This is a genomic window from Aeromonas sp., from assembly GCF_051657805.1.
Classification (GTDB): domain Bacteria; phylum Pseudomonadota; class Gammaproteobacteria; order Enterobacterales; family Aeromonadaceae; genus Aeromonas.
Map to the genome: position 1 here is coordinate 56,468 of NZ_JBOFLJ010000003.1, position 56,937 is coordinate 113,404.

Annotated in this window: 49 protein-coding genes (2 of these 49 only partly in view); 27 read left to right on the top strand and 22 right to left on the bottom strand. The window is 61.7% G+C overall.

Features of this window, described 5'->3' with window-relative positions; genetic code table 11:
* Together ACRCYW_RS00670 and ACRCYW_RS00675 are read right to left on the bottom strand one after the other, a co-directional pair.
* Positions 1-110: the start of a TSUP family transporter gene (locus ACRCYW_RS00670; RefSeq protein WP_438548270.1), read on the bottom strand. The gene continues 670 nt to the left of window position 1, outside the view; only the first 110 of its 780 coding nucleotides appear in the window; it begins with the start codon at positions 108-110; its stop codon lies off the left edge, out of view.
* 151 nt (positions 111-261) lie between these two features.
* A complete protein-coding gene (locus tag ACRCYW_RS00675; RefSeq protein ID WP_438548271.1) occupies positions 262-1,041 on the bottom strand; it encodes a tRNA-uridine aminocarboxypropyltransferase in 780 nt (259 codons plus the stop codon).
* A gap of 173 nt (positions 1,042-1,214) precedes the next feature.
* Here ACRCYW_RS00675 and ACRCYW_RS00680 point away from each other — a divergent pair, with 173 nt between their 5' ends.
* Positions 1,215-1,628: a VOC family protein gene (locus ACRCYW_RS00680; protein WP_438548272.1), complete on the top strand. Its 414-nt coding sequence runs from the start codon at positions 1,215-1,217 to the stop codon at positions 1,626-1,628.
* Between the two features lie 63 nt (positions 1,629-1,691).
* Here the strand turns inward: ACRCYW_RS00680 and ACRCYW_RS00685 are convergent, their stop codons facing one another.
* Together ACRCYW_RS00685 and ACRCYW_RS00690 are read right to left on the bottom strand one after the other, a co-directional pair.
* Positions 1,692-2,681 (bottom strand): D-alanine--D-alanine ligase, encoded by a 990-nt coding sequence (locus ACRCYW_RS00685; RefSeq protein WP_438548273.1) that lies wholly within the window; start codon positions 2,679-2,681, stop codon positions 1,692-1,694.
* Between the two features lie 224 nt (positions 2,682-2,905).
* Complete coding sequence (locus tag ACRCYW_RS00690; protein ID WP_438548274.1) at positions 2,906-3,514, bottom strand: 2OG-Fe(II) oxygenase; 609 nt, start codon at positions 3,512-3,514, stop codon at positions 2,906-2,908.
* A 201-nt stretch (positions 3,515-3,715) separates the two neighbouring features.
* Here ACRCYW_RS00690 and ACRCYW_RS00695 point away from each other — a divergent pair, with 201 nt between their 5' ends.
* On the top strand, positions 3,716-4,192 hold the full coding sequence (locus ACRCYW_RS00695) for a glutathione peroxidase (RefSeq protein WP_438548275.1): 477 nt from the start codon (positions 3,716-3,718) through the stop codon (positions 4,190-4,192).
* Between the two features lie 206 nt (positions 4,193-4,398).
* Positions 4,399-5,799, top strand: coding sequence for a DEAD/DEAH box helicase (locus ACRCYW_RS00700; RefSeq protein ID WP_438548276.1), 1,401 nt, complete (start codon positions 4,399-4,401; stop codon positions 5,797-5,799).
* 82 nt (positions 5,800-5,881) lie between these two features.
* On the opposite strand, the gene ACRCYW_RS00705 is transcribed toward ACRCYW_RS00700, so the two are convergent.
* The 4 genes from ACRCYW_RS00705 to ACRCYW_RS00720 form a co-directional block, all read right to left on the bottom strand.
* On the bottom strand, positions 5,882-6,334 hold the full coding sequence (locus tag ACRCYW_RS00705) for a GNAT family N-acetyltransferase (RefSeq protein WP_438548277.1): 453 nt from the start codon (positions 6,332-6,334) through the stop codon (positions 5,882-5,884).
* A gap of 62 nt (positions 6,335-6,396) precedes the next feature.
* The gene (locus tag ACRCYW_RS00710) at positions 6,397-6,849 is read right to left on the bottom strand and encodes a GNAT family N-acetyltransferase (protein ID WP_039038596.1); all 453 of its coding nucleotides are present in this window, start codon (positions 6,847-6,849) and stop codon (positions 6,397-6,399) included.
* 26 nt (positions 6,850-6,875) lie between these two features.
* Positions 6,876-7,208 (bottom strand): YnfA family protein, encoded by a 333-nt coding sequence (locus tag ACRCYW_RS00715; RefSeq protein ID WP_041211490.1) that lies wholly within the window; start codon positions 7,206-7,208, stop codon positions 6,876-6,878.
* Positions 7,209-7,476: 268 nt separating this feature from the next.
* Positions 7,477-8,319: a DUF5718 family protein gene (locus ACRCYW_RS00720; protein WP_438548278.1), complete on the bottom strand. Its 843-nt coding sequence runs from the start codon at positions 8,317-8,319 to the stop codon at positions 7,477-7,479.
* A gap of 265 nt (positions 8,320-8,584) precedes the next feature.
* Here ACRCYW_RS00720 and ACRCYW_RS00725 point away from each other — a divergent pair, with 265 nt between their 5' ends.
* From ACRCYW_RS00725 to ACRCYW_RS00740, 4 genes are all read left to right on the top strand, one after another.
* Entirely contained in the window at positions 8,585-9,139 is a 555-nt protein-coding gene (locus ACRCYW_RS00725) for a class IV adenylate cyclase (RefSeq protein ID WP_438548279.1), read from the top strand.
* Between the two features lie 14 nt (positions 9,140-9,153).
* Complete coding sequence (locus ACRCYW_RS00730; protein ID WP_438548582.1) at positions 9,154-9,546, top strand: NUDIX hydrolase; 393 nt, start codon at positions 9,154-9,156, stop codon at positions 9,544-9,546.
* A gap of 124 nt (positions 9,547-9,670) precedes the next feature.
* Positions 9,671-10,177, top strand: a complete 507-nt coding sequence (locus ACRCYW_RS00735) for a GNAT family N-acetyltransferase (protein WP_438548280.1) — start codon at positions 9,671-9,673, stop codon at positions 10,175-10,177.
* Positions 10,178-10,303: 126 nt separating this feature from the next.
* Positions 10,304-10,618 (top strand): antibiotic biosynthesis monooxygenase family protein, encoded by a 315-nt coding sequence (locus ACRCYW_RS00740; protein ID WP_438548281.1) that lies wholly within the window; start codon positions 10,304-10,306, stop codon positions 10,616-10,618.
* Between the two features lie 39 nt (positions 10,619-10,657).
* On the opposite strand, the gene pdxY is transcribed toward ACRCYW_RS00740, so the two are convergent.
* The 3 genes from pdxY to ACRCYW_RS00755 form a co-directional block, all read right to left on the bottom strand.
* Entirely contained in the window at positions 10,658-11,521 is an 864-nt protein-coding gene (gene pdxY / locus ACRCYW_RS00745) for a pyridoxal kinase PdxY (protein WP_438548282.1), read from the bottom strand.
* 409 nt (positions 11,522-11,930) lie between these two features.
* Complete coding sequence (locus ACRCYW_RS00750; RefSeq protein WP_438548283.1) at positions 11,931-12,686, bottom strand: DUF429 domain-containing protein; 756 nt, start codon at positions 12,684-12,686, stop codon at positions 11,931-11,933.
* A gap of 76 nt (positions 12,687-12,762) precedes the next feature.
* Positions 12,763-13,326, bottom strand: a complete 564-nt coding sequence (locus tag ACRCYW_RS00755; RefSeq protein WP_438548284.1) for a VC2662 family protein — start codon at positions 13,324-13,326, stop codon at positions 12,763-12,765.
* A gap of 294 nt (positions 13,327-13,620) precedes the next feature.
* On the opposite strand from ACRCYW_RS00755, the gene ACRCYW_RS00760 reads away from it, so the two are divergent.
* The 4 genes from ACRCYW_RS00760 to ybcJ all read left to right on the top strand — a co-directional run bounded on the left by ACRCYW_RS00760 (position 13,621) and on the right by ybcJ (position 16,660).
* The gene (locus ACRCYW_RS00760) at positions 13,621-13,971 is read left to right on the top strand and encodes a phasin family protein (RefSeq protein WP_438548285.1); all 351 of its coding nucleotides are present in this window, start codon (positions 13,621-13,623) and stop codon (positions 13,969-13,971) included.
* 91 nt (positions 13,972-14,062) lie between these two features.
* The gene (locus ACRCYW_RS00765; protein WP_438548286.1) at positions 14,063-15,859 is read left to right on the top strand and encodes a class I poly(R)-hydroxyalkanoic acid synthase; all 1,797 of its coding nucleotides are present in this window, start codon (positions 14,063-14,065) and stop codon (positions 15,857-15,859) included.
* Entirely contained in the window at positions 15,856-16,254 is a 399-nt protein-coding gene (locus tag ACRCYW_RS00770) for a MaoC family dehydratase (protein WP_438548287.1), read from the top strand. Before ACRCYW_RS00765 ends, ACRCYW_RS00770 begins: the two co-directional genes overlap by 4 nt.
* 172 nt (positions 16,255-16,426) lie before the next feature.
* A complete protein-coding gene (ybcJ, locus tag ACRCYW_RS00775) occupies positions 16,427-16,660 on the top strand; it encodes a ribosome-associated protein YbcJ (RefSeq protein ID WP_100860961.1) in 234 nt (77 codons plus the stop codon).
* A 73-nt stretch (positions 16,661-16,733) separates the two neighbouring features.
* On the opposite strand, the gene ACRCYW_RS00780 is transcribed toward ybcJ, so the two are convergent.
* Complete coding sequence (locus ACRCYW_RS00780; protein WP_438548288.1) at positions 16,734-17,207, bottom strand: DUF4442 domain-containing protein; 474 nt, start codon at positions 17,205-17,207, stop codon at positions 16,734-16,736.
* Between the two features lie 90 nt (positions 17,208-17,297).
* Positions 17,298-18,197: a LysR family transcriptional regulator gene (locus ACRCYW_RS00785; RefSeq protein ID WP_438548289.1), complete on the bottom strand. Its 900-nt coding sequence runs from the start codon at positions 18,195-18,197 to the stop codon at positions 17,298-17,300.
* A gap of 164 nt (positions 18,198-18,361) precedes the next feature.
* Between ACRCYW_RS00785 and ACRCYW_RS00790 the strand changes: the two genes are divergently transcribed.
* From ACRCYW_RS00790 to ACRCYW_RS00800, 3 genes are read left to right on the top strand one after another with little or no spacing between them, the layout of a single operon-like run.
* Complete coding sequence (locus ACRCYW_RS00790; RefSeq protein WP_438548290.1) at positions 18,362-19,456, top strand: efflux RND transporter periplasmic adaptor subunit; 1,095 nt, start codon at positions 18,362-18,364, stop codon at positions 19,454-19,456.
* Positions 19,453-22,536: an efflux RND transporter permease subunit gene (locus tag ACRCYW_RS00795; RefSeq protein ID WP_438548291.1), complete on the top strand. Its 3,084-nt coding sequence runs from the start codon at positions 19,453-19,455 to the stop codon at positions 22,534-22,536. Before ACRCYW_RS00790 ends, ACRCYW_RS00795 begins: the two co-directional genes overlap by 4 nt.
* On the top strand, positions 22,529-24,001 hold the full coding sequence (locus ACRCYW_RS00800) for an efflux transporter outer membrane subunit (RefSeq protein ID WP_438548292.1): 1,473 nt from the start codon (positions 22,529-22,531) through the stop codon (positions 23,999-24,001). Before ACRCYW_RS00795 ends, ACRCYW_RS00800 begins: the two co-directional genes overlap by 8 nt.
* 439 nt (positions 24,002-24,440) lie before the next feature.
* Here the strand turns inward: ACRCYW_RS00800 and ACRCYW_RS00805 are convergent, their stop codons facing one another.
* The 3 genes from ACRCYW_RS00805 to ACRCYW_RS00815 all read right to left on the bottom strand — a co-directional run bounded on the left by ACRCYW_RS00805 (position 24,441) and on the right by ACRCYW_RS00815 (position 30,864).
* Positions 24,441-26,192: an ABC transporter transmembrane domain-containing protein gene (locus ACRCYW_RS00805; protein ID WP_438548293.1), complete on the bottom strand. Its 1,752-nt coding sequence runs from the start codon at positions 26,190-26,192 to the stop codon at positions 24,441-24,443.
* Positions 26,189-27,925, bottom strand: a complete 1,737-nt coding sequence (locus ACRCYW_RS00810) for an ABC transporter transmembrane domain-containing protein (protein WP_438548294.1) — start codon at positions 27,923-27,925, stop codon at positions 26,189-26,191. The genes ACRCYW_RS00805 and ACRCYW_RS00810 overlap by 4 nt, the downstream gene beginning before the upstream one ends.
* A 140-nt stretch (positions 27,926-28,065) precedes the next feature.
* Positions 28,066-30,864 (bottom strand): response regulator, encoded by a 2,799-nt coding sequence (locus ACRCYW_RS00815; protein ID WP_438548295.1) that lies wholly within the window; start codon positions 30,862-30,864, stop codon positions 28,066-28,068.
* A 154-nt stretch (positions 30,865-31,018) separates the two neighbouring features.
* Between ACRCYW_RS00815 and trxC the strand changes: the two genes are divergently transcribed.
* Both trxC and ACRCYW_RS00825 read left to right on the top strand, forming a co-directional pair.
* The gene (gene trxC, locus ACRCYW_RS00820) at positions 31,019-31,459 is read left to right on the top strand and encodes a thioredoxin TrxC (protein WP_438548296.1); all 441 of its coding nucleotides are present in this window, start codon (positions 31,019-31,021) and stop codon (positions 31,457-31,459) included.
* Between the two features lie 154 nt (positions 31,460-31,613).
* A complete protein-coding gene (locus ACRCYW_RS00825) occupies positions 31,614-32,999 on the top strand; it encodes an SLC13 family permease (RefSeq protein ID WP_438548297.1) in 1,386 nt (461 codons plus the stop codon).
* Between the two features lie 191 nt (positions 33,000-33,190).
* Here the strand turns inward: ACRCYW_RS00825 and ACRCYW_RS00830 are convergent, their stop codons facing one another.
* Both ACRCYW_RS00830 and ACRCYW_RS00835 read right to left on the bottom strand, forming a co-directional pair.
* Complete coding sequence (locus ACRCYW_RS00830) at positions 33,191-35,665, bottom strand: glycogen/starch/alpha-glucan phosphorylase (protein WP_438548298.1); 2,475 nt, start codon at positions 35,663-35,665, stop codon at positions 33,191-33,193.
* 394 nt (positions 35,666-36,059) lie between these two features.
* Positions 36,060-36,257 carry a DUF4250 domain-containing protein gene (locus tag ACRCYW_RS00835; protein ID WP_005323525.1) on the bottom strand — a complete coding sequence of 66 codons (198 nt, stop codon included), beginning with the start codon at positions 36,255-36,257 and terminating at the stop codon, positions 36,060-36,062.
* A gap of 231 nt (positions 36,258-36,488) precedes the next feature.
* Here ACRCYW_RS00835 and ACRCYW_RS00840 point away from each other — a divergent pair, with 231 nt between their 5' ends.
* The gene (locus ACRCYW_RS00840; RefSeq protein ID WP_438548299.1) at positions 36,489-36,974 is read left to right on the top strand and encodes a cell division inhibitor; all 486 of its coding nucleotides are present in this window, start codon (positions 36,489-36,491) and stop codon (positions 36,972-36,974) included.
* Positions 36,975-37,291: 317 nt separating this feature from the next.
* Here ACRCYW_RS00840 and ACRCYW_RS00845 read toward each other — a convergent pair whose 3' ends face one another.
* Positions 37,292-38,815: a fumarate hydratase gene (locus ACRCYW_RS00845; RefSeq protein ID WP_438548300.1), complete on the bottom strand. Its 1,524-nt coding sequence runs from the start codon at positions 38,813-38,815 to the stop codon at positions 37,292-37,294.
* 205 nt (positions 38,816-39,020) lie between these two features.
* Here ACRCYW_RS00845 and pabB point away from each other — a divergent pair, with 205 nt between their 5' ends.
* The 4 genes from pabB (at position 39,021) to ACRCYW_RS00865 (ending at position 43,895) form a co-directional block, all read left to right on the top strand.
* Positions 39,021-40,415 carry an aminodeoxychorismate synthase component I gene (gene pabB / locus ACRCYW_RS00850; protein WP_438548301.1) on the top strand — a complete coding sequence of 465 codons (1,395 nt, stop codon included), beginning with the start codon at positions 39,021-39,023 and terminating at the stop codon, positions 40,413-40,415.
* Positions 40,416-40,535: 120 nt separating this feature from the next.
* Positions 40,536-41,102 carry a CoA pyrophosphatase gene (locus ACRCYW_RS00855; RefSeq protein WP_438548583.1) on the top strand — a complete coding sequence of 189 codons (567 nt, stop codon included), beginning with the start codon at positions 40,536-40,538 and terminating at the stop codon, positions 41,100-41,102.
* Positions 41,103-41,317: 215 nt separating this feature from the next.
* The gene (locus tag ACRCYW_RS00860) at positions 41,318-42,613 is read left to right on the top strand and encodes an HAAAP family serine/threonine permease (protein ID WP_438548302.1); all 1,296 of its coding nucleotides are present in this window, start codon (positions 41,318-41,320) and stop codon (positions 42,611-42,613) included.
* A gap of 655 nt (positions 42,614-43,268) precedes the next feature.
* Positions 43,269-43,895 (top strand): heme-binding beta-barrel domain-containing protein, encoded by a 627-nt coding sequence (locus ACRCYW_RS00865; RefSeq protein ID WP_438548303.1) that lies wholly within the window; start codon positions 43,269-43,271, stop codon positions 43,893-43,895.
* 70 nt (positions 43,896-43,965) lie between these two features.
* On the opposite strand, the gene ACRCYW_RS00870 is transcribed toward ACRCYW_RS00865, so the two are convergent.
* Together ACRCYW_RS00870 and sstT are read right to left on the bottom strand one after the other, a co-directional pair.
* Positions 43,966-44,418, bottom strand: a complete 453-nt coding sequence (locus ACRCYW_RS00870; protein WP_438548304.1) for a DUF6979 family protein — start codon at positions 44,416-44,418, stop codon at positions 43,966-43,968.
* 328 nt (positions 44,419-44,746) lie between these two features.
* Positions 44,747-45,994 carry a serine/threonine transporter SstT gene (gene sstT, locus ACRCYW_RS00875; RefSeq protein WP_438548305.1) on the bottom strand — a complete coding sequence of 416 codons (1,248 nt, stop codon included), beginning with the start codon at positions 45,992-45,994 and terminating at the stop codon, positions 44,747-44,749.
* A gap of 329 nt (positions 45,995-46,323) precedes the next feature.
* Between sstT and ACRCYW_RS00880 the strand changes: the two genes are divergently transcribed.
* The 4 genes from ACRCYW_RS00880 to ACRCYW_RS00895 all read left to right on the top strand — a co-directional run bounded on the left by ACRCYW_RS00880 (position 46,324) and on the right by ACRCYW_RS00895 (position 53,558).
* A complete protein-coding gene (locus ACRCYW_RS00880) occupies positions 46,324-48,246 on the top strand; it encodes a RecQ family ATP-dependent DNA helicase (RefSeq protein ID WP_438548306.1) in 1,923 nt (640 codons plus the stop codon).
* Positions 48,247-48,806: 560 nt separating this feature from the next.
* Positions 48,807-50,729 (top strand): PrkA family serine protein kinase, encoded by a 1,923-nt coding sequence (locus tag ACRCYW_RS00885; RefSeq protein WP_171276248.1) that lies wholly within the window; start codon positions 48,807-48,809, stop codon positions 50,727-50,729.
* 26 nt (positions 50,730-50,755) lie between these two features.
* Complete coding sequence (locus ACRCYW_RS00890; RefSeq protein ID WP_438548307.1) at positions 50,756-52,027, top strand: YeaH/YhbH family protein; 1,272 nt, start codon at positions 50,756-50,758, stop codon at positions 52,025-52,027.
* A 10-nt stretch (positions 52,028-52,037) separates the two neighbouring features.
* Complete coding sequence (locus tag ACRCYW_RS00895) at positions 52,038-53,558, top strand: SpoVR family protein (protein ID WP_438548308.1); 1,521 nt, start codon at positions 52,038-52,040, stop codon at positions 53,556-53,558.
* A 59-nt stretch (positions 53,559-53,617) separates the two neighbouring features.
* On the opposite strand, the gene fadR is transcribed toward ACRCYW_RS00895, so the two are convergent.
* Positions 53,618-54,331: a fatty acid metabolism transcriptional regulator FadR gene (gene fadR / locus ACRCYW_RS00900; protein ID WP_438548309.1), complete on the bottom strand. Its 714-nt coding sequence runs from the start codon at positions 54,329-54,331 to the stop codon at positions 53,618-53,620.
* Positions 54,332-55,221: 890 nt separating this feature from the next.
* Here fadR and nhaB point away from each other — a divergent pair.
* Together nhaB and dsbB are read left to right on the top strand one after the other, a co-directional pair.
* A complete protein-coding gene (gene nhaB, locus ACRCYW_RS00905) occupies positions 55,222-56,796 on the top strand; it encodes a sodium/proton antiporter NhaB (protein WP_438548310.1) in 1,575 nt (524 codons plus the stop codon).
* 85 nt (positions 56,797-56,881) lie between these two features.
* Positions 56,882-56,937: the 5' end (the start) of a disulfide bond formation protein DsbB gene (gene dsbB / locus ACRCYW_RS00910; protein ID WP_438548311.1), read on the top strand. The gene runs 466 nt beyond the window's last position; the window shows 56 of its 522 coding nt (coding positions 1-56); the start codon lies at positions 56,882-56,884; its stop codon lies beyond the right edge, outside the window.

Genomic DNA, 56,937 nt, shown 5'->3' on the forward strand with positions numbered 1-56,937 from the left:
AGCAGGGCCGGCACCGTCAGCAGGCCGCCGCCCCCGGCGATGGCATCGATAAAGCCGGCGACAAGGGCCACCCCGAACAGGGCGACCAGGGTATAGAGTTCCAATTCCATCCATAGACCTCGTGTGATTGGCGGCGCCGGCGTTGGCCTGGAGCCTGAATGAGTCAGTTGGCCGCTATCCTAGCGGGCTCTCGCTCATGAGGCTAACGAAACGATGGCAGCCAATTGATTCCTTATTTTCATCAATGACCGCTTGCCGGGATCAGGCGGCGTCAGCCCCCTCGCCCCTGCCCCCATCAGGCTGGGCCGCCTCCCCCTTGATGGCCTCGAGGGCCCGCAGCAGCGGCAGCTCATCCTCCCCCGGCGCCCGGCTCACCCTGCCCGCCATGTAGCGGCTACTGAAGAGATTGAACCAGTGTTGCAGCGCCTGACCGGCCTCGATCTCACCGGCCACCTCCAGCACGCAGGCCGCCACCTCGGCGGTGCACAGGTGCTCATCGCAATGGGCGACCCGCATGCCGTAGGTGGAGAGCGCCTCGGGTCTGACCGCCAGCACCGGGAAACTGTCCAGATAGGGGCTCATGTTGAACATCTTGCGCGCCTCGGGCCAGGTGCCGTCCAGCAGAATGAAGAGCGGCTTCTTGCCGGGCACCGGCGCCACCTCGGTGGTGAGGCGCGCTGGCTCCTTTTCACAGGCGGGGAATACCACATAGGGCTGCCAGGCGGGATCCGCCAGCAGGGCCAGCAGTTCGGGATGGGGCTGGGTGCGCCGCCAGAGGAAGGCCCAAGTGGTGCCTGGCAACACGTCGGCGATGAGGCGACCTGTGTTGGAGGGCTTCATGGGCTCGCTGTCATACATCAGCAGGCAGAAGCCCGCCTCGGCCTTGAGTTCGGGACGCCAGCCGCAGGCGCACCAGTCGTGGCGCAGCTGACAGGCCTCGCAGCGGGGCACGGCGCCGCCGCGGGCGAGGAAGGGTCGGGTCGAGACGCTCTTGCGCCAGATGCGCAGGCGATTGACGGCGTGATCGGGGATGGGCTTCATGGCAGGAGGCGCTCGGGAGGCGGACGGATAAAGGGAGCGGATTGTAGCGAGCGCCATGGTGGCTCGCAAGCGGTCAGTTCGCAACCAGACGGCCTGCAGGCCGGAGATCCCCTCCTATACTTGGTCGTCACCCATCCACCCGGCCCGGGAAACCGATGGGACAAGGAGCGAAGATGGCAGAACAAGACATGGCAAAGGAGCACGCCCTGGCCGAGGGCTCGACCTTCACCTGGCACGAGCTCTATGTGCCGGACGGTGAGGCGGGCGTGCAGTTTTACACCGAGGTGCTCGGCTGGCAGATGCAGCAGACGGCGCTGGAGGGGTTCGACTACCCCATGCTGGTAGCCAACGGCCGGCCGGTGGCCGGAGTCATGTCCACCAAGGACAATCCCCAGATGGCGGGAGTCCCTCCCCACTGGGCGACCTATATCGCGGTGGACGACGTGGATGCGCGGCTCGCCAGGGTGACCCGGCACGGCGGCTCTGTGGTGGTGCCCCCCATGGACATCCCCAGCGTCGGGCGCATGGCGCTCATCGCAGACCCGCAGGGCGCCCATATCTGGCTGTTTACCTCGGCCCCCATGTGAACCGAACTGCAACCCATATGACAGAGGGGCCGTCAGGCCCCTCTTCGTCTATGTATACCTAGCTCAGGCAGATTTACGCAGGATCTGCTCGAGGTAGTGCGCGAAATTGTGGCCGTGGTGTGCCAGCAGTTTCGGGAACATGGAGATGGAGGTCATGCCCGGGAAGGTGTTGATCTCGTTGAGCAGGATCTCCCCTTCTTCGGTCAGGAAGAAGTCGATGCGCGACAGGTGGGTCAGCTTGAGCTGACGGAACGCCTTGAGGGCATAGGCCTGGATGGCATCGGCCTGCGCCTGGGTCAGCCCCTCGGCCCGCAGGGCGGTCTCGGTGTGGCTGGCGCTGCTGTACTTCTCTTCATAGGTGTAGAACTTGTCGGTGGGCACGCAGATCTCGCCGGGATAGGTCGCCACCAGCTCGTCGCCGTACTGATAGACTGCCACTTCCAGCTCGCGGGGCTTGACCGCCTTCTCGATCAGCACCTGTTCGGAGTAACCGAAGGCGTCCTCGATCCCCTGCAGCAGCTCGGCCTCGTTGCTGGCGGCGTAGCAGCCGACCGACGAACCTTGCGAGGCCGCCTTGATGAAGACCTTGCCCCACTTGGCCAGGGCCGCCTTGGCATCAGCTATGCCCGCCTCGTCCTGCTCGGTCAGGAACAGATAGGGGGTATTGGGGATGCCGAGGGCGGAGAACCACAGCTTGGTGCTGATCTTGTTGAAGCAGATCTTGCTCGCCTCGGCGTCACAGCCCAGATACGGCAGGCCCGCCAGCTCCAGGAAGGATTGCAGATCGCCGGTCTCGCCGGGGTAACCGTGGATGCAGGGCACCACGAAGTCCACCGGACGGGCCACGCTGTCGAAGGAGAGCAGCTTGTCCAGCCCCAGCTTGCACTCGCGGCCATCGGCGCTGAGCCAGCGATCGGCGAACATCTCGACCCGGGTCACTTCGACCCCGGCCAGCAGACCGAGTTGTTGCTCGAGGAAATTGGCGCTGCGCAGAGAGACTTCGTGCTCGGCGCCACCGCCGCCGCACAGCAGCAAGACATGCATGTTCTTCATTAGATGTGATCCCTTGGGAGAAGCGGCTTCGTCATGAGCGGTGATAATGCCATCGCGCGATCCCCGCGCGAAAACCGGGCGAAGCCAGAAACGAACATAAGTGCGGGCCAGTGTAGCAAGGGAGGCGAAGCCTTGTCAGCCGATGCGCCCCCTCTTTCCCCCTGATGTGGCAACTAAAGGGGGCGTTTGCCGCCGTCTCTGTGTCAAAATTGGTCTCGCTCCCCTCAGCGAGGGGGATCCACCCGCCCGGCCCCGTTGCCGTTGACCCGAAACCAGCCGGCAATGCTGTAGCGCTCGCGGCTCGCGGGCAGCACCTCGTGGGGGAAATCTTCCGACAAAAACAGCACCAGCCGCCCGCCCTTGGGGGAGACGTCCATCAGAAACTGCTCGTCGTCGTCATAGACCCGCAGCAATCCGCCCGCCTCGGGCGCCCAGCCGTTGTTGAGATAGAACACCGAGGTGAGGCGACGGTTGGAGCGCCCGGCGAAGGCGTCCCTGTGGGTGGCGTAGAAGTCCCCCTCCCGGTAGCGGGCGAAGTGGGCCTCGTAGTCGAACAGCCCCAGCATCAGGCTGCGGTTCGCCGCCAGACGCAGGGATTCCATCCTGGCCAGATAATTCGCCACCGGCGCCCCGAGATCGGGTTCGAGCCAGTGGATCTGATCCCGGCGAATGTCGGTATTGCCCTGATGCAACCCCTCGCGCCCTATGCCCGCCGGCTGCCACTCGTGGGGCAGGCAGGCGTTGAGTGCATCCACCTCTTCGGCGGTTAAAAAGTCGTCCACTATCACCCATCCCCGGGTGTAAATGGCATCCATGACGGCTTGATAGTCCAAGATTGGGCTCGCAACGAGTGGAGAGAGTGCGCTTTGTAGCGACTTCGCCGCCTCGGCACAAACCGGTTTGCTTCTCCTGAGAAGTCCCGCCATCAATGCAGCTGACAATTGGCCGAGTCGGTCGCCATTTCCCCTTGCCGCCCGGCCCCTCGACCATTAACGTGCTGCTATCATCCCGCATATTTTCAAGAGGGTATTCCCATGTCTCTAGCCTCCTTCCCCCTGCAGCGCCTCGATGGCAGCGACTTTCCCGTCGCAGACCTGCAAGGCAAGGTCATCCTGGTGGTGAACGTGGCGAGCCGCTGCGGCTTCACCCCCCAATACACCGGGCTCGAGGCCCTCTATCGGCAATTGGGTCCAGAAGGGCTGGTGATCCTGGGTTTCCCCTGCGATCAGTTTGGCCACCAGGAGCCGGGGGATGCGGAGGAGATAGCGCGCTTCTGCTCGGTGGATTACCCGGTGAGCTTCCCCATCCTGGCCAAGTGCGAGGTCAACGGCGAACAGGCCCACCCCTTCTACCGCTGGCTGAAACAAGAAAAACCCGGGCTGCTCGGCAGCGAGGCCATCAAGTGGAACTTCACCAAGTTCCTCATCGACCGCGATGGCCGGGTGGTGGACCGCTTCGCCCCCCAGACCAAGCCCGAGGATCTCGCCGCCCCCATCCGCGCCCTGCTCTGAGGCGCCCTCTCCCTTTTATCCGGGATGCCTCCCCCGCTGAGGGAGGCCTCTTTCCCTCGCGCAGTTCACCGCCCTGCTCCCTTCGCCACAGGGTTACTGCGCCTTCGCCCCAGTTCTGCTATATTACGCGCCCATAATCTTTCCATGTCGTGGTGGCCACTATGCGCCGCCCCCGTTGAGCCCAAGGCTCGGAGTCTCTCGCAAACATGTCATTCAATGAACTGGGTCTGTCACCGCACATTCTGCGCGCCGTCAAGGAGTTGGGTTACGAACAGGCAACCCCCATCCAGCAGCAGGCCATCCCGGCCATTCTGGCGGGACAGGATGTGCTGGGCGGCGCCCAGACCGGCACCGGCAAGACCGCCGGCTTCACCCTGCCCATGTTGCACCGGCTGCTGGCGAACCACGGCCGCGGTGGCCGTCGCCAGGTCCGCGCCCTGGTGCTGACCCCGACCCGCGAGCTGGCGGCCCAGGTGGGCGAGAGCATCGTCAAGTACGCCCATCACCTGCCGTTTCGCACCCTGGTCGCCTACGGCGGCGTCAGCATCAAGCCGAACCTGGATGCCATCAAGCTCGGGGTCGACATCCTGGTCGCCACCCCAGGCCGCCTGCTGGACTTGCTGACCCAGGGCGCCCTGACCCTGAGCGCCCTGGAAGTGCTGGTGCTGGATGAAGCGGATCGCATGCTCGACATGGGCTTCATCACCGACATCCGCCGCATCATGAAGGCGCTGCCGGAGGAGCGGCAGACCCTGCTGTTCTCCGCCACCTTCTCGGGCGACATCAAGGCGCTGGCGGACGATCTGCTCAAGACCCCGACCCTCATCGAGGTGAGCCCGACCAACAGCACCGCCGAGCAGGTCAACCAGCGTATCATCAAGGTGGATCGCGAGCGCAAGCGCGAGCTGCTCTCCCACATGATCGGCCGCAACAACTGGCAGCGGGTGCTGGTGTTCGTGCGCACCAAGCAGATTGCCGACAGACTCGCCCACCAGATGGTGAAGGACGGGCTGGATACCGTCGCCATCCACGGCGACAAGACCCAGGGTGCCCGCAACCGGGCGCTGGCGGATTTTCGTGAGGGCAAGGTGCGGGTGCTGGTCGCCACCGACATCGCCGCTCGCGGCCTCGACATCGACGATCTGCCTCACGTCATCAACTTCGAGCTGCCCCAGGTGGCCGAAGATTACATCCACCGCATCGGCCGTACCGGCCGCGCCGGTCGCGGCGGCGAGGCCATCTCCCTGGTGAGCCTGGATGAGCACGATCAGCTCAAGGCCATCGAGGCCCTCATCGGCCAGGCCATCCCGAGCGAAATACAGGAAGGCTATGAGCCGAGCGGCAAGCCGACCCGCCAGACCCTGCCGGGCAGCAAGCCGGTGCAGAACCCGCCCCGCGCCCGTGGCCATGCCAATGCCAAACACAACGCCGGCAAGGGACAACCAGCCAAGCCGGCCGGCAAGCGCCCCGCCAAGGGCGATGGCAGCAAGAAACCCGCCCCGGCGCGCAAGAAAGAGGTGAGCGGCGAGGACATCGGCTTCGCCCCCATGCGCCGCCTGCCCAAGGCCCAGCGCGGCGACTATCAGGACAACTCCAACGAGGAGTGAGGCCTGTTGCCGTGCACCCGGACAATAAAAAACCGCCGACAGGCGGTTTTTTATTGTCAAACTGGCTCAGCTCGCTGCTGGTTCAATCCGCCCCGGGCTCGTCGGCCAGGGCCAGATGCAGCAAGGGGTAGGGCCTGCCCTCCCCATCCAGGGGGGAGCGGCCCACCACCACGAAGCCCATCCGTCGATAGAAGCCGAGTGCCTGCTCGTTCTGCTCGTTCACATCCACCCGGCTCACCCCGAGATTGGCGATGGCATGGGCCACCAACTGGCGACCCGCCCCCTGCCCCATCCCAGCGGGGGCGACGAACAGCATCTCGATATTGCCCTCGGCCACCCCGATAAAACCGACGATCTCACCATCCTCCCCTCTGGCGCAGTTCAGCGTCACGGCATCGAAATAGTGCTCCAGGATCAAGGGCCTCAGGGCCGCTATGTCGGCTTCTTGCAGGAAGTGGTGGCTGGCCCGCACCGAGGCCTCCCAGATGGTGATAAGGGTTGGGTGATCGCACTTTTGTGCGGCGTCAATTTTCATCGCTACCTCAATATGTTGCGGATAACAGCCCACGCCTTTGATGATGCAGCAGTCCATGGGACTTATTGCGGCGCCTTGATAACAAACCCTTTCTCGATGCCGGCCTTGAAACCGAGTCCCTCGTAGAGGCGGTGAGCGGCCTCCCGCCCCTCCCCTGAGAGCAGCATCACCTTGTAGCAATCCAGCTCCCAGGCCAGCGCCAGGGTATGCTCCAGCAACTGATGGCTGAGCCCCTGGCGGCGAAACGCGGCGCCCGTGATCACATGCTCTATGATGCCGAAGGGCCGACCGCCGTTGGTGAGCGTCGGGATCACCCCGAGCTGGCAGCTGGAGGCCAGCTGGCCCTCCACCAGGGCCACCATGATGCGGGTATGGGGCAGATCAAGCATCGCCGCCAATCCCTCGCGGGCCCCTTGCTCGTCGAGCACGGGGTCCTGAGGCCTGAGTTCCTGATAGAGGGCCAGCAGCCCGGCCAAGTCCTGCGCCTCACACTCTCTGATCACCACTGTCGTCATCTTGCTGATCTCCCTTGGCATCGATATCAGGCGGGTCTTGGGGCAAACATGATGATGGCCATGCCGATCAGGGCCACCCCTGCCCCCACCAGATCCCACAGGCTGGGTTTGATGCCATCCACGGCCCAGAGCCAGAGGATGGCCACGAAGATGTAGACGCCGCCATAGGCGGCATAGACGCGGCCGGCGGCGGTCGGGTGCAATGAGAGCAGCCAGGCGAACAGGGCCAGGCTCAGGGCCGCAGGCAGCAGCAGCCAGGCGCTCTTGCCCTGGGTCAGCCAGAGATAAGGGAGATAACAGCCCAGGATCTCGGCAACCGCAGTCACCAGAAACAGGGCCAGGGTCTTGAGTTCAACCATGAATACTCGGGATCCTTGCAGGCAGAATGGACTTCTTGTGGCAAATCATACTGTTATATCCAGCCACTGCAATCGGCTTTCGAGGTGCACGGTTCAGGGCACGGGAGGCAGATGGCGGAGCACGAACAGGATCGAGGGACATCATGCGCTTGGCATGGCGTGCGGTAGGTATAGAGGGTATGCAAACAGGGGATAGAAAGCAGACAGGGAGCGGGCTGCGCTGTGCTTAAAAACAGTCAGGCCCGCCGAAGCGGGCCTGACGACAGGATTAGCGGGTCTTGACCGCCTGCAGCAGCACGGAGACATCCGGCCCGAAGCAGCGGGCTCGGATGGCCTCCCGGATATCCTGCTCGTCGTAGCGGCTGGCCGGGTAGACCAGCACGCAGGCGGTGTCCCCCGGTTGCAGGAAGTGGGTCTCGCCGAAGGGGGTGTAGCGGGTGGCACCTATGCTGATGAGGGCGTGGCTCGGGCGACCGGCCTGGGCCAGCAGCCCCTGGATGTGTTCGGCCGGTCCCTCGTCCTGCTGATGGTTGAACTTGTCGATGGCCCAGTCCAGCAGTTGGCCGTGGAAGTAACTGTAATCCACCGCCGCGCTGTCAACGCCATATGGATGCAGCTCGCCGCCGCGCTCCAGGTAGCAGGCGATGCGGTAGTCGTCGAGCTCGCAGCCCTCCGCAAAATGGGAGAGGGACAGGAGGTTCTCGGCCAGCCCCTTGCTCTCGGGGCCCCAGTTCTTCTTCTCGCTGATCTTTTTGGCGTTGGGGCGGCGGATGGAGCAGTCGTTGTAAGCACCAAAGGCCCGGGGGTGGATGGCCACCACCTGATCACCGGCGTAGACCAGCTCGCACCAGAGGGCCACTTCGGGCTCTATCTGCACCTTCTCGTCGCCACTCACCGCCGCCTCCGGCAGGAAGATGGCGTCGCCGCTCAGGGGGAAGACCCCGAGCTGGCCCGGGTGGGAGGGCACATAGAAGGGGAACAGCGCCTTGGGGGCTATCTTGTCGGTGACCTGTACGGCCACGAAGTCCGCCGCCTCCCCCGCCTGCTCCAGGTGACCGGCGAAATTGCCCGCCACCCCCAATCCGATAAAGTTGCGCTCGGTGATCTGCATCTGTGACTCCACTCGCGCCGGCCCGTGCCGTCGCTGTCGTTGTTCGTGGTCGGCGACTACCGCCAAAGAGGGAGAATATTAGAACACAACCCCGTTCCATCGCCCAGCTAGCGGCCGCCAAGCTGTGCGCCAGCCCCGGTTTCCCCAGGTCCGGCGCTCATAAAAGCGACAATCAGCATCAGGCTGTGATCCCGTCCCTTGGGCAAGGCCCGTACTTTTGCTAGTCTGCCCTATTCATTTGCCGGATGAGCACCCATTCACTGCCATGGCCACACATTTTGAAGGTCGCTTCGAGGTGGAATTCAAGTATCGCCTCGCCGATCGCGCCGCCTTTCTCGCGGCCCTCGCCCCCCTGGATCCCGAGGTGATGCTGGAGGACAACCAGGAGCGGGACTGCTACTTCGACAGCCCGGCGCGTACCCTAGCCGCCGAGGGCAAGAGCCTGGTGATCCGCGCCATGGCACCATCCGGCATTCGGCTGTGGATCCTGAAAGGGCCGGGACCGGATCGCTGCGAGGCGGTCAATATCAGCGACGATGGCAAGGCCATCAGCATGCTGCACAACCTGGGGTATGAAGAGGTGCTGGTCATCGAGAAGCGGCGCAGCATCTACTTCCTCGGCCCCTTCCACCTCACGCTGGATCATCTGACCGGCATCGGTGACTTCGCCGAGCTGGCCATCATGACAGACGACGAGGCCGCCCTGCCGGGTTATCGCCAACAGTTGCTGGCGCTGGCGGCGAGGCTCGGCCTCGATGACGCACAGCGGGAGACCCGCTCCTACCGCACCCTGTGCGAGCAGCAGCGGGAGTCACTTTGATGAACGGGGTTCACATGATAGACAAGCTGGCCTGGCTCACTTTTCAGGATAAACAACTGCTGTGCGCGCGCTCCCACGGCAAGCACATCTACTACATTCCCGGCGGCAAGCGGGAGCCGGGTGAGAGTGACGAGGCGGCCCTTGTCCGGGAGATCGACGAGGAGCTCTCCGTCCATCTCAAGCCGGATTCCCTGCGCTTTGCCTGCGAGTTCAGCGCCCAGGCCGACGGCAAGCCGGAGGGCGTGAATGTGAGATTACGCTGCTACACAGGGGAGGCTGACGGCACTCCCACCGCCTCGGCGGAGATCGCCGAGCTGCGCTGGCTGGACAGCCGCCATCTGGACGAGATCTCCCCCGTCTCCCGCCTGCTGTTCCACTGGCTGGTCGAGCAGGGCCTTATCCGTTAGGCAGGGGTGATAAATGCACGCACGCCACCGTGATGACCGGCTGGCGGCCAGGGTCTGATCCAGAACGGTGTCAGGCCCTCAATACCCTATTTATTGGCAATTGAAGAAACGATGAGGAGTTTCAATGGAGATCCTTGAGGTCGATAGCACCAGAGGCATCAGACCGGCACTGATCACCCTGCTGCAAGACAGCGTGGCCAGCGGCGCCTCGATGGGCTTCCTGCCTCCACTGCAAGAAGAGCAGGGACTGGAATATTGGCAAGGCATCGAGGCCGAGCTGGCGAACGGGGTGCGCAAGCTCTGGGTCGCCTTCGATCAGCACCATCTGGTCGGCGCCCTGCAGCTCTCCCTCAGCACCAAGGCCAACGGTGGCCACAGGGCCGAGGTGGAAAAGCTGATGGTGCACAGCGAGGCCCGCGGCAAGGGGGTGGGCCGTGCCCTGATGCTCGCCATGGAGCAAGGGGCCCGCGACGCCCACCGCACCCTGCTGGTGCTGGACTCCCGGGTGGGGGATGTGGCCTCCAACCTCTATCGCCAGCTCGGCTATGTGGAGGCTGGCCAGATCCCGGCTTTCGCCAGGAGTGCGGACGGCACCCTGGCGGCGACCCAGTTCTTCTACAAGCAGCTCTGAGCCGGGGGCTGACCCTGCCCTCTCAAAATAACAAGGCCAGCCGCGAGGCTGGCCTTGTTTATTGGGGCATAAGTTGTTGAGATGACGTGTCTTCGCAACGAAAGCCCTACCGGACAAGGAGTCCATATGATATTGGAAGTCGCCCCGCTGCAGGTCATTCCGGGTCAGAGCGCCGCCTTCGAGCAGGCCTTCGCCAAGGCCCAGCGCATCATCAGCGCCATGCCGGGCTACGCAGGCCACCAGCTGCAACGCTCATTGACCGATCCACACCGCTACCTGCTGCTGGTCAACTGGCAGCGGCTCGAGGATCACACCCAGGGTTTTCGGGGCTCGCCCCAATACCAGGAGTGGAAGGCGTTGCTGCACCACTTCTACGATCCCTTCCCGACGGTCGAGCATTTCCAGGCCGTGCACTTGGACGAAACTGCGACAGAGGTCTAACGCTGATCAGCCCAACATATGGCAGGCTGATCATCTTTCTCAGGCCAGTCGCTCGGCCCTGTGCTCGATCCGCGGCTCAGCAAACGCCGATTGTGCATCGATGAGCTGCAGCTCGTAGGCATCCGCCTGCCAGGTGCGCAGCAGCACGGCGTCCACCGCCGCATTGGTGCGCTCGAAGGCGGCCACCGCCTCGAAACCCGCCTGCAGGTTCGCCAGCATCAGGGCGCTGATGAGATCCCCCACCCCCACCGGCTGGCGGGCAAACTCGTAGAGCGGGCGGGAGATCAGATAATCCCCCTCCTGGGTGGCCAGCAGCATCTCGAAGCGCCCGGCCTGGCTGGCGGCGCGGCCAAGGTGCTTGACCAGCACCATCTTCACCCCTTTGGCCAGCAACTGGTGCGCCGCGGCTCGCGTCTGGGCCAAATCCGCCAGATGCGTGTCACACAGAGTCTCCAGCTCCAGCAGGTTCGGCGCCATGATATCCGCCACCGGCAAGGCCTGCTCGGTCAGGAAACGGGTCACGCCGGGCGCGACTATGCAGCCCTTCTCCGGGTGGCCCATGACGGGATCGCAGAAATAGATGGCCGCCGGGTTGGCTGCCTTGACCGCGGCCACGACGGAGAGGATCTCGTCCCCCTGCTCCGCCGAGCCGAGGTAGCCACTCAGCACGGCGTCGCACTGCCCCAGCACCGCTATGTTCTCCAGCCCTTTACACAGGGCGCTGATGTGGCCCGCCGGCATCGCCATCCCCTGCCATCCCGCCGCGTACTGGGTGTGGTTTGAGAACTGCACCGTGTTGATAGGCCAGACTTCCATGCCGAGACGGCGCATGGGAAACACGGCGGCGCTGTTGCCGGCACAGCCAAAGACCACGTGGGACTGGATAGAGAGAATGCGTTTCATGGAGACCACCGCAGAAGAAGCATGAGGAAAGCAGGCAATATATCGGATGAAGAGACGGCGGTTCCAGCGATCCGCGGCACAAACCCGTATTTTCCCCTCAAAAACCCGAGAAAGTGGCGACGCAGGGTCCCGGGCTCAGCGGTCCCGGGACCCTGGTGAGCGCTCTGGGTTCAGATCCCCGGTGTCCGCGTCAGCCTGATTTGAGGGTTCAATATTTTAGTTTGATGGCATATATTGGCATTTTTAAACTAGGTGGGTGGCCCATGCGGGAGGAATACAGGTAAACGGGGGGATGTTGGTGCCAGAAAAAGAATGAGAAGGCGCAGCAAGGGAGTGTGCTGACGGGTTCTAGAGGCGGCGACCGACCCGGGGAGCCATCCACGAGTCGGCCGCCGCACTGGCTTTGGTGTCAGCCCCGGGCGAAGTGGTAGACCCAGCCCTCGTCCAGCGGAAAGCCTTCAGGCGCCCCGAGCAAGGGTGGCAACAGGGACACGCTCCCCTTGGCAGCGTATTGCAGCGCCATCAGGGCGCAGAGGGCCGCATCGTAAGGGTCTGTTCCCGGTACGAGATCCACCGGCAGATGGGCGGCAATCTCCTCTCTCGCCACCGAGGCCTTTCCTCCCACCTTGGCCAGGGCCGGATAGACCTCCAGCACGGCGCGCTCGGCCTCTGGTATCCGCGTCGGCACCAGTTGCAGATCAGCGAGACGCGGCAGCATGGAGAGCGCCAGGGTGGCGTTGTTGCCGAGCCGGTCGAAGGTGGCGGAGAGCGGCTTCTTGCCGTACTGCTGGTGCAACCAGCGATCACAGTCTCGATAGGCATAGGGGTTGTCGATCTCCCGCTGGGGTACGGCGCACTCGGCTCCCCTCCCCCCGAGCAAGTCGGCCAACGCCCTTGGGAAGGCAAGCGGCGCATCGATGCCGAGGGCCAACTGCGGGCAGGCCAGCACCTGCATCAGGCCCATCTCGTCTTGCAGGGCCGGGCGCAGCAGGGCATCCAGATCCGGGGCGACCCGGGAGCTCAGCCTAAACAAGGACGAGACACCCAGCCAGTGCAGTTGCTTCTCCCTCGCCTGCCAACCCACCACGGCCACCGCCTGGGCATTGCCCTGCCAGCCTCGCACATCCCAGCCGATGCCGATGGCATCCATATGAGCAGTCGTCATCTCAATCACATCTTTCTGTTCAGGGTGCTGCACAGGGTAATGCTTGCCCCCGCCAATGCAAGGGCATGGCCGGGGCTTAGAAGGATTTCTTGAAGTTGATGAGGGGCAGGATGGGGAAGATGCCGTTCTCAGCGTAGTTGGCCAGGCCGATCTGCAAGCCATCCAGGTGTTTGGTGGCATTGATGAAGCCAATCTGGAAGGTGGTGCGCTCGGCGTAATTGACGAAACCGACGTTGGCCAAGGCGTTGCCCTGGGCAATGTTCACCGCCCCCCAGTTGAGGCCCTTCACGTTGTTGGTCAGGTTGACGAAGCCGAGGTTGACCCCGGTGTCCTGCCCCCCGTGCCAGTTGACGGCATTGATGGCGACCCCGCCAAACTGGTGGCGCACCCGGGCGGCCCCGAAGAAGATGCCGAGCTGCAGGCCGGTGAACTGATCCACGTCGGAAAGCGCGAACACCGGCAAGTCTATGCCCTTGACCTGACCGGTACGGCCGTACAGGAAAGAGGCGCGCGCCCCTTCGACCTGGTGAGAAGCGGGCAGATTGACGCCAGGCAGGGAGATCTGGACAGGGGTGCTGGCCTGAGCGGCACCGCTCAAGGCCAGAGTGCCGCTGGCGAGCAGCAGGGCGAGAGACTTCATCGGGATTCCTTTGTGGGCTGAGTAGTCCACCAGACTACCAGTGCCCACCCCGGGGAACGAGGCCGATCCGGCCATCCTGCGTCACCTCCCGTCTGGATCCGTCATCCTGGCAGGGTGACATGTCATCGAAATTCAAACAGAAATTAACACTTATGTCATTTACACCAATGCATGTTTAGTTGCAGAATGGTTAAACGCGTGTTTGAACAGAGCAAACGACGCGTCAACAAGGATGAGCTGTACCCCCACTCGAGCCGACTGGCTCGGATTATGCTGCCGATTTGGAGACGCACGATGAATATGGACATACTCAAGAGCTTTACCGAGCAGATGCAAGGCTTCACCTCCCCCCTCACCCGCTACAACCAGCTGCTGGCCAGCAACATCGAACAGCTGACCCGGTTGCAGCTGGCCTCCGCCAATGCCTATGCCGAGCTGGGACTGAATCAGCTGCAGGCGGTGGGCAAGGTGCAGGATGCCCAGAGCCTGGCGGCCCTAGGCACAGTGCAACTGGAAACCGCCAGCCAGCTCTCTCGCCAGATGCTGGATGACATCCAGAAGCTCAATGCCCTGGGTCTGCAGTTCAAGGAAGAGCTGGATGCCCTGACCGCGGACGGCATCAAGAAGAGCACGGGCAAGGCCTGATAACCCTGGCTGCCCGTCAGGGCAGCCTCATCTCCCCACGACGCGACAGGACGGGCTAGCTCCCGCCGCGGGTGTGGGTGAAGGAGAGAACATGAGCCAATCATCGTACGGCCCGCTGTTCGAGGCCCTGGCCCACTATAACGAGAAGCTGCTGGGCATGGCCAAGGCCCAGACCGAGCGCACCGCTCAGGCCCTGCTGCAGACCAACCTGGACGATCTCGGTCAGGTGCTGGAGCAGAGCAGTCAGCAGCCCTGGCAGCTTATCCAGGCGCAGATGAACTGGTGGCAGGATCAGCTCAAGCTGATGCAGCACACCCTGCTCAAGAGCGCGGGACAAGAGAGCGAGCCGGTGATCACCCCGGAGCGCGGCGATCGCCGCTTCAAGGCCGAAGCCTGGAGCGAGCAGCCCATCTACGACTACCTCAAGCAATCCTATCTGCTCACCGCGCGGCACCTGCTGGCCTCGGTGGATGCCCTGGAAGGCTTGCCCCAGAAGAGCCGGGAGCGGCTGCGGTTCTTCACTCGCCAATACATCAACGCCATGGCCCCCAGCAACTTCCTGGCCACCAACCCTGAGCTGCTCAAGCTCACCCTGGACTCGGACGGCCAGAACCTGGTGCGCGGCCTCGCGCTGCTGGCCGAGGATCTGGAGCGCAGTGCCGATCAGCTCAACATTCGCCTCACCGACGAGTCCGCCTTCGAACTGGGGCGGGATCTGGCGACCACGCCGGGTCGGGTGGTGCAGCGCACCGAACTCTACGAGCTCATCCAGTACAGCCCGACCACGGAAACCGTGGCCAAGACCCCCGTGCTGATCGTGCCCCCCTTCATCAACAAGTACTACATCATGGACATGCGGCCCCAGAACTCCCTGGTGGCCTGGCTGGTCGCCCAGGGCCAGACGGTATTCATGATCTCCTGGCGCAATCCGGGAGTGGATCAGGCCCAGATCGATCTCGACGACTACGTGGTGGACGGCGTCATCGCCGCCCTGGACGCCGTGGAAGCCGCCACCGGCGAGCGGGAGGTGCACGGCATCGGCTACTGCATCGGTGGCACGGCCCTCTCCCTGGCCATGGGCTGGCTGGCGGCCCGCCGTCAGAAGCAGCGAGTGCGCACCGCTACCCTGTTCACCACCCTGCTGGACTTCTCCCAGCCCGGGGAGCTCGGCATCTTCATCCACGAGCCCATCATAGCGGCGCTCGAGGCGCAAAATGAGGCCAAGGGCATCATGGATGGGCGCCAGCTGGCGGTCTCCTTCAGCCTGCTGCGGGAAAACAGCCTCTACTGGAACTACTACATCGACAGCTACCTCAAGGGGCAGAGCCCGGTGGCCTTCGATCTGCTGCACTGGAACAGCGACAGCACCAATGTGGCGGGCAAGACCCACAACAGCCTGCTGCGCCGTCTCTACCTGGAGAACCAGCTGGTGAAGGGGGAACTCAAGATCCGCCAGACCCGCATCGATCTCGCCAAGGTGAAGACCCCGGTGCTGCTGGTGTCCGCCATCGACGATCACATCGCACTCTGGCAAGGAACCTGGCAGGGTATGAAGCTGTTTGGCGGCGAACAGCGCTTCATTCTGGCCGAATCCGGTCACATCGCCGGTATCATCAACCCCCCTGTGGCCAACAAGTACGGTTTCTGGCAGAACGAGGCCAAGGCCGACACGCCAACTGCCTGGCTCGAGGGGGCGACCCATCAGGCCGGCTCCTGGTGGCCCCAGATGATGGGCTTTATCCGCAGCCGGGATGAGGAGCTGGAACCCGTTGCAGCCCGCGCCCCCATCGACGGGCTGGCGGCCGCCCCCGGCGACTACGTCAAGGCGCGGCTCAACCCCATCTTCAGCGGCGCTACAAGCGGCACGACAGAGGAGGCAGCGGCATGAGCCCCCTGGTCGTCGGCCAGAAGGCCAGCCTGAACAAGCGCTTCGGTCCGGCGGAGGTGAGCGCCTTCGCCGGCCTGTCGGAGGACTTCAACCCCCTGCACCTGGACTCGGCGTTTGCCGCTACCACGGTATTCGAGCGCCCCATCGTCCACGGCATGTTGCTGGCCAGCCTGTTTTCCGGGCTGCTGGGCCAGCATCTGCCCGGCGAGGGGAGCGTCTACCTGGGCCAGAGCCTCAGCTTCAAGCAACCCGTGTTCGTGGGAGATGAGGTGACGGCCGAGGTGGAGGTGATAGCCCTTAGGGACGACAAGCCCATCGCCACCCTGGCCACCCGCATCTTCACCCGAGGCGGCACCCTCGCCGTGACCGGGGAGGCCGTGGTGAAGTTCGCCTGATCCGCTCACCCGGCTCGGCAACCCAAGTCACACAGCCCGGCACCGTGCCGGGCTGTTTTTTTGAGCCCGCTTTTTGGATCCAATCCGTCCCGACCCCTTTCCCTGCCGGTGCTCAGGGCCTAAAATGGCCGCCCTGCCGCATCCGGCACTCATATCAGCAAGAGGATTCATCATGGAAACGTTTCTGCTCGAGGGTCACCCCTTCGTCGCCCTGTGCGATCTCATCAAGCATCAGGGGTGGGCCGACTGCGGTGGCGCGGCCAAGGCGCTGGTCGCCGACGGTCTGGTAGAGGTGAACGGCCAGGTCGAGACGCGCAAGCGCTGCAAGATAGTGGCCGGTCAGGTGGTGAACTTCAACGGCATGAAGGTCGTGGTGAAGGAAGGGATCAGCCCCGAGATCGAATGAGCATCATCGCCATCGAGTCTTGATGGCAGGAGAGCCCGGCCACCGGTCGAGCCCTCTTCAGAATGTGAATCTCTCAGCTGGCCTTGATGGACAGGGTCAGCACGAAGCGCGCCATCGCCTCGTCACCGTTCAGTGCCGGGCAGGTGGCCACCACCTGGATGGGGCGGTTGATGCGCTGCCCGGTCGCCAGGGATTCGTCAATCATGGCATCGATCGCCTCCCCCGCCTCGCAGTCGAAACGCACGTCCGCCTCGGGCCGCTTCAAGAACTCCCCCTGCACGTCCTTGAAGGCGAAATGCACCTTCTTGCGCCGCTGCCGCCCCTTCTCCATCACCAGCAGGCCCCCCACCAGATCGGCGCCGGTCGCCAGAGCGCCGAAATACATGCTGCCCAGGTGATTGCGGGTCCGCCAGCCGAGGGGGATGCGAATGCGCAGGGCCTTGCCATCCATCCGTTCGATGACGGGGGCGCAGAAGCCGATGACGGGAATGTAGCGCCAGGCGAAGAGGCGCAGGGCGAGGTTGGCTTTGAGGCGTTGCAGGTCCATTGCAAACTGATCCGATGAGTGAGTGTGAATGAAATGTTGCCAGCATCACACCCCGGAGGCAAGCACCGATTGCCCGCCCCATGAACTCCCTCAGGCGCTCCCTTTGTCCGTCAGCAGCAGGGCCACCTCCTCCAGCACGTAGTCGATGAACAGACGCGCCGCGTAAGAGAGTCCCTTGCGGCTCGGGTAGACCAGCCAGATGTTGTCCAGGGTGGTCTCGTACGCCGGCAGCACGTCTATGATGGCGCCGCTCTCCACCTGGGGACGCATGGTGATCTCCGGCAACACGGCGATGCCGTCCCCCTCGGAGACCGCATGGCGGATGTAGTAGGAGCTGTTGGAGATCACCCGGCTGTTGATCAGGATCTCCCCCTGATTGAAGATCAACTTGTTGTCGAGCTGGCCATCCGGTAGCCGCGTCACCAGCACGTTATGATGGTGCAGATCCTCGAGGGAAGCGGGCCGGCCGTGGCGCTCCACATACTCCCGGCTGGCGTAGAGCTTGCGGGTGAAGGGCAAAATGGCGCGGGCGACGAAGCTGTTGTCGATGACATCGCCGATGTGGATGCTCGCATCCAACCCGTAGTTCAGGATGTCCCGATAACCGACGCTGCTCAGATGCAGCTCGATGTTGATCTTCGGGTATCGCTTCAGGAACCGCTTGAGGATGTCGTGGATGAAGATGTCCGAGTCATTGAGCAGCCCTATCTTGATGTTGCCGACGGGCTGATGACTGCGGGTGCGGATCTGCTCGTGAGTCTGATCCAGCTGACCGATGATGTGCTGCAGGTTGTTGTAGTACTCCAGCCCCACCGGGGTCATGGTGAGCCGGCGGGTCGTGCGGGTGAGCAGCTTGGCGTTGAGCTCCGTCTCCAGATCCTTGATCCGGCGGCTCACGTTGGAGCGCGGAATGTTCAGCGCATCGGCGGCGCTGGTAAAGCCCCCGAGCTCCACCACGGACATGAACAACTTGAGATCCTCTATCTTCACCCTTCCCCCTCGCCTGCCCGCACGTGCTCGCCACCATGGCGGCACGGGCGCTTGACTCGATTGTCTCATAAATCGCGACAGTGTTGGCAATCAAAGGCTGATTATCGAACATATCAGACCCGATAAAATAGTCCTTTAGTCTCTGAATTATTGGACTTTTACCTATGAAACACCGGCAATTCCCCCTTTCCCCCCTCTGCGTCATCATGCTCGGTACCCTGCTGAGCGGCTGTGGCAACGAACCCACCCAGGCCGAGGCCGTGGCACCGCGCCCGGTCAACGCCATCACCCTCACCGAGGGCACCACCGGCCAGATCCTGCACTTTAGCGGCGAGATCCGCTCCCACCAGCGAGCCAGGCTCGCCTTCCGGGTGCCCGGCACCCTGGATGCCATCCTGGTCAAGGAGGGGGACAAGGTCAGCAAGGGAGAGGTGCTGGCCCGCCTCGACCCCCACGATTTTCGGGTACAGCGGGATGAGACGGCCGCCATGCTCAAGGAGGCGCGGGCCGCGAGCCGGCTGGCCGAGGTGGAACTCAGGCGCACCCGCCAGGCGGTCGGCGAGAACGCCATGGCGAAGATCAACCTGGACAGGGCCGCCAGCGCCAGCGCCCAGGCCAGGGCCCGGGTACAGAGCCTGCAGCAATCCCTCGCCAAGGCGGAAGATGCGCTCGGCTACAGCGAGCTGCGCGCCCCCTTCGACGGCGTGATCGGCCAGCGCTTTCTCGACGAGCATGAACAGACAGCCCCCGGCGTCCCCGTCTTCTCCCTGCATCAGCCCAGCGTGCTCGAAGCCGTGGTCGACGTGCCTGAGCAGCAGATAGGCCTGCTCAGGACCGGGATGGCGGCCCGCCTCAGCTGGTACAAGCAGGATGTGGCCGTCAGGGCGGTCAGCAGCGAGCTGGCGAGCCTACCGGATCCGGTGAAGCGTACCCATGAGGTGACCTTCCGCCTGCTGGACGGCTCCGCCGAGCTGGTGCCCGGCAAGTCTGTCAGCATAGCGCTGCCCCTGCCGGGCGATGACGAGATCCACTGCCTGCCCGCCGGCGCCGTCAAGAGTCAGGGCGATGGGAACCGAGTCATGACGGTGCGGGCCGGCCAGGCCATCGGCGTGCCGGTGGAGGTCGTCAGCCAGCGCCACGACAGCCTGTGCGTCAAGGGGGCTCTCGCCGCCGGCGACAAGGTGGTCACCGCCGGCAGCGCCCTGCTCAAGGAGCGACAGCCCGTGCGCCTCATCAAGCAGGCGGGAGTCCAATCATGACACTCTCCACCTTCGCGCTGCGACAGAGGACCTTCGTGGTCTTCTTCTCCCTCCTCTGCACCCTGGTCGGGATCTACGCCTACTTCGACCTCGGCAAGCTCGAGGATCCCACCTTCACGGTGAAGAGTGCCGTCGTCGTCACCCTCTACCCGGGGGCCACCGCCCAGGAGGTGGAGGATCTGGTCACCGATCCCATCGAGACCAAGCTGCAGGAGATGGGCTCCCTGTGGAAGCTGAGATCCCTCTCCCGTCCGGGCAGCTCCATGATATTTGTCGACTTGCAGGAGAAATACAGCTCTGACGTCCTGCCGCAGCAGTGGGATCTGCTAAGGCGCAAGGTGCAGGACGTCAAGCTCGCGCTCCCGCCCCAGGCGCAGATCAGCATAGTGCAGGACGAATTCTCGGAAGTGTACGGCATGCTGTTCGCCGTCTACGGGGATGAGATCCCCATGCATCAGCTCAAGGATCAGGCCCGCGAGCTGCAGCGTCGCCTCAAGGCCGTCAAGGGGGTCAAGAAGGTACAGCTGCACGGCATCCGGGAACAGGTGGTCAACATAGACGTATCGAGCGAGCGCCTCGCCAGGAGCCACATCTCCATGGCGGAGCTCATCGCCCAGCTCAACAGCCAGAACATGCCGGTCAGCGCCGGTGACTACGACATGGGGCGCGAGAACCTGAGGGTGGCCCAGAACGGCGCTTACAAGAACGTCGAGGATGTCCGCAACCTCATGCTCACCACGGGTCTGGTGGGTGACAAGCGCGGCACCCTGCGCCTCGGAGACGTGGCCGATGTCTATCTCGACTACCAGACCCCGGCCCAGACCGAGAGCCGCTTCAACGGCCAGCAGGCCATCACCCTGGCCGTCAGCCCCGAGACGGGGATCAACGTTGTCAGCATCGGTGACGAGCTGACCGCCGTGCTTCAGCAGTTCGAGTCCGAGCTGCCCCTTGGCGCCTCCGTCGGCACCATCGCCTTCCAGCCCGATGAGGTGACCAAGTCCATCAACAACTTCGTGCTCAACCTGCTCGAGAGTATCGCCATCGTCGTGGCGGTGCTGATGATCTTCATGGGCTGGCAGAGCGCCACTATCGTCGGGGTCAGCCTGCTGCTGAACATCTTGTTCACCCTGATCTACATGAACCTCACCGGGGTCGATCTGCAGCGGGTCTCGCTCGGTGCCTTCATTTTGGCCCTCGGCATGCTGGTGGATAACGCCATCGTCATCGTCGACCTCTTCATCGCCAAGTTGGCCAAGGGAATAAGCCGCGATGACGCCGTCATCGAGTCCATCAAGGAGATGGCGGTGCCCCTGCTCGGCGCGACCGTGGTCGCCTGCCTCGGGGCCACCCCTGTGCTGCTCTCCCAGACCGATTCGGCGGAGTTCTCCATCTCCATCGTCCAGGTGCTGGTCAGCTCCCTGCTGCTCTCCTGGGTGGTGGCCATGCTGATCACCCCTCTGATGTGCTGGGCCTTCATCAAGGCGCCGAGCGCAGATGAAAGCGGCAAGCCGGAGGGCAAGGCCGCCCGCCTCTACCGCCGCGCCGTGCACTGGACGGTGGACAACCCCAAGAAGGCCATGCTGACGGTCTTGCCACTGCTGCTGCTCACCGGCCTCGCCGCGCCGCTGCTCAACGTCAACTTCATGCCGAGTTCGGATCGCAGCATCGTCTTCCTCGACTACTGGCTGCCCAACGGAGGCCGCATCGAGAGCACCTCCGCCGACATGAAAGAGATTGAGCAGTGGCTGCTGGCCCAGCCCGAGGTGGCGAGCATCTCCACCTATGTGGGGGAGAGCGCGCCGCGCTTCTCGGTCACCGTCGAGCCCGAGCCCCTGGATCAGAGCTACGGCCAGATCCTGATCAACACCCGCTCCTTTGACGACATCCCCACCCTGGTGGACAGGGGCGATGCCTGGCTCGCCGCCCGCTTCCCCCATGCCGAACCGAGGTTCCGGGATCTCAAACTCGCCACCAAGGACAAATTCAGCATCGAGGCCCGCTTCGAGGGGCCGGATCCCGCCGTGCTGCACAGCCTCTCCGAGCAGGCCCAGGCCATACTGCGCGCCAACCCGCACACCAAGTACGTGCGCGACGACTGGCGCCAGCAGAGCAAGGTGGTCACCCCCATCATCAACCAGGCGGCGGCCCGCAAGGCGGGGGTCAGCAACACCGACATCGCCATGGCCATTCACGGCGCCACCGACGGCGTGCAGATAGGCACCCTGCGCCAGCAGGATGATCTCATCCCCATCAAGCTGCGCAGCGCCAACAGCACCCTGGAAGCTCTGGCGGATCTGCCGGTGCGATCCGCCCTCGGCCTGCACAGCGTGCCCCTCGGCCAGGTGCTCGACGACATCGAGATCGGTGGGGAAGAGAGCATGATCTGGCGCCGCAACCGGCTGCCGGCCATCACTGTCCAGGCCGGGGTGGACGGCGAGCTCACCGCCTCTGTGGTGCGCCAGCAAGTGGCACCCGCGCTGGAGGCCATGGTGCTGCCGGAGGGTTATGTGATGCGCTGGGGTGGCGAGTACTACGACGAGAAACGCGCCGTCGACGATCTCATGCTGCAGACCCCCAAGGCGGTGGTGATGATGTTCATCATACTGATGGCCCTGTTCAACGCCTATCGTCAGCCGCTCATCATCTTCATCACCCTGCCGCTCGCCTCCATCGGCATTATCTGGAGCCTGCTGCTGATGAACAAACCATTCGGCTTCATGGCCATCGTCGGCATGATCTGCCTCACCGGTATGATCATCAAGAACGGCATCGTCCTGCTCGATCAGATAGAGCTGGAGCGGCGCAGCGGCCGCCCCCTCATCGAGGCGGTCAAGGAGGCGACCATCAACCGCACCATGGCCATCTCCATGGCGGCCCTCACGACCGTGCTCGGCATGGTGCCGCTGCTCACCGATCGCCTGTTCGATCAGATGGCGGCCACCATCATCGGCGGCCTGATGGCGGCGACCGTGCTCTCGCTCTTCGCCATGCCCGCCTTCTACATGCTCTTCTTCGCCCGTGAACACCACGCCCAGGCCGGCGCGGTGCAGGCCACCGACAAGGATCATCCCCATGAATAAGTGCCGCCTCAGTGCCCTCATCGGCCTGCTGTTGCTGGGGGGCTGCAGCCTGGCCCCCGACTACCAGGCCCCGGCCCATCCGGTCAGCCAGTTCTACCTGAACCAGGCCACCCCGGGCACCCTGCCCGACGGGGAGACCGGCCTCGCCTGGTGGCGCCAGTTCCAGGATCCCGAGCTCGATACCCTGGTGCTGGCGGCCCAGCGCCAGAACATCACCCTCAAGATAGCGAGCCAGCGCATCCAGCAGGCCCAGGCCTATCAGGAGGCCATCGCCTCCTTCAAGGTACCCACCCTGAGCCTGGGAGCCGGGTATACGGACGCGCGCCTCAGTGAGAACGGCGATCTCACCGGACCGGCGGTGAGCCCTCTGCCCTTGCCGGGCGCCCTCGGCGGCGGCACGGCGCAGCTGATGGAGCGGGATCCCACCGCCGTCTTCATCGGGGCCAACGCGAGCTGGGAGCTGGATCTGTTCGGTCGCATCGACAGCCTGAGCCAGGCCGCCGCCATTCGCACCGAACAGGCAGGCATCATGCGCAAGGGCTTGATCACCGCCATGACGGCTGACGTGATCAACAACTACCTGCAATACCGAGGCGCCGAGGAGCGCAGCCGGATCGCCGCCGACACGGTGCGATCCCAGCAGGAGACCCTGGCCATGGTAGAGTCCCTGCACCGCAGCGGCTACGGCTCGGATCTCGACCTCGCCAACGCCCGCGCCGCCCTCGCCAGCACCCGGGCCAGCCTGCCATTGCTGGACACGGCCAGGAGCGTGCACCTGAACCGGATGGCGCTGCTGCTCGGGGAGCCCGTCACCCGCACCCAGGCCCGCTTCACGCCTCGCCCCCTGCCCGCCATGGCGGGGTTGATCCCGACCGGTCTGCCCTCCACCCTGCTGATCCGCAGGCCCGATGTGGCGAGCGCCGAGCGCGCCATCGCCGCCAAGAACCAGGAGCTGGGGGCCGCCATCGCCGCCCGCTATCCCAAGGTGTTCCTGACCGGCAGCCCGGGAGTGGTGGCCGGGGATGCCGGCGATCTGTTCAAATCCGGCTCCACCGCCTGGGCCCTGGGAGCAGGCGTCTCCTGGGATCTGTTCGACGGCGGCCGGGGTGAGGCCAGGGTCAAGGCGCAGGAGGCGGGGCTGGAGGAGGCGGCTCTGGCCTATCAGCACACAGTCAATGCCGCCTTCAACGAGGTAGAAACCGCATTGATAGCCTATGGCAACAGCCAGCAGTACCGGGATCAGCTGCACCTGGCGAGCCAACAGGCCGATCTCGCGCTCGGCAAGGCCAGGAGCCTCTATCGCGCCGGCCTGGTCGATCACTTGCGAGTGCTGGATGCCGAGCGTCAGCAAAACAGCCTGAAAGATGCCGAGGTGGTGGCGCGCCTCGGCACCGCCACCAACGTGGTCCTGCTGCACAAGGCCCTGGGGGGAGACTGGCAGGCCCCTCAGCCCACCGAGGGTTAATCATCCTCTTATCCGTACCGAGTGGCCCGTGCTGACTGACCCCCAGCTACAGGGCCACAAGGATAGGGTCACGGCAGGAGCCGCCCGCAACAAGCACGGTCCACACCGAGCCCCGACATCTCGCCGGGGCTCGCTCTTTGGGGCCGTTGAAGGCGCCTGAGACGCCCCGATCAGGCCGTCACACATCCCCAATCCAGTGATAAATCAAATGAGAAGGAGACAACTATTGATTTGGCAAAGGGCCAAAAGGGCCATGCGGGTAGATAGAGGGGCCATATCGATCGGCGCAAGGCGCAGATGGAAGAGGCTGACACCTGCTTCGACGGCTACTTCTCCCCTGAACCCAAATCGCGGACCCGTAAGCAAGGCCATGGCCTGACAGACTCACTAAACAGAACAGCCGGCATCTGCCGGCTGTTTCTCTATGTCGCGATCGGGCTCAGGCCCGCTTCTCCTCGAGCCAGGCCCCCTGACTCTGCATCTCGAACAGCTGGGCATAGTGGCCCCCCTCAGCCATCAGCTCCCCGTGGGTACCCCGCTCATTCACCTGACCGCGGGAGAGCAGCAGGATCTCGTCCGCATCGACTATGGTGGAGAGCCGGTGGGCGATGGCGATGGTGGTGCGGCCACGGCGCGCCGCCGACAGCGCCTGGGAGAGCGTCAGCTCGGTCTGGGAGTCCACGCTGGCGGTGGCCTCGTCCAGGATGAGGATGCGCGGATCCCCCACCAGGGCGCGGGCAAAGGAGAGCAGCTGGCGCTGGCCGGCGGAGAGGTTCTTGCCCCCCTCCTCCATCATTGTCTCGAGCCCCGCTGGCAGGCTGCGTACGAAGTCCCCCAGTTGCACCTCGTCCAGCGCCCGCCAGAGGGTCCCCTCGTCGATGCCGTCACGGCCGAGGCGCAGGTTCTCCGCCAGAGTCCCGACGAAGATGAAGGGATCCTGCTGCACCAGGCCTATGCTGCGGCGCACCGCCGAGAGCGACAGGCTCTCCAGCGGGTGATCGTCGAAGCGGATGGTGCCGCTGCCGATGGGGTAGAAGCCCATCAGCAGGCTGATGACGGTGGATTTGCCGCTGCCGGTGTGACCCACCAGCGCCAACATCTGGCCGGGACGGGTGCTGAAGCTCACCTCTCGCAGCACGGGTTGCTGGCCGTCGTAGGAGAAGCTCACCCCCTCGAAGCCGACCCGCCCCTGCAGCGGCGCCTCTTCACCGTCCGTGCTCTCCCGGGATTCGTCCAGCAGGGCGAACACCCGCTCCCCCGCCACCATGGCCTGCTGCAACTGGTTGAGCTGGTTGGTCATCTCGATGAGGGGCTCGATCATCCGCCCCAGGTAGCTGATGAAGGCGTAGAGCACCCCCACCTGGATGGCGCCACCGGCGCTCAACCCCTCGTGAGCGAACAGGGCGAGCAGCCCTATCAGCACCATCATGTAGAACAGGTCGATGAGGGGGCGCAGCAGTATGCCGTTGATCTTGAGGCTCTTGAGGCGGGCATGCCAGTGCTGCTGGTTCACCTCGGCAAAGGCCCTGGCGAAGTGACGCTCCTGCACCATGGCCTGGATCACCGGCATCCCCTGCAGGGATTCGTTGAGGCGGCTGTTGATGTCTGAGAGCAGGCTGCGGGTGGCCCGCACCACGGGCACACTCAACTTCTGGTAGAGCCACATCACGGCCCCCACCAAGGGCAGCAGGGTGGCGCACACCAGCATCAGCCGCAGATCCAGCAGGGCCATGGAGATGAGGATGCCGCACAAGAGCACCACCTTTTGCACCAAGAGCCCTATCACCTGCACATAGAGGTTCATGATGGCCTCGGTGTCGTTGGTGATGCGGGAGATGAGGGAGCCGGATCTGTGCTTGTCAAAGTAGCGGGCCGGCAGCCGGATGGCGGTGGCAAACACCTGCTCGCGCAGGCGCTGCACCACCGCCTGGGCGATGCGGTTGAAGCGCAGGGATTGCAGGTAAAAACCGGCGGCCGACAGGAATTGCAGGCCGAGGTAACCCGCCGCCAGGGCGGCGACCTCGGGCCACACCATCTGGCGCGGCGCCAGGTAGTCGTCGATGAAGAGCTTGATGAGCAGGGGCCCCGCCACCTCGGCGCCAGTGGCGAGCAGCAGGCAGATCCCCGCCTGAATGAGCCAGCGGGGGTAGCGGGCGCAGTAGGCAAGCAGACGTTTAATAGTAGGGTTCACAGATTTTCCTCCACGTCCTGCTCCAGGCGCTGGTAGCGCACCATGTCCGCGTACCAGCCGTTCTGGGCCATCAGGGCGCCGTGATGGCCCCGTTCGCCGATCCGGCCCTGCTCCAGCACCAGGATCTCGTCCGCCTGCTCCACCGCCGTCATGCGGTGGCTCACCAGGATCAGGGTGCGTCTGTGGGCCTTCAGCGCCTGCAGGATCTGCTGCTCGGTGTGGGCATCCACCGCCGAGAGGGCGTCGTCCAGCACCAGGATGGGGGCCGCCAGCAGCAGGGCGCGGGCGATGGCGAGCCGCTGTTTCTGGCCGCCGGAGAGGGTCACCCCCTTCTCCCCCACCTCGGTCTCGTAGCCCTGGGGGAAGCGAACGATGTCGTCGTGTACGCAGGCGATGCGCGCCACCTTCTCAATCTCCTCCCGGCTGGCATCCGGCCGGCCGAGGGCGATGTTGGCGGCTATGGTGGTGGAGAACAAAAACGGCTCCTGGGGCACATAGGCGAACTGGCTGCGCAGCTCCCCCAGAGCCAGCCGCTCGATGGGCACGCCACCCATGGCGATCCGGCCGGCGCTCGGGTTGGCCAGGCGCATCAGCAGCTTGAGCAGGGAGCTCTTGCCTGCCCCGGTGCGCCCGACGATGCCGAGCATGCCGCCGGCGGCTAGGGAGACGTCGATACCAGTCAGCAGGGTGCGCTCGCCGAGGCGGTATTCCACCCCCTGCATGATCAGCGGGAAAGGGGCCTCGAGTGGCTGGGGCTCGGCGGGATCTTCGATGTCGCTACGCTCCGCCAGCAGGGTCTCGATGCGCGAATAGGCGGCGCTGCCCCGCTCTATGATGTTGAACAGCCAGGCGATGGCGAACATGGGCCAGATAAGCTGGCCGAGGTACATGGTGAAGCTGGTGAGCTCCCCCAGGGTCAGCTCGCCGCGCATGACCAGGGCGCTGCCGCCGGCCACCGCGAGGAAATAGGAGCAGCCGATGCACAGGTAGATGACGGGATCGAACTTGGCATCGATGCGGGCCACCGCCATGTTGCGCTCCCCCGCCTGGCGGGTCAGCTCGGCGAAGCCCTTGTCTTCCAGGGACTCCACCGCGTAGGACTTGAGCACTCGCACTCCGGAGAGGGCTTCCTGGGTCTTGTTGTTGAGGCGGGAGAAGGCCCCCTGGGCCGCCTTGAACTCCTTGTAGATCTGGGTCCCGAAGCGGTTCATGAAGAAGGCCATCACCGGCAGGGGCAGCAGGGAGAGCAGGGTCAGCTGCCAGGAGTACTGGCTGCACATGATGGAGAGCACCAGGATCCCGACGATGAAGGAGTCCACCAGGGTCAGCACCCCTTCCCCGGCTGTCATCTCGACGGCCTGGATGTCGTTGGTAGCGTGGGCCATCAGATCGCCGGTACGGTGGCGCTGGTAGAAGTCCGGGCTCATGCGGGTGAAGTGGGTGAAGAGCCGGTTGCGCAGCACATAGGCCAGCCGATAGGAGGCGCCAAACAGCATGACCCGCCAGACGTAGCGCAGCAGGTAGATGACGACGCCGAGCGCCAAGAGCCCCGCCAAGTAGGTGATCAGGGTGTCGCTGTCGAGCCCCCCCCTGGTCACGCCGTCCACCACCCAGCCCACCACCTTGGGCGGGATCACGGTCAGCAGGGCCACCATCATCAGCAATGAGATGGCGATGAGATAACGCCGCCACTGATCCTTGAAGAACCAGCCCAGCCGCAGAAATACGCTCACATCAGGATCCTTGCTCGCGGCGCCTGGGCCGCTTGGTCATAAGAGACGTTCAAGACAATCGCCCCCGAGGCGGGGGCGAGGTGAACGGGGCATCATAGCCTGAAGCGGCCAACTTGAGAATGATTGCTATCCATTGGGATTCAGGGCCGCTCATCCCGCCCGTCGAACAGGCCGATGGCCGACTCCTGCTGATCGCCGCTCAGCAGGAAGTGGGAGACCTCCTCCCGGGTCTGGCTGAAGACATGCTGCAACTGGGTCAGATCCTCTTCAGTCAACTCCTCCTGCAACCTCAGCCGCCACTCCAGCTCACCGGCCAGCAGTTGCAGGCGAGCGGCGGAGATGTTGGCCGACACCCCCTTCAGGGTGTGCAGCAATCGGCTCGCCACCTCGGGCTGCTGGCGGCGCAGGGCGGAGCGGATGTCCCAGAGATCGTCCTTGTGCTCGGAGAGGAACAGCTTGAACAGGATCTGCAGCGCCTCGCGGTCCTGCTCCAGCCGGCGCAGGGCATCGTCCAGATCCAGCACCCCCATCAGATCTGGCGGCTTGACCTCGGGGCTGGCCCGGCGCTGCCCGCTGGCATTTTTCACCCACTGCAGCAAGTTGTTGTAGAGATCCAGCTTGCTGACCGGCTTGGTGACATAGCCGTTCATGCCGACCCCGAGGCAGCGCTCCCTGTCCCCCGGCATGGCGCTGGCGGTGAGGGCGATGATGGGGACATCGTGCTTGTCCACCATCTTGCGGATCTGGCGGGTGGCATCCAGGCCATCCAGCACCGGCATCTGCAAGTCCATCAGGATCACATCGAAGGGCTGCTCCGCCACCTGCTCCACCGCCTCGCGCCCGTTGCCCACCACGGTGACCACGGCCTCGATGCGGCGCAGGTACTCCACGATGAGCTGCTGGTTGACTCTGTTGTCTTCCGCCAGCAGCACCCGGGTGCCGTGCAGCAGCTCCCGGAAATGCTGCTGATCCCCCTGGGCCTCCGCCTGGCGCACGTTGCGATCGTGGGAGCTGCCGTTGAGCATCTCGTCCACCTTGGCCAGCAGGGCGTTCTCCGTCATGGGCTTGGCGAGGAAATGGGTCAGCCCCATGCTCTCCATGCGCCCGTGCAGCCCTTCCCGGGCCCAGGCGCTGGTCATCAGCACCGGCAGACGCTGCCACTGGCTGTGCTGGTGCATCTCGAGGGCAAGATCCAGACCGTCCTCCTGACCCATGCGCCAATCGAGGATGGCGAGCCGGATGTTCTGGCCCTCTTCCCGCAGCACCTGACGGGCGCGGGAGACGCTGTTGACCGTCATCACGCTGGCGCCGGCCCGGCCCAGGATGTCCTTGGCCAGATCCAGCACCAGTTCATTGTCATCCATCATCAGGATCAGGGGCTGGTGTTCGAAGAAGACCCGCCGCCCTGAGACCCCGTAGACCGCCTGGGACATGGGGATCTCGAACTCGAAGGTGGATCCCACCCCGGGCTTGCTCTGCACCGAGATCTCCCCCCCCATCAGGCCCACCAGCCGCTGGGAGATGTTGAGGCCGAGCCCGGAGCCGCCGTATTTGCGGGTGTTGCCCGCCTCCAGCTGGGTGAAGGGCTGGAACAGCTGAACCTGCTTGTCCGGCGCTATGCCGATGCCGGTGTCCCGCACGCTGAAGCTGACCTTCATGGGGTGCTGGTTGACCAGGGTGATGGAGAGCTCCACCTCCCCCCGCTCGGTGAACTTGATGGCGTTGTTGACCAGGTTCACCAGCACCTGACCCAGGCGCAAGGGATCCCCGCGCAGGAAGTCCGGCACCGCCGGAGACTTGTTGATGATGACCTCGATCTGCTTGCGCTCAGCCAGATCCGCGAACATGGCCGCCAGGGAGTCGAGTTGCTCGCTCAAGTCAAAGTCGATCTCCTCGAGCGTCAGCTTGCCGGACTCCACCTTGGTGAGATCCAGGATGTCGTTGATGAGCAGTAACAGGGTATCGGACGAGGATTTGATCTTGCTGAGGTAATCCCGCTGCTGCTGGTTGAGATCCGTCTGCAGCGCCAGGGCGCTGAAGCCGATGATGGCGTTCATGGGGGTGCGGATCTCGTGGCTCATGTTGGCCAGAAAATCGCTCTTGGCCTGGGCCAGCAAGCCGGTGTGGCGAGACAGCTCGCTCAGCTTCTGGTTGCGCCGCCACAGGGTCACCGCCACCAGGGAGAAGCAGAGCAGGGCCCCGCCCAGCACCATCAGATAGAAGCGGCTCTTGAGGGAGGAGGCGAGATCCAGCTGGTCCTGCTTCCAGACCGGCAAGGAGGCCAGCCCCCGCATCTCGATGATCTGGTTGCGCAGGCGGTGATACTCCATCACCTGCTGATTGAAGTCCTGGCTGAGCCGATTGATGGCCATCACCTTGCCATCGTCCGCATAGGTGTCGCTTATTCGTTGCTGCAGTTGCTGCAGCTGGCGCAGATCGTGGCTATCCCAGCTGCGTCTGAGGTAGTGGCTGATCCTGGCCAGCTCGGTCAGATCCCGATGCAGCCTGGCCTCGGCGGGGGTGACGGCCAGCACCCCATCGAGCTGGCCCTGAAAGCGCGGCTCCAGATACTCTATGGTCATCTCCATGGTGTAGAGCCTGGCGAGATCCAGCAGGTAGCCGTCGATATCCTTTTGCAACGCCAGAGAGTTGGGATCCTCGGCCAGGTCCGGATCCTCGCGCACCTGGGTCACGAATTTGTCGAGCACGTTGGAGAGCAGGCTGAGCCGCTGCTGCACGCTGCCATCACTGGCCCTCTCGCGACCAAGCAGATAGACGGTGTCGGTATTGATGCGGTTGAGGACCAGCTCGGCGGCCATGCTCAGCTCGGACGCGCGCTGCTGCTGGCTGAGCAGTTGCCAGCAATAGGTCGAAAAGCCCAGCAAGGATGCGATGATAAGGCTCAGGACAACACGATTGACGCGTGCAACACTCTTCATCCCGTCTCGATTCTCATGTCATGGTCAACTATCCGGTGACGAGGAGTCACGACCGGACCGCCAACTGTGAAAAATAACTGACTGCTATGTTACCGTTAGTCGGCGCTGTCCATGCAACAAAGTTGTTGCAAGGCAATGAAATAAGGAAGCAATTATGTCATCTATCACTACCTATTGTAGCCAGTGCTTTACCCGCAACCGCCTGCCCAGCGAAAAATTGGATTCAAACGCGAAGTGTGGTCGCTGCCGGGAGCCTGTGTTCGGCACCTCCCCCGTCACGGGGCGCACCGCCCAATTCGATACCCTGATCGCCTCGGACCTGCCGGTCGTGGTGGATTTCTGGGCCAGCTGGTGCGGCCCCTGCCTGCAGTTTGCCCCGGTATTTCAGGAGATGGCGCGAGAGCTCGAACCCCGCATCCGCTTCGTGAAACTCGATACCGAGCAGGAAGCCGCCATCGCCAGCCGCTACGGCATTCGCAGCATCCCCACCCTGATGGTGTTCCAGCGCGGGCAGATCCTGGCTCAGCGCAGCGGCTCATTGCCCAAGAGCCTTTTCAAGGAGTGGCTGCTCTCCCCCCTCCCCAGGGACAAATGAAACCAAAGTGTTTAATTTTTGTTTTCTCTATGTTTAATTTCTTTTTAACTCTGTGAGACGTCACATGCTTTGACCACTTCCCCCTGTTTCAAACAGGGGATTGAACGTAACCTCGGCAACACAACAACAACCATAAATTAACCGAGAACACATCATGCATACATCTGCCGTACCCTCAGCACCCCCACGCTGGCTCGACATCAAGGCCGGGATCGTCATCCTGGACGTCCTGCTGCTCTGTGCCATGCTCGCCTGGCTCCCGTTTGATCCCATGGTCAACAAGGGGCTGAGCATCCTCATCTTCATCGCCATCCTCTGGCTGACCGAGGCGGTGAACATCACCATCACCGCCATCTCCATCCCGGTGCTGGCCACCCTGCTCGGGGTGTTTGACATGAGCAAGTCCCTCACCGACTTCGCCAACCCCGTGCTCTTCCTCTTCTTCGGCGGCTTCGCCCTGGCGGCGGCCCTCTCCAAGCAGGGGCTGGATACCCAGATCGCCGCCAAGGTGATGCAGCTTGCCAAGGGCCACCTCGGCTGGGCGGCCATAGTGCTGTTCACCATCACGGCGGCCCTCTCCATGTGGATCAGCAACACCGCCACCGCCGCCATGATGATGCCGCTGGCCCTCGGCATGCTCAAAGGCCTCGACGTCCACAAGGAGCGCCGCACCCTGGTCTTCGTCCTGCTGGGGGTGGCCTACAGCGCCAGCATAGGCGGTATCGGTACCCTGGTGGGCAGCCCCCCCAACGCCATCGCCGCCGCCCAGATGGGCCTGGGCTTCACCGACTGGTTGAAATTCGGCATCCCCGTGGTGCTCATCTTCATGCCGGTTGGCATAGGCCTGCTCTATCTGGTCACCCGCCCCGACCTCTCCCATCAGGTCAGCACCGAACAGGTCACCATAGAGTGGACCGGTCAGCGCAAGACTACCTTGCTCATCTTCCTGACCACGGTGCTGCTGTGGATTGGCTCCCAACCCATCGCCGCGGCGCTCGGCGGCATTCCCCAGTTCGATACCCTGATCGCCATGGGGGCCATCCTGGCCATCGCCGTCAGCCGGGTGGCCAACTGGGATGACATCAACCAGAACACCGACTGGGGCGTGCTGCTGCTGTTCGGGGGCGGCCTGACCTTGAGCTCCATCTTGAAGCAGACAGGTGCCAACGCCTTCCTGGCGGAACACCTCTCCAGCAGCCTGGCCACCATGCCGATCTTCGTGATCCTGCTCTGCCTCGCCGCCTTCGTGGTGTTCCTGACCGAACTGGTCTCCAACACCGCCACCGCCGCCCTGCTGGTCCCCCTGTTCGCCGGGGTGGCCGAGGCACTGGGGGTCTCCCCCATCGTCGTCTCCGTGCTCATCGCGGTCGGCGCCTCCTGCGCCTTCATGCTGCCGGTAGCCACGCCACCGAACGCCATCGTCTTCGCCAGCGGCCATATCCAGCAGCGGGAGATGATGCGGGCCGGCCTGGTGCTGAACCTGGTGTTCACCGTGATCCTGACCTTGCTGGCCTACTGCTTCGGCGACATCCTGCACTGAGCGGGGCCATTCCCTGCTTCTCTACAAGGCCCCTGACGGGGCCTTTTTTGTATTCGTACGCTTCCCTTCCGGTGAGAACTTTGCATACCGATCCCACCACTAGGGGGGAAAGGCAGTGCCTTCACCATGAAAATCCCATCCATCGAAAAATAAAAAACCCCCGCGGTGCGGGGGTTTGGCTGTCGAGGGCTTTAGCCGACGTTGCAGGCTTTCAGGTTCCAGATCCGGTCCACGTAGTCCTGGATGGAGCGGTCGGAGTTGAACTTGCCCATGGTGGCCGAGTTGATGATGGCCTTCTTCGCCCAGAGCGCCGGATCCCGATACCAGGTATCGATGAGCTTGTGGGCGTCCGAGTAGGAGGCGAAGTCCGCCAGAGTCAGGTAAGGGTCTCCCCCTTCCAGCAAGGAGCGCTTGATGGAGGAGAGCTCACCCGGACGACCCGGCGTGAAGTAGTCGGTGTCGAACCAGTCCAACACGGCTTTCAGCTCGGAGTTCGCGTAGTAGAAGTCATAGGGGTTGTAACCACGACCCTTGAGCGCCTTCACCTCGTCCACGTTCAGGCCGAAGATGGCGCAGTTCTCGGCACCGGCTTCCTCGGCAATCTCGATGTTGGCCCCATCCAGGGTGCCGATGGTGATGGCGCCGTTGAGAGCCATCTTCATGTTGCCAGTCCCCGAGGCCTCGTAGCCGGCGGTGGAGATCTGCTCGGACACGTCGGCCGCCGGGATCAGTTTCTCCGCCAGGCTCACGCGGTAGTTCGGCATGAACACCACCTTCAGCTTGCCCTGGATGCGGGCGTCGTTGTTGACCCGATCCGCCAACTTGTTGATGGCATAGATGATGTCCTTGGCCAGCTTGTAGCCAGGGGCCGCCTTGGAGCCGAAGATGAACACCCGCGGGTGCATGTCGTAATCCGGGTTGGCCAGCAGACGGCGGTAGAGCGCCATGATGTGGATGAGGTTCAGCTGTTGGCGCTTGTACTCGTGCAGGCGCTTGATCTGCACGTCGAAGATCGCCTCGGCGCTCACATCGATACCGGTCTCGGCCTTGATCACCTTGACCAGCTTCTCCTTGTTATGACGTTTGATTGTCATGAACTGCTGCTGGAACGCCTTGTCGTCCGCAAACTTCACCACACCGCGCAGCTTGTCCAGCTGCAGCGGCCACTCCTTGCCCACCACCTCGTTGTAGAGCCCGGCGAGTTCGGGGTTGCAGGCCAGCAGCCAGCGACGGGGAGTCACGCCATTGGTGACGTTGCACATCTTCTCTGGCCACAGCTCGGCGTACTCGGGGAAGAGATCCTCTTTCACCAGCTTGGAGTGGATCTCGGCCACCCCATTGACCTTGGAGGAGCCCACCACGCACAGGTTGCCCATGCGAACCTTGCGCACTGCCCCCTCCTCGATGATGGAGAGCTTGGCCTTGATGGCGTCGTTGCCCGGCCACTTCGGCTCCACCAGCTGGTTCAGGAACTGAGCGTTGATCTCGTAGATGATCTCGAGATGGCGGGGCAGCACCTTTTCGAACAGGCTGACCGACCACTTCTCCAGCGCCTCCGGCAGCAGGGTGTGGTTGGTGTAGGAGAAGACCCCGTAGCTGATGGCCCAGGCGGCCTCCCAGCTCAGACCCTCTTCATCCACCAGCACGCGCATCAGCTCGGGGATGGCCACGGTCGGGTGGGTATCGTTGAGCTGGATGGCTATCTGGGCGGCGAAGTGGGTGAAGTCGCTGCCATGGGCGCGTTTATAGCGGCGCATGATGTCCTTGATGGAGCAGGCGCAGAAGAAATACTGCTGGATCAGGCGCAGCTCCTTGCCGGCGTCGGTCTCATCGTTCGGGTAGAGCACCTTGGAGATGGTCTCGGCCTGGGCCTTCTCCGCCTGGGAGTCGACATAACCGCCTGCGTTGAACACGTCCCAGTCGAAGAACTCGGAGGCACGGGACTCCCACAGGCGCAGGATGTTGACGGTGTGGCCGCCAAAGCCCACCACAGGAATGTCCCAGGGCACCCCTTTGATCTTGCGACCGGCGTGCCACACCTTCTTCAGGCCGCCGTTGTCGCCGAACACGGTCTCTACATAGCCGTACAGGGGGATCTCCTGCACGGATTCCGGGCGACAGATCTCCCAGGGGTTGCCATATTCGCGCCAGGAGTCCGGACGCTCGATCTGACGACCATCCTGGATCTCCTGACGGAACAGGCCGTGTTCGTAATGAATGCCGTAGCCCACCGCCGGGTAGTTCAGGGTGGCGAGGGAGTCGATGAAGCAGGCAGCCAGACGGCCGAGGCCACCGTTGCCGAGCGCCATGTCGGGCTCTTGTTCGCACAGGTCGGTGAGTTCGAGGCCGAGCTCACCCAGGGCCTCTTCACAGGTCTTGTAGAGGGAGAGGTTGTGCAGGTTGTTGGAGGTCAGACGCCCCATCAGGAATTCAGCAGAGAGGTAGTGAATCGCACGAGTGTCTTTCTTGAGATGAGTCTGCTGAGTACGGGTCAGGCGCTCGTATACCTGTTCGTTGACGGCGGCGGCCGTCGCTTTCCACCACGCTTCTGGCGAGGCCTTCAGTTCGCTTGTCCCCAAGGTAGAACGCAGGTGACGCACGATGCTCGCTTTAAGCTGATCTTTATCCAGTTGGAGATCCTGGTCTGTCTTCTTCTTGGTAGCCATAAACCATTTTCCTTCGTTACAAATAAAAAAAGTTATCCCATTTCGGGACCGGCACTGTTGTTATATCTGAATATGCTCCGGCATGTGCATACTAGCCAAAGCCGATGGGTGAAACGTTAACATGAGTCACACTTTAACGTATAAAAATGACAGTTCAAGCCTGAAAGCCCTTTCCAGAATACGGGCAATGAAAATATAAATAACCAAATAAATCATGACTTTAAATGATAATTGAAAAGATGAGTTCATGAATAGGTTTTCAATGCTTGAAAGCGTCTGAAAATACGTGAAAATAACGACCTTCCAGATTGATTCTGAAAGCGATTTCAATCTTCACGGGATCATTTCCACAATAAAAGAAAGGTGCCCCAGTTGGAGCACCTTTCTCGTCTTATTACCCATGAGCCTTGAACTGGTTGCTCATGGGATCGTAGTGATAGCCGATCTGCTGCAAGCGCGTGGCCAGCTGATCTTCCGTCATGTCGTAGTAGGCCAACAGCTCTTCCAGACCATCGCACTCCAGCCGCAGCTTCTCGTTGATGATCCCGAGCAGAATATTGGCGTCCAACCGTTGCAAGGTGCTGACGTCCATCCCGATCCCTCCTCCTCATACATACTGTATAACCATGACCTTCTGCCCCCGCTTTGTCCATAGTGCAAAAAACACCCAACCCGATGAAGATGTAAATTATCTTTATATTCAATTAGATAACTAAAATCTCTGTTAATGGGCTCACATTTTCCACCGAAAACGACTTGTCACTGATGCCAGTTACAACTACTGTATACGCATACAGCATGGTTATTCATACAGGAAAAATATATGAGCCAGCCCCTGAGCCACCGCACCCCATCCTCCTCTGTCGGCCTGATAGCCCCCTGGCCCACCCGCCACCAGGCCAAGGTTGAAGGTGAACACCGCTCGGCAGCCTCGCAGCCCGGGACGCCCTTGCTGAGCGAGCTGGGACGGCTGAGCCAGGATAATGGCGGCTGGATCCTGCTGATCGCCCCACCAGGCTTGCCCGTGGCCGAGCAGTGGCAGGCTCAGGGGATCGATCCCGCCAGGGTGCTGGTGGTACACGGGGCCAAGATCAAGAACTGGCAGCGCATGCTGGAACAGAGCCTCGGCAACGGTCACTGCGCCGCCGTGCTGACCTGGCTGCCCGAACAGGTCGCCCTGGATCGCGCCAAGTTGAACAAATTGGGACAGGGTCGCGGGGTGTTGACCCGATTCTTCGAGCCACGCGCCCTCCCCCCTCAACACCCGGGCCTCAACTACGGGGGGCAGGACATCTATCTCAATCACTGAGGTTTGACTCGGATCAGGAGCACGACAAGCTGGTGGTACTTCGGCCTGATGACTCCACGACCAGCTCGGGCCGCTATCGCAGGCTGTCGACGTAGGCAGGAATATGCGTTGAGCGGCGGTAAGCGGTAAGCGGTAAGCGGTAAGCGGTAAGCGGTAAGCGGTAAGCGGTAAGCGGTAAGCGGTAAGCGGTAAGCGGTAAATGATGCTCCTTCACCATAAGAGAGGCGACCCTGAGGTCGCCTTTTGTCATATCTGATGGGCCTTGAGACCTTCCCTGCGAGCCCTCATCCAAGGGATGCCATGCCCGCAGGCTCGACTCAGGCGAGTTTTACATCCAGTTCGACAATCTTGGCAGACCAGTAGGCCGGGCCCGTCTCGTGGATGTTGTTACCCTGGGAATCGACGGCCACCGTCACCGGCATGTCTTCCACCTCGAACTCGTAGATGGCTTCCATACCGAGATCGGCGAAGGCAACCACCCGCGCCTTCTTGATGGCCTTGGCCACCAGGTAGGCTGCGCCCCCCACGGCCATCAGGTAGACGGCCTGATGCTCCTTGATGCTCTGCACCGTCTTGGGACCGCGCTCGGACTTGCCTATCATGCCGATGAGGCCGGTTTCCCCCAGCATCATGTCGGTGAACTTGTCCATCCGGGTGGAGGTGGTAGGGCCGGCCGGGCCGACCACCTCGTCACGGACCGCGTCCACCGGGCCCACGTAATAGATGAAACGATTGGTGAAATCGACCCCTTCCGGCAGGCCCTCACCGTTCTTGAGCATGTCGGCGATGCGCTTGTGAGCCGCGTCGCGACCGGTCAGTATCTTGCCGGAGAGCAGCACGGTATCGCCGCTTTTCCAGCTGGCGAGTTCGGCCTTGGTGATGCCATCCACGTTGACCCGGCGCACGTTGCCACCGGACTCGCGGGTGATCTCCGGCCAGTCTTCCAGCTTCGGTGGAGTCAGCTCAGCGGGGCCGGAACCATCCAGCTCGAAGTGGACGTGACGGGTGGCGGCGCAGTTGGGGATCATCACCACCGGCTTGGAGGCGGCGTGAGTCGGCGCGGATTTCACCTTCACGTCCAGCACTGTGGTGAGGCCACCCAGGCCCTGAGCACCGATGCCGAGCTTGTTGACCTTGTCATACAGATCGATGCGCAGCTTCTCTTCCGTGGTCTCCGGGCCACGGGCGATCAACTCCTGGATGTCGATGTGCTCCATCAGGGCTTCCTTGGCGAGCACGGCCGCCTTCTCGGCGGTGCCGCCGATGCCGATGCCGAGCATTCCGGGCGGGCACCAGCCAGCCCCCATGGTCGGCACCGTCTTCAGCACCCACTCAACCACGTCGTCGGAGGGGTTGAGCATCACCATCTTGGACTTGTTCTCGGAGCCACCGCCCTTGGCGGCGATGCTCACTTCCACCTTGTCACCTTGCACCATATCGATGTGCACCACGGCCGGGGCGTTGTCCCTGGTGTTCTTGCGGCTGCCGGCCGGATCCGCAAGCACGGAGGCGCGCAGCGGGTTGTCCGGGTTGGTGTAGGCGCGGCGGGTGCCCTCGTCCACCATCTCCTGCACCGTCATGTCGCTGTCCCACTGCACCTTCATACCGATCTTGACGAAACAGGTGACGATGCCGGTGTCCTGGCACAGGGGACGATGGCCTTCGGCGGACATGCGGGAGTTGATCAGGATCTGGGCCAGGGCATCCTTGGCGGCCGGGTTGATCTCGCGGTCGTATGCGGCCTTGGCGGCCTGGACGAAATCGAGGGGGTGGTAGAAGGAGATGTACTGCAGGGCGTCGGCAATAGAATCAATAAAGTCCTGTTTTTTAATGATGCTCATATCATCCTCACTGGTCCTTGTCTCAATCAATGCGAGCAAGGGCTTCCATATGAGCCCAACCTTCGGCGGCAGCGAGTGCGCACGAACCGACAGGCAGGGCGTGTTTTTATGACGTGTTTTTCTGTAAATGCCGGCGGCCATGATACGCTTGAGCTCCCTTACCGGCTAGGGAGCTGGGTGCAAACTGTTGCCTGTGTAACAAAAAATGAAACCAAGACTGCATATCCACCATTTCGACCCCCAAACATCCCTTCATCTCCTGTTTGCCCGCCTGCAGCGGCAACCCTGGGCCATCTTGCTGGGATCGGCGGGCCCAGTGGGCGCCGACAACAGATTCGACATCATAGCTGCCGACCCGCTCGCCACCCTGGAAACCCGGGGTACCCAGACGGTCGTGCGTCGTGCCGGGGTCACCGAGCAGAGTGACGAGGATCCCCTCACCCTGCTCGCCCGCACGCAGCAAGCCCTGCTGGGGGATCTGCTGCCAGTCCAGGGTGACGCTATCGGTGCTGAGCTGCCATTTATCGGCGGCGCCCTCGGGCTCTTTGGCTACGATCTGGGGCGACGTTTCGAGCGCCTGCCGAAGCAGGCCGAGGCGGATATCCAGGTGCCGGACATGGCGGTCGGGATCTACGACTGGGCCCTGCTGCGGGAGGTCGCGACCGAACGCTGGCAGCTGGTGCACTGGGGGGATGAGGCTGGGCTTGCCAGCCGCTTGCAGTGGCTGGCGGCGCAGTGTGACGCCACCATCCAGCCCTTCCAGCCCTTCGCCTTGCTAGGCCCCTGGCAGAGCAATATGAGCCGGGACGAGTATGGGGAGAGGTTTGCCCGCATCCAGGCCTATCTGGCGGCGGGGGACTGCTATCAGATCAACCTCACCCAGCGCTTCAGCGCCCCCTACCGGGGGGATGAATGGTCCGCCTATCTCGCCCTCAGCGCCGCCAACAAGGCGCCGTTTTCGGCCTTTATCCGGCTGCCGATGAGCGCGATCCTGAGCCTTTCCCCCGAGCGTTTCCTGCTGCTCGATGGCCGTCACATCGAGACCAAACCCATCAAGGGCACCCGCCCACGCCACCCGGATCCCTGCATCGACCAGGCCCGCGCCGAAGAGCTGGCCAGCGCCGACAAGGACAGATCCGAGAATCTGATGATCGTGGATCTCTTGCGCAACGACATCGGCCGGGTGAGCCGCCCGGGCTCGGTCAGTGTGCCGCACCTGTTTGCGGTGGAGTCCTTCCCCGCCGTGCATCACCTGGTCTCCACCATTCACGGGGAGCTGGACAGCCGCTGGCAAGGGGTGGATCTGCTGCGGGCCTGTTTCCCCGGCGGCTCCATCACCGGGGCCCCCAAGATCCGCGCCATGGAGATCATCGAGGAGCTGGAGCCCCAGCGCCGCAACGCCTATTGCGGCAGCATCGGCTACCTGAGCCAGCATGGCCGCATGGACACCAGCATCTGCATCCGCACCCTGATTGCCGAGGCCGGGCGGCTGCATTGCTGGGCTGGAGGTGGCATCATCGCCGACTCGGATGTGGACGACGAATACCAGGAAACCTACGACAAGGTGGCCCGCATCCTGCCGCTGCTGGACACACTCTGAGTCAGCCACCTGGCAAACCCATTCCAAGGAGAGAGAGCGCGAGATGAGCCACAACAACCGGATCCGGGCCGCCTGTTCCCCTGGTCCCCGCCCTTCACATAGAGACAGCGCCTCATGGAGCTGAACCGCACCGAGCTGTTGACCCGCTTCCTGTTGCAGCGCCCCGCCCCGGCCCATCGTCTGATGCTGGCTGGCCTCAAACCGGCGGCCGTGCTGCTCCCCCTGGTGGAGCGTCCCACCGGGCTCCACTTGCTGCTGACCCGCCGCAGCACCCGGTTGCGCCATCACCCTGGGCAGATCAGCTTCCCCGGTGGCCGTCAGGATCCGGAGGATGAGAGCCTGATCCAGACGGCGCTGCGGGAAACCGAGGAAGAGCTCGGCATCCCCGCCAGCCAGATCCGGGTCATCGGCAGCCTCACGCCCCTCAATACCATCTCCCTCTACGACGTCTTGCCGGTGCTGGCCCTGGTGGATGCCGACTACCGACTCACCCTGAGCCCGGACGAGGTGGAGCAGGCCTTCGAGGTCCCCCTCGGCCATGTGCTGGATCCGGCCCACCACATCGCCCTGACCATACCCCGGGCCGGCAGGAGCCACACCATCTACTGGATCCCCTGGCAAGAATCTTTCATCTGGGGAGCCACCGCCAGCATGATCCGCCAGTTGTCCCAGCACCTATCGAAATAACACACCGTTAACATTGGCCGCTGAGAAATTATCCATTTAACACTCAACTAACATTGAGAATGATAAAGAAATTTTGATTTTTTATTCTTTTGATCACATTTCCATAAGAAAGTACGGGTTTGAGCCCCATAAAGGTGAATCTGATCAACATTTTTGATTAAAAAAAAAGTATTCTTGCGCCGACTAATTAAAACCACACATTCGGGGTGAGACACATGTCTAATACTGTCACCGGCGCACAAGACGCCGCGACCACACTGGAGCAGGCGAACCGCTCCACCCAATCTCGTGCTTGGAGCAAGCAGGACACCACCTGGGTGATCAGCCTGTTCGGTACCGCCGTTGGCGCCGGTATCCTGTTCCTGCCCATCAACGCCGGCATGGGTGGCTTCTGGCCACTGGTGGTGATGGCGCTGCTGGTCGGCCCCATGACCTACCTGGCTCACCGTGGCCTGGCGCGCTTCGTCCTTTCCTCCAAGAATCCCGGTGCCGACATCACCCAGGTGGTGGAAGAGCACTTCGGCATCGGCGCCGGCAAATTAATCACCCTGCTCTACTTCTTCGCCATCTATCCCATCGTGCTGATCTACGGCGTGGGCATCACCAACACGGTGGAGAGCTTCATGGTCAACCAGCTGCAGATGAGTGCTCCGCCGCGCTGGATCCTCTCCATCGTGCTGATCATGGGCATGATGTCGGTCATGCTGGCCGGTGAGAAGCTGATGCTGAAAGTCACCGAGTTTCTGGTCTACCCGCTCATCGCCATCCTGGCGGGCATCTCCCTCTACCTCATCCCGGACTGGACCGGTGCCGCCCTCTCTCAGGTGCCCTCTGCCAAGGACTTCGCCACCACCCTGTGGCTGACCATCCCGGTGCTGGTGTTCTCCTTCAACCACAGCCCGGCCATCTCCAGCTTCGCCCTGGCCCAGCGCCGCGACCACGGTGACAACGCCGTCGCCAAGTCCGACGCCATCTTGAAGCGCACAGCCATGATCCTGCTGGGCTTCGTGATGTTCTTCGTCTTCTCCTGCGTGATGAGCCTGACCCCGGCCCAGCTGGCAGAAGCCAAGTCCCAGAACATCGCCGTGCTCTCCTACCTGGCCAACCAGCATGCGAGCCCGATCATCTCCTACTTCGGCCCGTTGGTTGCCTTCGTGGCCATCGTCTCCTCCTTCTTCGGACACTACCTGGGTGCCCGTGAAGGCCTGAAGGGCATGATCGTCCAGAACATGCGCAAGTCCGGCAAGACCCCGAACACCAAGAAGGTCGAGCTGTTCATCATCGCCTTCTTCATCCTGACCCTGTGGGCCGTGGCCGTCATCAACCCCTCCATCCTCGGCATGATCGAATCCCTGGGTGGCCCCATCATCGCGACCATTCTGTTCCTGATGCCCATGTACGCCATCAAGCGCGTGCCTGCCATGGCGAAATACCAGGGCCAGATCAGCAACGTCTTCGTGGCGACCATGGGCCTGATTGCCATCTCCGCCATCCTGTACCAGCTGTTCTAATCCGTCAGCCAGCCTGACCCTCCATGCCCGCCACCCTGGCGGGCATTTTTCTATCCGTGGCTTTCCCTTTCTCCTGCCCCTCCCCTAACCGTGACGGATCTGCGCCCCGCTATTCTTTCTTCGGCTAACACAGTCCCCTTGGGATAAGAAGAAATCGCCAGCCCGCAGGCAGATACGAAGATGAGGAGTGGGTTCTCCTATTTATGGCGAGGCAACATCACCGACTATTCTCAATCTCGTCGATCCAGAAATTCCACTCTGCCCCTCAAGTTCAGTGCTGGAGGGGGCTCGAGCGTAATAACGCCATTCGCTTATGGCTTGACCAGCTCATCATCATGGCTCCGCCAATAAATTCAAGATTAAAAAACAACTTCTAAATACGTCGGTGATTTCGATCAATATTCCATTTATCTTCATGACGAGCCATCACAACAACAATATATTGATCTGCATCATCTCTCGATTATTACGTCTCACAACCCCCACTTGCTCCAAATCAAACAGAGTTTATAAAACACCAATAAACACCTATTCAGCTCACAAAAATAAATAGCCGTTCATATCTCTGATTGCGAAATAGAGGGTCAAATAATAATGTCCCTCTCGCTTGGCGCCAGCATAACAATGACAATCACATTCCGATGGGAGCTTTAATATGGGCAGGTATATTATCTCGGCACTCTTTCTGGCAAGTTCCACCCTGGCATATGCGCAAACGGAGGGGATCATCAATGGCCTGGACTTCGGTCCCCTCGCCCCCCTGGCCGGCACCTGGAAAAGCGCCGAAATCGGTGGCGTCGACGTGGCCCCCGGGCAGGAGGGCAGCAAGAACGGCAAGGGGGGGCCAGCGGTCGAACCCTTCTATGAGGTGATCACCTTCGAGCCGGCCGCCGATGCCAAGAATGCCAGCGAGCAGTATCTGGTGGCCATGTATTACAAGCAGGAGGTGTTCAGGAAGAGCGATAACGGCAAGTTCCACGATCAGCGGGGTTATCTCATCTACGACAAGCAGAATCAGGTGGTGTACAACACCTACTGCATTCCCCGCGCGGTCTGCGTGGTGACCGAGGGCAAGGCGGGCAACAAGATTGAGTTCAAGACCGGCAAGCGAGGCATTTCGGAAAGCAGCTATATGACGGCCAACGACACCACCACCGACTTCACCATGTCCCTGGATTTTTCCGAGAAGGATCGACTCAGATATAGCCAGACCACCAGCCTGCATGTGTATGGCAAACCCTTTGCCCACACCGACAGCGGCGCCCTGATCAGAATGAACTAAGAGAGTTAAAAACTAGAAGACCAGGGGCCAGTGCCCTTGGTCTTTCTATGGTGCGGGCAATGCCAATCCATCACAAGAGCGAGTCAGCCAGGGTCAACCCTTCAGATGGCTCATGGAGGTTGAGCATATTGGAATACCAGAGCGTCAATATCACATCCATCTGGTTATTGTGCTTCACTGGCGCGGCCACCTTGCAATCCGACATCACCTCCAGCCAGAGATCCTCCGGGCTGATGGGTTTGCTGATATCCTTGCTTGCGAGAATGCCGAGTGCACTGACCACATATTTCCGGGTCTTGGCCGCGGCCGAATAGGGAATGGGCATGACACAGGCGATGGCCCCCAGGCTGCACAAGGTCAGAAAGGTGACCTTGGGATTATTTTTAAATCGCCGCACGGCCGAACAATCCCCGAAGGCTTCATAAATAGCCATATCCCATGCGGCGGCATGAGGATGGTTATATTGCACCATGATATGCACGGCCCTCAGGGCGGCCCCGCCATATTTGCCATAAATGATCATCGCTACCTCCCGTTTTTATCATGATATGGCAAGATAACGGGAAGCCTACCCATTAATTATCTATCGACCCCATCGCATTACTCTATTGTTGAGTGATGCATTCTTAATTAAAAATAGAAATTGATCTGCCGCAATATTTATTTAAATTTTGCTCCGCACAGTTCTATTTATTTGGTATTCACGGAACAAATGCTTTCGGCAACTCCAGATCATTCTGGCCTGCCTCTGCGGGTGGTTCGGTTTTGTCAGCTGAGTTCGTCGGGTTGATCCCAGGCATAAAAAAACGCCCTCACGAGAGGGCGTTTTCGATGGCTAGATATCCTTGCTATCAGGCTTCGCGGGAGAGCTGAGCGGCTTCCTGCTGGGCTTCCTCTTCGGCCATGCAGGCGGCCGCGGTGAACAGCACGTCGGTGGAGCTGTTGAGGGCCGTCTCGGCGGAATCTTGCAGAACCCCGATGATGAAGCCCACGGCGACGACCTGCATGGCGATGTCGTTGCCGATGCCAAACAGGCTGCACGCCAGCGGGATCAGCAGCAGGGAGCCGCCGGCCACACCGGAGGCGCCGCAGGCGCTGATGGTGGCGACCACGGAGAGCAGCACGGCGGTGGCCAGATCTACTTCCATCCCCAGGGTATGCACCGCCGCCATGGAGAGCACGGTGATGGTGATGGCGGCGCCAGCCATGTTGATGGTGGCACCGAGGGGGATGGAGACCGCGTAGGTGTCCTCCGGCAGGCGCAGCTTCTCGCACAGGGCCATGTTGACCGGGATGTTGGCGGCGGAGCTACGGGTGAAGAAGGCGGTCACGCCGCTCTCTTTCAGGCAAGTCAGCACCAGCGGATAGGGGTTGCGCTTGATCTTCCAGAACACGATGAGGGGGTTGACCACGAAGGCGATGAACAGCATGCAGCCGATCAGCACCATCAGCAGCTGGGCATAACCGAGCAGAGCGCCGAAGCCGGTCTCCGCCAGGGTGGAGGCGACCAGACCCAGGATGCCGAGGGGGGCGCAGCGGATCACCGCCTTGACGATGGTGGAGACCCCGTGGGACAGGTCGGTGATCAGCGCCTTGGTGCTCTCATTGGCATGACGCATGGCGATGCCAAGGCCGATGGCCCAGGCCAGAATGCCGATGTAGTTGGCATCCATCAGCGCCTTCACCGGGTTGGTGACCACGTTGAACAGCAGGGTCTGCAGCACCTCGGTAATGCCGCCCGGCGGGGTGATCTCGGCGCTGCTCGCCACCAGATGCAGGTTGGAGGGGAACAGGAAGCTGGCCACGACCGCCACGGCCGCCGCCAGGAAGGTCCCCAGCAGATAGAGCAGCAGGATCGGCTTCATGTTGGTCTTTTGACCCTGCTTGTGACCGATGATCGCCGCCATGACCAGCACGAAGACCAGCAGCGGGGCGACCGCCTTCAGGGCGCCGACAAACAGGCTGCCGAGCAGACCCGCCGCCTTTGCCCATTCCGGCATGAACATGGCGAGGAAGATACCGAGTACCAGACCGACCAGGATCTGGCTAACCAGACTGGTGCTGTTGACCAGTCTTATGAGGGGGTGTTGTTGTGTCATCAAATAGTCCCTGTGCACCCTTGGGCGCTTGAATCATGAGTCCTGTTTGCAATCTCCCGCACGCCGCCACACCGGCGTTGTCTGTCTTGGCAGGTCTTCTTCTGGACCTGTCCGGTACGCGCGGGACTGCGGCAAGGAATATCCCATCTGCCACCGTTTTTTTCCACATAATCACTGAAAAATATCAGGGTTACCTCACAAAAAATCTGCAACAAAGCGATAACACAATATCAAAGTCGGTCAAAATAGCGTCACTCCAGTCCCTTCATCGGCCCGCCACCCCTCAAGAGTGCTATGATGCCGCTCTTTGTCTGTGCTGGAGCCTTGCCATGATCCCCTCTCTGTTGACCCGTCATTTCGGTTTCGATCGGTTAAGACCCGGTCAGGAGGCGGTGATCAGCCGTCTGCTGGCCGGCAAGAGTGCGGCCGCCATCTTCCCGACCGGTGCCGGCAAGTCCCTCTGCTATCAGCTGCCCGCCCTCGCCCTGCCCCACCTGACCCTGGTGATCTCGCCCCTCATCGCCCTGATGCACGATCAACTCGCCTTCCTGCAGGGCAAGGGCATTGCCGCCGCCAGCCTGGACTCCAGCCTGACGGCGGAAGAGAGCCGGCGGGTGATGCAGCAGGCCAGCGACGGCCGGCTCAAGATCCTGATGATCTCGGTGGAGCGCCTCAAGAACGAGCGCTTTCGCCGCTTTATCGCCGGGGTGCCGATCTCAATGCTGGTGGTGGACGAGGCGCACTGCATCTCGGAGTGGGGTCACAACTTTCGCCCGGACTATCTGAAGCTGCCGGATCATCGCCGCGAGCTCGCCATCCCCCAGGTGCTGCTGCTCACCGCCACCGCCACCCCGGCGGTCATGGCGGACATGCAGGCCAAGTTCGACATCCATAAAGAAGATCTGGTGGTCACCGGCTTCTATCGCCCCAACCTGGATCTCGCCGTCGTTCCCCTGCCCGCCGAGGCCCGCGATGGCTGGCTGGTTTCCGAGATCCTGGGTGAGCCCGAGGCCCCCACCATCGTCTATGTCACCCTGCAACACAGGGCGCAGCAATGTGCCGAACTCCTGCAACGGGCAGGCGTCCGGGCCTGTGCCTATCACGCGGGGCTGGATAGCGATCTGCGCAGCCAGATCCAGCGCGACTTCATGGCGGGCAAGCTGGACTGCATCGTCGCCACCATCGCCTTCGGCATGGGCATCGACAAGGCCGATATCCGCCGGGTCATTCATTACGATCTGCCCAAATCCATCGAGAACTACAGCCAGGAGATTGGCCGGGCCGGCCGCGATGGCCTGCCCTCCCGCTGCCTCGTGCTGGCCAATCGCGCCCAGTTGCCGGTGCTGGAGAACTTCATCTACGGGGATACCCCGGACAGGGCAGCCATATTGGCACTGCTCGGGACAGTGCTGCAAAGCGGCACCGACTGGGAGTTCAGTCTGCTGCGCCTCTCCAACGACACCAACATTCGCCAGCTCCCCCTCAAGACCCTGCTGGTCTATATGGAGATGGAGGGGGTCATTGCGCCCGCCTACAGCTATTTCGCCGAGTATCGTTTCAAGTTCGTGCTGGAAAAAGCGGAGATCCTGAGCCGTTTCAATCCTGATCGCCGCCAGTTCCTGGAGCAGCTGTTTGCCTGCGCTCCCCAGGCGCGCAGCTGGTGTACCATGGACTTCGAGGCACTCTGGCAGGGGTATCAGGGGGAAAGACACAGAGCGGCGGCGGCCCTGGACTATCTGCAGCAGCAGGGCTGGATCGAGCTCGAGAGCAAGCAGATGACCGAGGTCTATCGGGTATTGCGCCAGGATATCGCCATCGAGCCGCTGGCCGATCGGCTGCACACCCTGTTCGCACAGAAGGAGCAGAGCGAGCTGGCCAGGTTGCAGGCCCTGCTGACGTTCTTCACCTCCAGCCGTTGCCTGAGCCAGGCGCTGGCGAGTTACTTTGCCGACGAGCAGGCCCCCGAGCATTGCGGGCACTGCTCCGTCTGTCGGGGAGAGATTGCCAGCCTGCCAGCGCTGCCTGGTCCGCCCCTGCCCAACGAGCACGGCTTGCGCGCCTGGTGCGATCCCCTGGTCGCGCTCGGCAAGAATCAGGATCCCCGTGTGTTGACCCGTTTCCTGTGCGGCATCGCCACCCCGCTGACCACCCGCGTCAAGGCAAAGAGCCTGGCGGGTTTTGGTCAGTTGGCGGCCCATCCCTTCGCCGAGGTGCTGGCGGCGGTGTCTCGCGCCTACCCCCCTATTTCCTAACTGTTTTTGCCGGACGCCGAAAAAATAAGACCCTCGCGGATGCGAGGGTCAAGCCAACGGAAACGTGCTTAAACAGAGCTTAGTATCTGCACAATCACCCACTCTCTTGCTAAAGCGATGACTGCTCGACACAGGGCCAATCTAGTGCAGCCAGAATGTAGCGTCAATGTAAAAATTAGAGCTTAAACACCAAACTAGGTGCATTACGTTAACGTAAACGCAATGCATTTTCACTGCTGTCATCCCCTCTCCCCTTGTCCCGTCTGGCCTCCGCTTTCCTCAGGCCAGCGGGCTCCCTTTTCTGCTCCTGCCATATAAATTTTTATTTTTTATGTCTTTGACATTTGCCTCACTGTCATGGCAGAAATAATTTAACAGTCAGTAACATACAAAGATCACTGGCTGCTTCTTCCCACATCAGGAGCGGGAAGCTTCCTTGTAAACTTAAACCAATGATGTTGATGGATTACTGGGGGCTGTTGACTAGGCTTAAGAGGTAAACAGAACAAAAGTAGTGATCCACTCTTTTCAGGGTAAGCGACTAAATCGAGGGCTAATTTATGGGCATCTTCGAGCACTATCAACAGCGGTATGAGAAAGCCAGAGAGGAGGAGTACAGCATCCAGGAGTTCCTGGATATGTGCAAACAGGACAAGTCCTGCTACGCCTCCGCCGCCGAACGGCTGCTTGTTGCCATCGGCGAGCCGGAAATGATCGACACCTCGGTCAATCCGCGCCTCAGCCGCCTGTTTTCCAATCGCGTCGTCGCACGCTATCCCGCCTTCAAAGACTTCTACGGCATGGAAGAGGCCATCGAGCAGATCGTCTCCTACCTCAAGCACTCCGCCCAGGGGCTGGAAGAGAAGAAACAAATTCTCTACCTGCTCGGCCCCGTCGGCGGCGGCAAGTCCTCCCTGGCCGAGAAGCTCAAATCCCTGATGCAAAAGGTGCCCATCTACCGGATCAAGGGTTCGCCGGTCAACGATCACCCCTTCTGCCTGTTCGACATCGAGGAAGATGGCGAGATCCTGGAGAAAGAGTACGGCATCCCGCGCCGTTACCTGCGCCCCATCATGTCTCCCTGGGTCGCCAAGCGACTGCACGAGTTTGGTGGCGACATCACCAAGTTCAAGGTGGAGAAGGTCAACCCCTCCATTCTCGATCAGATAGCCATCGCCAAGACGGAGCCCGGCGATGACAACAACCAGGACATCTCCTCCCTGGTGGGCAAGGTCGACATCCGCATGCTGGAGCACTACGCCCAGGATGATGCCGATGCCTACTCCTACTCGGGAGCGCTGTGCAAGGCGAACCAGGGGATGATGGAGTTCGTGGAGATGTTCAAGGCCCCCATCAAGGTGCTGCACCCCCTGCTGACGGCCACCCAGGAGGGCAACTACAACGGCACCGAGGGCCTCTCCGCCCTGCCCTTCGACGGCATACTGCTGGCTCACTCCAACGAGTCGGAATGGCAGCAGTTCCGCAACAACAAGAACAACGAAGCCTTCCTCGACCGGGTCTACATCGTCAAGGTGCCTTACTGCCTGCGGGTCTCGGAAGAGGTGAAGATCTACGAGAAGCTGCTGTTCAACAGCGAACTGACCGATGCCAAGTGCGCCCCGGGAACCCTGGAACTGCTGGGCCAATTCTCGGTGCTGTCACGGCTGAAAGAGCCGGAAAACTCCAGCCTCTACTCCAAGATGCGGGTCTATGACGGCGAGAGCCTGAAAGACACGGATCCCAAGGCCAAGAGCTATCAGGAGTACCGCGACTACGCCGGCGTGGACGAGGGCATGAACGGTCTCTCTACCCGCTTCGCGTTCAAGATCCTCTCCCGGGTGTTCAACTTCGATCACGCCGAGGTGGCGGCCAACCCGGTCCACCTCTTCTACGTGCTGGAGCAGCAGATAGAGCGCGAACAGTTCCCGCAGGAGTTGCACGATCGCTATCTGGAGTTCATCAAGGGCTATCTGACCCCGCGCTACGTGGAGTTCATCGGCAAGGAGATCCAGACCGCCTACCTCGAGTCCTACTCGGAGTATGGGCAGAACATCTTCGATCGCTACGTTACCTATGCCGACTTCTGGATCCAGGATCAGGAGTACCGTGACCCGGAAACCGGCCAACTGTTTGACAGGGCATCCCTCAACAGCGAGCTGGAGAAGATCGAAAAACCGGCGGGGATCAGCAATCCGAAGGATTTCCGCAACGAGATCGTCAACTTCGTGCTGCGTGCCAGGGCCAACAATGCGGGTCGCAACCCCAACTGGACCAGCTACGAGAAGCTGCGCACCGTGATCGAGAAGAAGATGTTCTCCAACACGGAGGAGTTGCTGCCGGTTATCTCCTTCAACAGCAAGACCTCTGCCGAGGAGCAGAAGAAGCACGATAACTTTGTGGAGCGGATGATGGAGAAGGGCTACACCCGCAAACAGGTGCGGCTGCTCTCCGAATGGTATCTCAGGGTACGCAAGTCATCCTGACCCTGCCGTGGTTCAAGGGGGGAGTTATGGCGCATTTTATCGACCGCAGGCTCAACGGCAAAAACAAAAGCGCTGTCAATCGGCAGCGCTTCATCCGCCGCTACAAGAAGCAGATCAAACAAGCGGTCTCGGATGCTGTCTCCAAGCGCAGCATTCAGGACGTGGACAAGGGCGAGAGCATCAGCATCCCGACCAAGGACATCGGCGAGCCCCACTTCCATCAAGGTCAGGGCGGCAAACGGGAGATGGTGCACCCTGGCAACGATCAATTCGTCTCCGGCGACAAGATTGACCGCCCCAAGGGAGGGGGGAGTGGTCAGGGCGGTGGTGAGGGCCAGGCCTCGGATCAGGGGGAAGGCGCCGATGATTTCGTGTTCCAGATCTCCAAGGATGAGTATCTGGATCTGCTGTTCGAAGATCTGGAATTGCCTCGCCTGCAGAAGACCCAGCTCAACCAGCTGATGGAGATGAAGACCTACCGGGCGGGTTACACCTCCAACGGGGTGCCCGCCAACATCAACGTGGTCCGTTCGCTGCAAAATTCCCTGGCTCGCCGTATGGCCTTGCAGGCGGGCAAGAAGCGCCTGCTGCGCGAGCTGGAGGAGCGGCTCGCCCTGCTCACCGGTGAGCCCAACGATCACTTCGCCGAGATGGCGCAGCTCGAGAAGGAGATCCGTGAGCTCAAGCGGCGCATCGAGGCCGTCCCCTTCATCGACACCTTCGATCTCAAGTTCAACAACTTCGTCAAACGTCCCGTGCCGTCCAGCCAGGCGGTGATGTTCTGCCTGATGGACGTATCCGGATCCATGGATCAGGCCACCAAGGAGATGGCCAAACGCTTCTATATCCTGCTCTACCTGTTCCTGAGCCGTACCTACAAGAACGTGGAGGTGGTCTACATTCGCCACCACACCCAGGCCAAGGAGGTGGACGAACACGAGTTCTTCTACTCCCAGGAGACAGGCGGCACCATAGTCTCCAGCGCCCTCAAGATGATGAACGACATCATCAACGAGCGTTACCCCGCCAACCAGTGGAACATCTATGCGGCGCAGGCCTCCGATGGGGACAACTGGGCGGACGATTCCCCCCAGTGCCGGGAGATCCTGCTGCGCGACATCATGCCGCGGGTGCGTTACTACTCCTACATCGAGATCACTACCCGCGCCCACCAGACCCTGTGGCACGAATATGAGTCGGTGGCCGAGCAATTCCCCCACTTCGCGATGGAGCACATTCGCAAGGTAGAGGACATCTATCCGGTATTCCGGGAGCTGTTCAAGAAGCAGGCGGCTTGAGGGAGCACATATGGTAGAAACTGCGAGAAAAATAGCGCCCCTGGACGATGGGCCTGACTGGAACTTCGATCTGCTGGAGACCTATCACCAGGAGATAGCCCGGGTGGCCAAGTCTTACCGGCTGGACACCTACCCCAACCAGATCGAGGTGATCACCGCCGAACAGATGATGGATGCCTACTCCAGCGTGGGCATGCCCATCGGCTACCAGCACTGGTCCTTTGGCAAGCGCTTCATCCACACCGAGCGCAACTACAAGCGCGGCCAGATGGGGCTGGCCTACGAGATCGTCATCAACTCGGATCCCTGCATCGCCTACCTGATGGAGGAAAACACCATGCCCATGCAGGCCCTGGTGATGGCCCACGCCTGCTATGGCCACAACTCTTTTTTCAAGAACAACTATCTGTTCAAGGCCTGGAGCGACGCCTCCTCCATCATCGACTACCTGCTGTTCGCCAAGAACTACATCACGGAGTGCGAGGAGAAACACGGCATCGATGCGGTCGAGCGGCTGCTCGACTCCTGCCACGCCCTGATGAACTTCGGAGTGGATCGCTACAAACGGCCCCAGAAGATCTCCCTGGCCGAGGAGAAGCGGCGCCAGAAGGCACGGGAAGATTACCTGCAGACCCAGGTCAACGAGCTGTGGCGCACCCTGCCCAAGCAGCACAAGGCCTCAGGGGTCGAAGACAGGCGCTACCCACCCGAGCCTCAGGAGAACATCCTCTACTTCATCGAGAAGAACGCCCCGCTGCTGGAGCCCTGGCAGCGTGAAATAGTACGGATAGTGCGCAAGATCAGTCAGTACTTCTACCCGCAGAAGCAGACCCAGGTGATGAACGAGGGCTGGGCCACCTTCTGGCATTACACCATCCTCAACCACCTCTATGACGAGGGGAAGATCAGCGATCGCTTCATGATAGAGGTGCTGCACAGCCACACCAACGTGGTCTATCAGCCCCCCTACAACAGCCGCTACTACTCCGGTATCAATCCCTATGCCTTGGGGTTCGCCATGTTCACCGACCTACGGCGCATCTGCGAACACCCCACCGAGGAGGACAGATACTGGTTCCCCGACTACGCCGGCACCAACTGGGTGGACACCCTGCACTTCGCCATGCAGAACTTCAAGGACGAGAGCTTCATCAGCCAGTTCCTGAGCCCCAAGGTGATGCGGGACATGAAGCTGTTTGCCATCGATGACGATGACCTCAAGAACTACCTCAAGGTCTCGGCCATCCACAACGAGGAGGGGTATCGTCTGGTGCGCAACACCCTGTCGGCACAATACAACCTGAGCAACCTAGAACCCAACATTCAGGTCTACAACGTGGCGGTGAAGGGGGACAGATCCCTGACCCTGCGCTATGTGCCCCACAACCGTATCCCGCTGGGAGAGTCTCGTCACGAGGTCCTCAAGCATCTGCATCAGCTGTGGGGGTTCGACGTGGTGCTGGAGCAGGACAACGGCGAGCTGCCCGCCGATATCATAGGGCGCTGCCCGGATCGCAAGACGGTGGCCTGACAGATAAATCACAGCCATAAAAAAACGCGCCAGATGGCGCGTTTTTTCTTTTGATGCAATCAGTTATCGCACAGGTTGCTCGGCATATCCTGACGCAGACGGGTCCACAACTTGCCGGACTCGATGCCGTACTGGCGCACCGTCATGAACACGGCTTCGTGATTCTTGGTCTCTGCCAGGCCCAGCAATACCTTGTAATAAGCGTCGGCCGTCTCGCGAGCCTGCTTGTCGGAGAAGTAGTAACGTCCGACCCGGCTATACAAGCCTTTGAAACCATTGAGGATCAAGGCATAGATAGGGTTGCCGGAGGCAAAGGAGAGTTGGTGGTGCAGGCGGTAATCAAACTCGGCATAGGCCTCGGCCGTGTTCTCGACCTCGGCGGCCCCCCGCAGGATCTCCGCCGCCTGTTCCGGGTTGTTGCGGATGGCGCCACGGATGAAGATGGTACAGATGTTGGTACGGGCCGACAGCAGTTGGGCCACCAGATCCGGTACCTTGTCCTGATCGAGGCGTGCCAGGGTTTCCAGGATATTGAGGCCAGAGGTTTCCCAGAAATTGTTGACCTTGGTCGGTTTGCCATGCTGGATGGTGAGCCAGCCATCACGGGCAAGACGCTGCAGCACTTCGCGCAAGGTGGTGCGAGTCACGCCAATCAACTCGGACAGTTCACGCTCCGCCGGCAGAATGGATCCAGGAGGAAAGCGATTGTTCCAGATGGACTCGATGATGTATTCCTCGGCAAACCCAGCGGGGCTTTGCGCTTTTATGACCATGTAGTGACTCTGTTGTAGTACGTAAAAAGGCTCACGAATAATAGCAAAGCCGAACATGCTGGCAAGCAGAAGGTCGGTCCTCTGCTCACATTAACCCGATCTTTTTGTTAAAAATATGTTTCTTGCTATTCAATTGGCATCCGTCAGCCCTCTGCCCTCGCCCCACTATGAAAAAGCGTTACCAGTGGCTTGACGCCGCCGCACCCACCCCCACGCACCCGCTCCGAAATCGACCTTGGAGGTGATCACTGGCGTTCTGTGCTCGGCGATCCTCTCTATATTGTTTCGAAAAACGAGACAGTGTTGAGGATGAGGGGAGGATTATCCGCCAGGTCTGGTGCGATATCATGGCCTCTCGCTTACACATCGAAGGAGGCCAGAGCGATGAAGTCCGGTCACGCCTCTCGCAGGCAACCAGGCTGATTATGTCGGCTCCCGTCGATCCATAGTCATGGCGACCGGGGAGAGAGCCAGGTGAGAGCCGTGTCGTCTTTCGGCTCGGTTACGACAAGCACGAGCCTATGCGCCCATTTGTTAGCCAACTTGCAGGATGCGGCAGTCGGCGGCTCTCTTGCTCACTGATGGATGGAAGGATGACAGGACTCTTGTCAGGAAGAACAGGAGAATCTCAGGGGTGGCAGACATGGATTGATGAGTTTCCCATCGTGTCCCGAGTGGCCATTTCAACATGAGAGTGTCACCCAACACCCCATTAGAGCAATAAATGCTCATCACGTCTGGGCAAGCACCGCAGCGTTATTTATAGTTAGCGCTCCCTTGATTAAAATCATGTGCAATCAATTTGATAAAGGTGAATATCCGGATGTTCGGGCCGATTTGGCTCGACTGCACAGACGCAGATATCAACAACAGAACAGAGAACAACCATTATGCCAATCAGCCTAGGGCACGCTTTTGCAAGGAACTTTTTGGGCAATGCCCCTAAATGGTACAAAATTGCCATCGTCTTGTTTTTGCTGATCAATCCGATCGTCTTCCACGTTGATCCCTTCCTGGCCGGCTGGCTGCTGGTCGTCGAATTCATTTTCACCCTGGCCATGGCGCTCAAGTGCTATCCGCTGCAACCCGGCGGCCTGCTGGCCATCGAAGCCGTGCTCATCGGCATGACCTCCGCCGATCAGATCAAACATGAGCTGGTCGCCAACATCGAAGTGCTGCTGCTGCTGGTGTTCATGGTGGCGGGCATCTACTTCATGAAGCAGCTACTGCTCTATGTCTTCACCAAGATGCTGGTGCGCATCCACTCCAAGACCCTGCTCTCCCTCGCGTTCTGCCTGGTCTCCGCTTTCCTGTCCGCCTTCCTCGATGCGCTGACCGTGATCGCCGTGGTGATCAGCGTCGCCACCGGCTTCTACGCCATCTATCACAAGGTGGCCTCTCAGGAGGAGTCCGGCAATCTGCACGATGACGATGAGGGCATCGATGAGCTGACCCGTCAGCACCTGAACGAGTTTCGCGCCTTCCTGCGCAGCCTGATGATGCATGCCGCCATCGGCACCGCGCTCGGTGGCGTCTGCACCCTGGTGGGCGAGCCCCAGAACCTCATCATCGGCGAGCAGGCTGGCTGGCACTTCGGTGAATTTGCCATCCGCATGTCGCCGGTGACCATACCCGTGTTCATCTGCGGCCTGCTGACTTGCATCCTGGTGGAGAAGTTCCGCTGGTTTGGCTATGGCACCAGGCTGCCCGAGCCGGTGCGCCGCATCATGGAGGAGTACGAGCGGGACGAAGACGCACAGCGCTCCCCCCAAGAGAAGGCCAAGCTCATCGTCCAGGCGCTGATCGCCCTCTGGCTCATCACCGGGCTGGCGCTGCACCTGGCGGCCGTGGGCCTCATCGGCCTGACCGTCATCGTCCTCGCCACCTCCTTCACCGGTATCACGGAGGAGCATGCCCTCGGCAAGGCCTTCCACGAGGCGCTGCCCTTCACCGCCCTGCTCACCGTCTTCTTCAGCGTGGTGGCGGTGATCATCGATCAGCAGCTGTTCAAGCCGGTGATCCAGTGGGTGCTGGCCGCCAAGCCCGAGGATCAGCTCGCCCTCTTCTATATCGCCAATGGCCTGCTCTCCATGGTGAGCGACAACGTCTTCGTCGGCACCGTCTACATCAACGAGGTGAAGACAGCCCTGCTCAACGGCGCCATCAGCCGCGAGCATTTCGATCTGCTGGCGGTGGCCATCAACACGGGGACCAACCTGCCCTCGGTCGCCACCCCCAACGGCCAGGCCGCCTTCCTGTTCATGCTGACCTCTGCGCTGGCCCCCCTGCTGCGCCTCTCCTATGGTCGCATGGTGTGGATGGCGCTGCCCTACACCCTGGTACTGGGGCTGGTGGGCTTCTTCGCGGTGGAGCAACTGCTTGCCCCCGCCACCGAATGGTTCTACCAGGCGGGTTGGCTGATACAGGGAGTTGATATGCCCACCCTGCTGCCTGCGGCACATTGATGATGGAAGGGCCCACGAGGGCCCTTTTCTTTTGGATCCGGCTCTGCTCTAATTCAGCCACTATTTTCTCTGTGAGATCAATCAGATGATCGAATTTCTTCGCCGTATTGCCAGCCATCGGCTAGCATGGGGACTGCTGGC

Excerpts from the sequence above, each read along its gene's own strand:
- ACRCYW_RS00705 (WP_438548277.1), bottom strand. The coding sequence starts at position 6,334 with ATGAAAATTGACGCCGCACAAAAGTGCGATCACCCAACCCTTATCACC.
- ACRCYW_RS00780 (WP_438548288.1), bottom strand. The coding sequence starts at position 17,207 with ATGGACCTGCAACGCCTCAAAGCCAACCTCGCCCTGCGCCTCTTCGCC.
- ACRCYW_RS00860 (WP_438548302.1), top strand. The coding sequence starts at position 41,318 with ATGTCTAATACTGTCACCGGCGCACAAGACGCCGCGACCACACTGGAG.
- ACRCYW_RS00735 (WP_438548280.1), top strand. The coding sequence starts at position 9,671 with ATGGAGATCCTTGAGGTCGATAGCACCAGAGGCATCAGACCGGCACTG.
- ACRCYW_RS00795 (WP_438548291.1), top strand. The coding sequence starts at position 19,453 with ATGACACTCTCCACCTTCGCGCTGCGACAGAGGACCTTCGTGGTCTTC.
- ACRCYW_RS00890 (WP_438548307.1), top strand. The coding sequence starts at position 50,756 with ATGGCGCATTTTATCGACCGCAGGCTCAACGGCAAAAACAAAAGCGCT.
- ACRCYW_RS00750 (WP_438548283.1), bottom strand. The coding sequence starts at position 12,686 with ATGACGACTGCTCATATGGATGCCATCGGCATCGGCTGGGATGTGCGA.
- ACRCYW_RS00740 (WP_438548281.1), top strand. The coding sequence starts at position 10,304 with ATGATATTGGAAGTCGCCCCGCTGCAGGTCATTCCGGGTCAGAGCGCC.
- ACRCYW_RS00720 (WP_438548278.1), bottom strand. The coding sequence starts at position 8,319 with ATGCAGATCACCGAGCGCAACTTTATCGGATTGGGGGTGGCGGGCAAT.
- pabB (WP_438548301.1), top strand. The coding sequence starts at position 39,021 with ATGAAACCAAGACTGCATATCCACCATTTCGACCCCCAAACATCCCTT.
- ACRCYW_RS00710 (WP_039038596.1), bottom strand. The coding sequence starts at position 6,849 with ATGACGACAGTGGTGATCAGAGAGTGTGAGGCGCAGGACTTGGCCGGG.
- ACRCYW_RS00835 (WP_005323525.1), bottom strand. The coding sequence starts at position 36,257 with ATGGACGTCAGCACCTTGCAACGGTTGGACGCCAATATTCTGCTCGGG.
- ACRCYW_RS00685 (WP_438548273.1), bottom strand. The coding sequence starts at position 2,681 with ATGAAGAACATGCATGTCTTGCTGCTGTGCGGCGGCGGTGGCGCCGAG.
- ACRCYW_RS00885 (WP_171276248.1), top strand. The coding sequence starts at position 48,807 with ATGGGCATCTTCGAGCACTATCAACAGCGGTATGAGAAAGCCAGAGAG.
- trxC (WP_438548296.1), top strand. The coding sequence starts at position 31,019 with ATGTCATCTATCACTACCTATTGTAGCCAGTGCTTTACCCGCAACCGC.
- ACRCYW_RS00715 (WP_041211490.1), bottom strand. The coding sequence starts at position 7,208 with ATGGTTGAACTCAAGACCCTGGCCCTGTTTCTGGTGACTGCGGTTGCC.
- ACRCYW_RS00680 (WP_438548272.1), top strand. The coding sequence starts at position 1,215 with ATGGCAGAACAAGACATGGCAAAGGAGCACGCCCTGGCCGAGGGCTCG.
- ACRCYW_RS00730 (WP_438548582.1), top strand. The coding sequence starts at position 9,154 with ATGATAGACAAGCTGGCCTGGCTCACTTTTCAGGATAAACAACTGCTG.
- ACRCYW_RS00755 (WP_438548284.1), bottom strand. The coding sequence starts at position 13,326 with ATGAAGTCTCTCGCCCTGCTGCTCGCCAGCGGCACTCTGGCCTTGAGC.
- ACRCYW_RS00870 (WP_438548304.1), bottom strand. The coding sequence starts at position 44,418 with ATGATCATTTATGGCAAATATGGCGGGGCCGCCCTGAGGGCCGTGCAT.
- ACRCYW_RS00830 (WP_438548298.1), bottom strand. The coding sequence starts at position 35,665 with ATGGCTACCAAGAAGAAGACAGACCAGGATCTCCAACTGGATAAAGAT.
- ACRCYW_RS00790 (WP_438548290.1), top strand. The coding sequence starts at position 18,362 with ATGAAACACCGGCAATTCCCCCTTTCCCCCCTCTGCGTCATCATGCTC.
- ACRCYW_RS00800 (WP_438548292.1), top strand. The coding sequence starts at position 22,529 with ATGAATAAGTGCCGCCTCAGTGCCCTCATCGGCCTGCTGTTGCTGGGG.
- ACRCYW_RS00765 (WP_438548286.1), top strand. The coding sequence starts at position 14,063 with ATGAGCCAATCATCGTACGGCCCGCTGTTCGAGGCCCTGGCCCACTAT.
- sstT (WP_438548305.1), bottom strand. The coding sequence starts at position 45,994 with ATGACACAACAACACCCCCTCATAAGACTGGTCAACAGCACCAGTCTG.
- ACRCYW_RS00815 (WP_438548295.1), bottom strand. The coding sequence starts at position 30,864 with ATGAAGAGTGTTGCACGCGTCAATCGTGTTGTCCTGAGCCTTATCATC.
- ACRCYW_RS00895 (WP_438548308.1), top strand. The coding sequence starts at position 52,038 with ATGGTAGAAACTGCGAGAAAAATAGCGCCCCTGGACGATGGGCCTGAC.
- pdxY (WP_438548282.1), bottom strand. The coding sequence starts at position 11,521 with ATGAAACGCATTCTCTCTATCCAGTCCCACGTGGTCTTTGGCTGTGCC.
- ACRCYW_RS00845 (WP_438548300.1), bottom strand. The coding sequence starts at position 38,815 with ATGAGCATCATTAAAAAACAGGACTTTATTGATTCTATTGCCGACGCC.
- ACRCYW_RS00675 (WP_438548271.1), bottom strand. The coding sequence starts at position 1,041 with ATGAAGCCCATCCCCGATCACGCCGTCAATCGCCTGCGCATCTGGCGC.
- ACRCYW_RS00770 (WP_438548287.1), top strand. The coding sequence starts at position 15,856 with ATGAGCCCCCTGGTCGTCGGCCAGAAGGCCAGCCTGAACAAGCGCTTC.
- fadR (WP_438548309.1), bottom strand. The coding sequence starts at position 54,331 with ATGGTCATAAAAGCGCAAAGCCCCGCTGGGTTTGCCGAGGAATACATC.
- ACRCYW_RS00760 (WP_438548285.1), top strand. The coding sequence starts at position 13,621 with ATGAATATGGACATACTCAAGAGCTTTACCGAGCAGATGCAAGGCTTC.
- ACRCYW_RS00725 (WP_438548279.1), top strand. The coding sequence starts at position 8,585 with ATGGCCACACATTTTGAAGGTCGCTTCGAGGTGGAATTCAAGTATCGC.
- nhaB (WP_438548310.1), top strand. The coding sequence starts at position 55,222 with ATGCCAATCAGCCTAGGGCACGCTTTTGCAAGGAACTTTTTGGGCAAT.
- ACRCYW_RS00700 (WP_438548276.1), top strand. The coding sequence starts at position 4,399 with ATGTCATTCAATGAACTGGGTCTGTCACCGCACATTCTGCGCGCCGTC.
- ACRCYW_RS00865 (WP_438548303.1), top strand. The coding sequence starts at position 43,269 with ATGGGCAGGTATATTATCTCGGCACTCTTTCTGGCAAGTTCCACCCTG.
- ACRCYW_RS00880 (WP_438548306.1), top strand. The coding sequence starts at position 46,324 with ATGATCCCCTCTCTGTTGACCCGTCATTTCGGTTTCGATCGGTTAAGA.
- ACRCYW_RS00825 (WP_438548297.1), top strand. The coding sequence starts at position 31,614 with ATGCATACATCTGCCGTACCCTCAGCACCCCCACGCTGGCTCGACATC.
- ACRCYW_RS00840 (WP_438548299.1), top strand. The coding sequence starts at position 36,489 with ATGAGCCAGCCCCTGAGCCACCGCACCCCATCCTCCTCTGTCGGCCTG.
- ybcJ (WP_100860961.1), top strand. The coding sequence starts at position 16,427 with ATGGAAACGTTTCTGCTCGAGGGTCACCCCTTCGTCGCCCTGTGCGAT.
- ACRCYW_RS00695 (WP_438548275.1), top strand. The coding sequence starts at position 3,716 with ATGTCTCTAGCCTCCTTCCCCCTGCAGCGCCTCGATGGCAGCGACTTT.